Source organism: Roseobacter cerasinus (assembly GCF_009811755.1).
Lineage (GTDB): Bacteria > Pseudomonadota > Alphaproteobacteria > Rhodobacterales > Rhodobacteraceae > Roseobacter > Roseobacter cerasinus.
The window spans coordinates 343,721-399,259 of sequence record NZ_BLIV01000005.1; the positions used below are offsets into that span (position 1 = coordinate 343,721).

The following is a 55,539-nucleotide window of genomic DNA, read 5'->3' on the forward strand; positions in this document are numbered from 1 at the left end:
CAGATACCGCGAAGTCATCGAAACCATCATCGTACTGGGGCATAAGATGGGCATGACAGTGGTCGTAGAAGGGGTGGAGACAGCTGGTCAGGTCGAGATGCTGAGCGAGCTGGAGTGCGATCAATATCAAGGCTTCCTTTTCGGGCGCCCCATGTCAGCAGCAGAAACCGGGCCAGCCCTCGCCAAACAGCAACGCGATACGCCTCAATCCGCGTGATCGGCCCGGGGTCAAACCGGCAAGGCCGTTGTCTTGAACACCGTTCGCAGTGCGAAGGAAGATTGCATCTGGCCAACGCCTGGCAGCCGGGCCAGATACTGCCGGTGGATGCGTGCAAAATCCTCGGTGTTTTCCGCCACGACCTTCAAAAGATAGTCTGCCGACCCTGCCATCAGGTGGCACTCCAGAACATCCGGAATGCGTCGCACGGCCTTCTCGAAAGCATCCAGAACCTCATCGGCCTGACCTTGCAGCGTGATCTCAACAAAGACAGTGGTCGGCACCCCCATCTTGCGCGCGTCGAGCAAGGCCACATAGTCGCGAATGTAGCCGTCCTTCTCGAGTCGCTGCACACGGCGGTGACAGGCCGAGGCTGAGAGGTTGACGGCCTCACTCAATTCCGCATTGGCCATACGTCCTCGGCGCTGCAGGGCACCAAGAATCCGCTTATCTGTTGCATCAAGGCTCATGAGCGCTGGATCTTTCTAAAAATGGCGAGATCAATGCAAGTATATTCGAACTGTTAGCCCAATGGCGAGCTATCTTTGAAAAAACATTGCGGTGATCGCAGGTTAAGCCTCAATCAAAGCTCAGACAGAGGACAATCACATGATTATTGGCTGCCCAACAGAGATCAAACCTCAGGAGTTTCGGGTCGGAATGACGCCAAATGCTGCGCAAGAGGCCGTTAGCCACGGACATGAGGTGTACATACAGACCGGAGCTGGCGCAGGCGCGGGTTTTGAAGATGCGGATTACATCGCAGCGGGCGCCAAGACGGTCGGGACCGCGGAAGAGGTCTTTGCCAAAGCGGATATGATCGTGAAGGTGAAGGAACCGCAGGCCGTTGAGCGCAAGATGCTGCGCGAGGGGCAAGTGCTGTTCACCTATCTGCACCTTGCGCCCGACCCTGACCAGACGCACGATCTGATCGCATCGGGTGCCACCTGCATTGCCTATGAGACCGTCACTGACAACCGCGGGGGGCTGCCGCTGTTGGCACCGATGTCCGAGGTCGCGGGCCGGTTGGCGCCGCAAGTGGGGGCGTGGACCCTGCAAAAGGCCAACGGCGGGCGCGGCGTGCTCATGGGCGGGGTACCGGGCGTTGGCCCCGCGCGCGTGATCGTGATCGGCGGCGGTGTTGTCGGCACCCACGCCGCCAAAATCGCCGCTGGTATGGGTGCGGATGTGACCGTGCTGGACCGGTCCCTGACCCGGCTGCGCTATCTCGATGATGTCTTTGGCGGCACGTTCAAGACCTCCTTCGCCTCGGCTGGCAACACCATTGAGCTGGCGCAGGCGGCAGACATGATCATTGGGGCCGTGCTGATCCCCGGCGCGGCGGCGCCGAAGCTGATCAGCCGCGCGCAGCTGGCAGACCTCAAACCGGGTGCAGCCCTCGTGGATGTCGCCATTGACCAAGGCGGGTGCTTTGAAACCTCCAAGGCCACGACGCATGAAGACCCGATCTATGACGTGGACGGCATCATGCACTACTGCGTGGCCAATATGCCGGGCGCGGTGGCCCGCACCTCCACCATCGCCTTGGGGAATGCCACAATGCCCTTCATGCTGGCGCTGGCAGACAAGGGCTGGCGGCAGGCCTGTCTGAACGATCCGCATCTGATGAACGGCCTGAACGTACATGCGGGTCAGCTGACCTACGATGCGGTCGGTGAGGCGCTGGGGATTGATGTGATCGCACCTGAAGTCGCTGTCAAAGGCTAACCGGCGTCTCACGCGTGCGTCCCTCAAAGAGCGGACGCATCGCGCTGATCCGTGCGGCGGCAAAGCTGGTGAAGGTTGTCACCTTGCGCGTATGCCGCAAATCCGCGTGGGTCAGCACCCAAAGCGGCCTGTAGGCGAGTAAGGGCACGGCCGGCAACCGCACAAGGTCCGGCTCGCTGTCGCCGATGAAACAGGGCATCCGCGTGGCGCCGAAACCGGCACGCACCCCGGCAAGTGCTGCATACATGTCATCGACCGTGAGGGTAACCCGCCGCTGCGGCCAAGCCTCTTTCAACACGTCCGGCGGCCCCGGCCAATGCGCAAACCGGATCCAATCGAGCGGGCGCGCAGGGTCGTCACCCAATGCCTCCAAAAGCGCGCGGGAGACAAAGACCGCCGCCTTCTGTTCGGTCACACGCCGCCCCACCAGCGTATCCCCCGGCGAATCGGAGATGCGAAAGGCCACATCCGCCTCATGCGCAGACAGGTTCAACGCCCGGTTGGCCGCAACAATCGACAGATCAATGGCTGGATAAGCCTGCTTGAAATCATGCAGGATTGGCGCCAACAATCGCTCGACCAGCAGCTGTGGTGCGGTGATTGTCAGGCTCCCGCCCAGCGCCTGATCCCGTGCCGTCAGACTGCGGCTCAACTCGTGACTTCTGGCTTCCATCTGCTCGGCAATGGCTGCCGCCTCGACACCTGCCTCGGTTGGGCGATACCCCGCCTTGGCCCGATCAAAGAGCCGCGCGCCCACCGCCGCCTCCGCCGCAGCAATGCGACGAGAGACAGTGGCATGGTTCACTTTAAGTGCGCGGGCTGCACCGCTCAGCCCGCCATGGCGGACGGTCTCAAGCACAAACCGCAGGTCATTCCAGTTCAGGTTCATCTGATCGTTTTTGCACATCCAAAGGGCAGTGTTGAGCGGTTTTTGGAAAGCAAGCGACCCGCTATCAAGACGGTGTTTATCAGGAAAGGAGATCCATCATGCCTGCATACGTTTATGTCACCCTCGACGTCACGAACACAGAGAAGCTCGCCGCCTATCGCGAGAAAGCAGGAGACGCGCTGGCCAAGCACGGCGGTAGGGTTCTGCAAGCTTCCTCGTCGTCAACGGTGTTGGAGGGAGACAGACCAGCCCCCGGGATAGCGGTGGTTCTGGAATTCGACACGCGGGACGCGGCGGAGAACTGGCGCGCCGACCCTGATCTGGCGACCGTCCATCAGTTGAGAATGCAGGCCGGGGCCACGTCCATCACGTTGCTATGATGATCGCAGCCCCCAAGCTGTTGTCAGGGCTGTGGGGGCTGTTTCTCTGGCTGGCGCGGTCAAAACCCGATGGTCAGCTCCACCAGCGCCATGAACAGTGGAATGCTCAGGATGGCCACCGGCGTGCCCAGCCCGGTCGACGAGCCGACATAGGCGGAGGGATTGGCCTCAGGCAGCGCACCACGCATGGTTGGTGGGCCAGAGATATCCGAACTTGACGCCGCCATAATCGCCAAGAGGACCACACCGCCGCCCGAAAAACCTGTGAGGTGATGCGCCAGAAGGCCGAGGCTGAAGCCCATCATGCCATGCACCAACGGCGCGGTCAGACCATAAAACACATAGGCATGCGCCACCTTGCGCAGCTCGGACAGGCGTGACCACGCCTCCATCCCCATCACCAGCATCAGGATCGACAACAGCCCGCGGAACAGGGGCTCGTAGAAACTCGCATAGACCGCCTCAGGACGCGCAAAGAGGCCGATCGCAATGCCGAGGATAAGCGCCGAGATCGCCGGGCTGCGGAGGGTGTCAACCATGATGCCACGGACCATCTGCCCGTCAAACCCGCGCCCACCGCCGCCGCCCATGGTCATGGTACCGCCCGACTGCAGGGATGTCGCAGCCTTGCGCTCGGCGCTCATCCGGGCCAGCACAATCGCGGTGACCAGGGCTGTGATATCCATGAAGGGATAGAGCGCGCCGATGAAGCCCTCGTAGAAAATACCTTCAGCGTCGAGCATGGCCATGCCAGCAGCCAGGGTCGATGCCGACACCGCACCAAAGAGCCCCGCCGTTGCCATCCCGTCCATCCGGGACACGCCACGCCACCGCGCGAGAGTGCCGCTACCCAGCAGAACAATCACAATGCCGATGGCTGCGGCACAGGCCGCTGGTACAGCGAGCGCGATCAGGTCTGCCTCTCGCACGGAAATCCCGGCGCCAAGCCCGACCTTCAAGAGCAAGAGCATCACGATGAACTTATAGACTGGGTCCGGCACCTCAAGCTTGCTGCCAAGGGCTGCAAGCATCATGCCGCCCAGCAAGAAGGCGAGCGTCGGCTTTTGCATTTGCGCCAGAATCGTTGTGGCGATGTCAGCGATGATATCCATGGGCAGGCTCCTTTTTGGACATTCCCGGGATATGGCGCAGCACTGATGAGAATAAAAATATATCTTTCTTGAGAATTCATTCTATTTTATAGAACTATGGATGCACTCAACTACCACCACTTGCGGTACTTCCGCGAAGTTGCGCATGACGGCACACTGACGCGTGCCGCCGAGCGAATGAACCTGTCGCAGTCGGCTCTCTCAACCCAAATCCGCACATTGGAAGACAGGCTGGGCCATGCGCTGTTTGATCGGGTTGGGCGTCAGCTGGTCCTGACGGAAGTGGGGCAGATCGCACTGGATCATGCGGACCGGATCTTTGGCACCGGTCAGGAGCTTCTGGCCACCTTGCAGCGCACAGGAGACCGCAGCGCACCGCTGCGGGTGGGAGCGATCTCGACCCTGTCGCGCAATTTTCAGCTGCAGTTTCTACGCCCAATTCTTGGCCAGCCAGATGTCAGCGTTGTCCTGAAATCCGGCAGCGACAGCGTGCTGCTCGACGCTTTGACCGCGCTTGCTCTGGATGTGGTGCTGACGACAGATGTGCCGCATAACACCTTTGGCACCGACATGACCGCTCAACGGATCGCGGATCAACCGGTGGCGCTGCATGGCACGCCGGAGCGAATGGCCTATACCTCCCTGAAGGATATGCTGGAGAGTGAACCGGTTATCCTGCCCACGGACAATGTGATCCGTAACGGTTTTGACAGTCTGGTCGCGCAATTGGGTGTCAGCCCGCGCATTGTCGCCGAAGTGGATGACATGGCGATGGTTCGCCTGCTGGCACGAGAGGCGGCAGGGCTGGCCATTGCACCATCGGTGGTGTTGGCGGACGAGATTGCCTCCGGACGTTTGCAAACAGCGCCGTTTGATCTGGGCATCGCGGAGAGCTTCTATGCGGTCACCGTGCGCCGCAGCTTCCCCCACCCTTTGCTGTCCAGGCTTTTGAAAGCGGGGGCTCTGCCTAGCATGTCGCAGTCCGCGCCACCTTAGGCGCGGGCTGCCTTTGCTGGGGGCTTGCTCAGCCGGATTTTTTCAAAGCATCCCGAATCTCAAGCAGAACGTCCAATTCGCTGGGGCCTGCGGGCTCTTCCGGGGCGGCCTCTTCTTCCGCGGTGGCCGCATCCTTGATCCGATTGACCATCTTCACCAGGAGGAAGACCACGAAGGCTACGATCAGGAAGTTGATCACCGCCATCACGAATTTGCCGACCGCAAAGACCGGCACACCCGATTCAGTGGCCGCTTCGATTGAGGCAAACGTCTCTTCGCCCAACACGTAGAACCAGCCGGAGAAGTCGATGCCGCCGGTGAAAAGCGCAATGATCGGATTGATCAAATCGCCCACAAGCGATGTGACGATGGCCGTAAAGGCGGCCCCGACTATGATGCCGACGGCCATGTCCATGACATTGCCCTTGGCGATGAAATCCTTGAATTCGTTGATCATCAGGTGTCCCTCACTCTGTTTTCCGGCGGTCCGTTTCCTTGACCCAGCCGCCTTGTGCATTTGTTAACACATTGCTGCGCGCAAACGAGACTGTTTTTGCGGGGAAAATTCCCTAGCTTGCAGCCGATGCCAGAGTAAGGAGATGTCGGATGGGCGATGTATCGAATTTCAAAATCAACGAAAAATGGCCTGCGGCGCGTCCGAGGGTGCTGCAGCTTTATTCCTTTCCGACACCCAATGGGGTGAAGGTGTCAATCGCGCTTGAGGAAATGGGCATCCCTTATGAGGCACATACGGTGACGCTCGCGGATGCGGATGTGAAAAGCCCCGAGTTCCTGTCGCTGAACCCGAACAACAAGATCCCCGCGATCATTGATCCCAACGGACCGGATGGCACGGCCGTGACGCTTTTCGAAAGCGGCGCAATCCTGATCTATCTTGCCGAAAAGTCCGGTATGCTGCTGGGCAAATCCGCCAGTGAAAAGGCGCAGATCCTGCAATGGGTCATGTTCCAGATGGGGGGGCTGGGTCCGATGTTCGGCCAGTTGGGGTTCTTCTACAAATTTGCAGGCTCTGAGTGGGAAGACAAACGCCCTCAGCAACGCTACATCGCCGAAGCCAAACGGCTGCTGTCCGTGCTAGACGGCGTGCTTGATGGCAAGACCTGGATTGCGGGTGACTACTCCATCGCGGATATCGCAATTGCACCCTGGTTGCGCGCGCTGGATTTCTACGGCGTCAAAGAGGTGCTGAGTTTCTCAGACTATGAAAATGTGGTGGCCTATCTTGAACGCTTTCTGGAACGAGCGGCGGTAGCGAAAGGCCTGCAGGTTCCACCGCGTGAACCAGCCTGAGGTATGGGTGGCCTGAAAGCCCACCCTACCTGCCAGCACAGACCGCGCAGCAAGCAGGTGCGGTGGGCTTTCAGGCCACCGCTTGTCTAGCCATGATCTTTCATCAGCCGGGATTTCTGCCGTGACCAATCGCGCTTGGCTGCGGTCTCGCGTTTGTCGTGCAGCTTTTTGCCCTTGGCCACGCCAATCTTGATCTTCGCCATCCCGCGATGATTGAAGTAGAGGACCAGCGGCACCAGCGTCATGCCCTTGCGTTGCGTTGCATTCCAAAAATCCGCAAGCTGTTTGCGGGACGCCAGCAGCTTGCGCCGCCGCCGCTCCTCATGCTGGAAGGTCTTGGCTTGTTTGTAAGGGGCGATGTAGCTGTTCACCAGCCAAAGCTCACCCTCCTCCACCGCCGCATAGCTTTCCGCGATATTGGCGCCACCCTCACGCAGCGACTTGACCTCCGATCCTTCCAGGATGATCCCGCATTCCACATCCTCTTCAATCGCATAGTCGAACCTTGCCCGCCGGTTCTCGGCGACCACCTTGTAGTTCGGGTCGGATTTGGATGCGGATTTCACCTGGGCCATGGGCGCAGATGTAGTCTTTGCGCCAGCCCCGCGCAAGTCGGCCCTCAGGCCCGTTTAGACAGAATGGCCCATTGATCAAAAATGGTGTATGACCGGGCAAGACGTCAGGCCCTGGAGGTCCCTCATGTTCAACCCGACAGCAACGCTGGCCGCTTCTTTTGGCGATCATCTGTCGGAGACATTTCTGGAGTATTTCTCGGGTCGTGAACCCGAATATGCCGCCTTCATCAGCGGCTGCGCCAAGATGGTGCTGGAGCGGTTGGCCAATTCGGATGCGCTTTACCACAATGCGGAACACACCATCATGGTGACGCTTGTGGGCCAGCAGATCATACGCGGGCGTCTGGTGTCGGAAGCGTTGCAACCCCGCGACTGGCTGCACTATATCGTTGCCCTTCTGCTGCACGACATCGGCTATATGCGCGACATCTGCAAGGGCGACACTGCAAACAGCGTTGTCATCAATGCATCGGGAGACTGCATCACGCCACCGCGCGGCGCATCTGATGCCTTTCTGGCCCCCTACCATGTAGATCGTGGCATGATGTACGCACGCGAGCGCTTTGCGGACTCAGGCCTGATTGACGAGCAACGGATTGCGGCAGCGATCGACTACACGCGCTTTCCGGTTCCCGGCGATGCACATTACCATTCGACAACAAGCGAACCCGCGCTTGCCCGCGCGGCCGATCTGATTGGTCAAATGGCGGACCCGTTCTACCACCGAAAGATCGGCGCGCTTTATCAAGAATTCAAAGAAACCGGCATGGCCGAAGAGTTGGGCTATCAAAGTGCCGTGGATCTCATGGAAAAGTTCCCCGACTTTTTCTGGTCTCAGGTCCAGCCATTGATTGGCCCCGCTCTGGGGCATCTGGAGCATACGATGGAGGGCAAGCAATGGGTGGCGCAGCTCTACAATCATATCTTCCAGGTGCACCACCGCACCAGCGTCCTGGGCCCGTTTTCTGGCGCCTGAACCCTGCCCAAAACTCAACCACATGGGGAACGCCAGCAACAGTTCCGCAGCATTTCACATGGCACCTGCCCCGCGGAGGCCCCACCCGAGGAAAGCGGTGCTGACAGGGTCAGACACCTGGCCGCTGCGCTCACTGTTGGATGCTCTCAAGATAAAACAACAATCCAGCTAGCTCTCTTGGTGTCGGCGTCAGCACGCCCTCTATCTCCACAGGAACCAGATCTTCAGCCATGGCACCGCCAAACTGCGGCATGACGCGGGCGAGATGGCTGTTTTTGGGGTCACCGTAGATGTAGCTCAACGCCCGAGCGGCCGGAAAAGCGCCTTTATTATCGGCACTTAATGCGGTGAGATCAGGAGGCGCGACAGCGAGGCGGCCGGCCTGCACTGTTTTGCCGCGACCGTCCGTTCCGTGACAGGAGGAGCAGTTTGCAGCAAAAAAAATCGCGCCATCAGCCTGCGTCGGCATCACCTCGTCTCGCCCGTCCAGATTGGTGCAAGAGGCCAGAACCGATAGGGCACTGCCGAACGCAATTCGGGTCAGGGTGATCTTGTGCATGGGTGTCCTTCCAGTTGAGTTCTGTGTAACGTCAGTCCGCAACGTCGCATGCATGGCGACGGGGACCATAGGGTTGGCGCCTTTCCCGCAGGGATCAGTTGACAACTCGGATGGTTGTACGCGCGTGCCCTCCCATGCCTATGCAGCCTGTGCCAGAACAAGTTGCCCTGTCCGGTCACCCATCAAGATGTTCATGGGTATCCGCCAACGCGTGGCTCTCTAACTCGTCATCCAGCCAACGCTCTGCGGCCACCATATCCGAGAGTTGGAAGCTCTTGATTTGAAACGATGGGATCACCGCGCCCTTAATCTCTGCAGCAGTGCGCAGCCAACTGACATCCGTGACAACTGCACATTTGTCGAACTTGCCGAGCAAGCCAAATAGCTCTGGCAACTGACTAAGCTCTACCGCGAGAGCACCGATGGTCGGAAACTCGAAATCGGATATGACATAGAGAAGCTTGCCGTCCGAGATATCCATCGATTTCTCGATAACTTCATTTAAGCCCGCCCTCATCAGCTCCTTGTCGAGAGCGCCAGAAAGCTCAATGTCCAAACGGTTTTCAGATCGCTGTAAGACTCTCAACACGGATCGCACCCTCCTCTTGTTGAAAAGGAGCATGTACACATCAGACAGACGTGTCGTTGATGCAAATCAAAGGCGTTTCCACCGAGATAGAGGTGCTGGTCACCCCCAGAGTACTCGCTGAATGCGGGATCAAATCGCCCCCCAAACCCGCCACGACCGGGGCTATCGCCCACAACGAGGCAGTCAACGCATCGCGCGCTATCTGGGTCGCGTCATCTGGCGATCCCTCTCGGGACATTTGCTTTGCAAATACCCTGCCGGTCAGCAGATGGAGCGGTGACCACCGCCGCAGCCGTGTCGAAACCAAGATGCATTGCGTGAAACTGCTGAGGCAGCGCCTTATGGCACGGGACGTCGAAGGCGGGTCGCCAAAATCCAAGTCCGCATCGCTGTTCTTCAATCGCTGCACCGCGCCTGGCATTCCCGCTACCAGGGCAGTAGTCTAAACCCGCCAGGGGAAAGGGCACCAACGACCGCCAACCGATTTGGGCAACCAAACCGGCTGATCCGACCAACGGGAGCAGGTCACCATTGCAGAAACTCTGCTCAAAAGTGACCCATGTGATTGGAGCCAGATAAACAGGTGTGCCCCCATTCCGGCGAGGCTTCTCCGGACCGATCCGCATGATCGCGACGATCCCGCATATTCATTCAGCGGCCAGCAAGCCTCCCAATGATATACGTGTAGACCCCATTGTGTTGGTGATGGGCAAGTGACGGCGCGGTGGTTTTGACCTTCACCAGCAGAAGTACGGGTTCATAGGTTCATTCCTGGTCGTAAGGGCGCCGATCGTTCGAACACTCCCAGCTCACCGCAGAAGTGCCTCAATCGCTTGAGTGATTTTAGGTGACTGCGGTTTGGTACTACTGCCCCAGGTACCGACCACTTCGCCCTCAGGTCCGATCAGCACCTTGTTAAAATTCCACCGGGGAACAAACCCCGTCTCTGCCGCTACCTCCTGATAAAACACATGCGCTCCCTCGCCCTTCACCCTGGTAATATCCGCCATGGGCAGATCCAGCCCGAAGGTGACTTCGCAGAATTCCTTAACCTCCTTGGCGCTGCCAAGCTCCTGATTGAAATCATCAGATGGCACCGCCAATACCACCAATCCCCGATCGCGATACGTATCGTAGAGCGCCTGCAGCCCCTCATACTGCCCAGTGAACCCGCATTGCGAGGCTGTGTTCACGACCAGCACCGGCTGACCCGACCAATCGCCCGTGTTCAACGTACCTCCGTCAATCGACACAAATTCATGCGCCGAAACACCAGCCTGTGCTGCTGCCCCGGCCACCATCCCAATGATCGCCGCACCAACCCTTGTCATATTGCACTCCCTCTCTGCTTGCCCGGGATATAGGGCCGCCGGCGCGAATGTCATGCACCCGGCACCTCTTTAACTCCTGGCGATTTGACCCATCTTAGAGGCAAAGCGTGAAAGGAGGCCCCATGCCCACTTATGAAAAGACCGAAGAGGCGATCTCAAAGCTCTCGCTTGAGGAATACCGTGTCACCCAGCAGAACGGCACCGAACGCCCCGGCACAGGCAAGCTCCTGTATAACAAGTCGCCCGGCATCTACGTCGATATCGTCTCGGGCGAGCCACTCTTTGCCTCAGCCGACAAGTATGAGAGCGGCTGCGGCTGGCCCAGTTTCACCAAACCTATCGAGCCCGCCCATGTGACGGAGCTCAGCGATACCACCCTCGGCATGGTTCGCACCGAGGTCCGTTCAACTCATGGCGACAGCCATCTTGGCCACGTCTTCCCCGATGGCCCGCAGGACCGGGGCGGGCTGCGCTACTGTATCAACTCCGCAAGTTTGCGGTTTGTGCACCGTGACGACATGGCCGCCGAAGGCTATGGTGACTACATGGATCAAGTGGAGGACGTGGTATGAGCCATCAGCGCGCAGTCTTGGCGGGGGGATGTTTCTGGGGCATGCAGGATCTGATCCGAAAACGCCCCGGCGTGATCTCGACCAGAGTGGGCTATACCGGCGGGGACGTGCCACAGGCGACCTACCGCAATCACGGCACGCACGCTGAGGGCATCGAGGTCATTTTTGACCCCAAGCAGGTCACATACCGAGAGGTGCTGGAGTTCTTCTTCCAGATCCACGACCCCACCACACCCAACCGTCAAGGCAATGATGTCGGCATGAGCTATCGCTCGGCCATCTACTACGTGGATGACGCACAAAAGCAGGTGGCCCTCGACACCATCGCCGATGTGGAAGCCTCAGGCCTCTGGCCGGGCAAGGTGGTGACCGAAGTCGCGCCCGTCGGCGCTTTCTGGGAGGCCGAACCGGAGCATCAGGATTATCTGGAACGCATCCCCAATGGCTATACCTGCCATTTCCCGCGTGCCGATTGGGTTTTGCCCAAACGCACGCAAGCCGCTGAATAACCAGCCCTACGAGCTTCGGCCTGGCCCTCGCTTTGCAGGGCCGGAACCTTCAATGGTTTCTTAATATTGGATGCATAACACGGACTCTCCATCACTGCGGAGATCCAGATGGCACGACTGTTTCGAAAATCACCCCCAACCCCGTCTTCGAGCCATGAACACGCGGCTTTTCTCGCCGCGATTGACAACAGTCATGTGCTGGTCTGGTTTGCACCAGACGGCACCATCCTGGACGTGAATGAAAACTTTTGCCAGCTGTTCGGCTATACGAAGGACGAGGTTGTCGGCAAATCCCGACGCATCCTGCTCGACAAGGATGACCCGGAAGACAAAGATGAAGAGGCGGCGATACGTGGGTTGAAATCCCCCGGACCACGCGCTGATGTGGTTGGCCGGGTGACCAAGACGGGTCAGAAACTCTGGCTCTCGGCAACCTATCTTCCCATCACGGACGCTGCTGGCAAGGTGGTCAAAATGGTCACCGTAAGCCACGACCTGACCAGCAAGGTAGAACTCGAACGTGCGGAAAAGCAGAACCTCCTGCGCCAGATTGAGGCGATATCCGCGACCCACGGCCGCGTTGTCTATGATGTGGATGGCAAGATCCTCGAAGTGAACGACATGGCGCTCGACCTGCTGGGATATGAGCGGGAAGAGTTTGTGGGAGAGAATTACGCCAAACTTGTTCACCCGGACTACGCAGGCACCGACCGCTATGAGAAATTTCTGGAAGAGGTCAAGAATGGTGTGGTGCCAGCCGGCAACTTCAAACGGTTCCGAAAGGATGGCACGGGCCTTTGGGTGCAGTCGATCTACTGCCCTGAGCGTGACAAGGACGGCAATGTGGTCCGAATGATATCGGTCAAAAGCGATGTGACCGCGATCATGGAAGCCAATGACATGACCAATACGATCACCAAGATCCAGGCGGTGATCGAGTTTTCGCCTGATGGCACCATCCGCCATGCCAACGATCTGTTCCTCGGTGCCATGGGCTACACGCTTGATGAGATCGTGGGCAAGCATCACAGCATGTTCATGCCTGACGGCGAGGTTGACACGCCGGAGTACGCAGCCCATTGGCGCATTTTGCAGGAAGGCAAGTTTCATACGGGCGAGTACCGGCGTCGCGCAAAAGATGGGTCAGATGTGTGGATTGCCGCAAGCTATACGCCCGTGATCGGACCCAATGGCGAGACGGTCAAGGTGGTGAAATACGCCACCGATATTACCCCCCGGGTACAGGCGATCAAATCGCTGCGCGATGGGCTGGCGCACCTGGCGGAGGGCGACTTGCGCCATGAAATCCTCGGGACGTTCGGGCGCGACTTCGACCCGCTCAAACAGGACTTCAACACGGCAATCGCGAAGCTGCGCACTAGCCTCGGCGGTGTGGTCGAGGCAAGTCGCGAGATTGACAGTGGCACCAAAGAGATCTCGACCGCCTCAGACGACCTCAGCCGACGGACAGAAAGCCAAGCGGCCTCGCTGGAAGAGACGGCCGCAGCCATCGCCGAAATGTCGGCCTCGGTGAAATCCACCGCCGACATCGCCAGAAACACCCGCGATGTCGTTGAAAAGACCAAGTCACGGGCCACCGCCAGTTCCGAGGTGATGGCGCAGGCGCGCACAGCGATGGATGCGATCTCGTCAAGCTCGGATGAAATTTCGAAAATTACCTCGATGATTGAGGATATCGCATTCCAGACCAACCTCTTGGCACTGAACGCCGGGGTCGAGGCGGCCCGCGCGGGCGAGGCCGGACGCGGGTTTGCCGTGGTGGCCTCAGAAGTCCGCGCATTGGCGCAACGCTCATCAGAAGCTGCAACACAGATCGCACATCTGATCGCCACCTCGGCAAATCAGGTCCATGAGGGCGTCGATTTGGTCTCAAAGACCGGCGAGTCGCTGGCAGAGATCGACAGCTTTGTCGCCGATCTGACCAAGATGGTGGCGGATATTGCTGCGGCAGCGGCCGAACAATCCGGCGGGTTGGATGAAATCAACGGCTCGGTCAGCGCGCTTGACGACGTCACACAAAGAAATGCCGCCATGTTCGAGGAAACCAATGCGGCCACCCAACTGCTCACCAATGAAGTCGAAAAACTCGGCAAGATCGCCACGTCTTTCAGCATCGGCACCGAGGGCGAGGATGCAATTGCCTCACCAGACAGGCTTGCGTCGTGATCAACAGAGTGTTGCGACCCAGGACTGGCAGCGTGACGGTCGGCCATGGTCTGAGAGGCCAAGATCATTGGCTCCCGAGGGCGAGGTCTCTGATGCCCGTTAACAGACCGCGTTGGCAGTTTTGCGCCAAACCTTAGGTATTCCTAGCCTATCTGGTTTTATGCCGCACGGTTGGCAAAGCCCAAACGTCTCTAGAACACAAGGCGTCTGGAGAATGTAGCCCGAGGCAGGACAATCAGACCGTCCACCACTCTCAAGGTACGATCAAAACGTAAGATGCAACGAGAGTTGCGAGCATCCTTCGCGAGAGGCGCCTATCGCTTTCTAAAGCCCGCCGTTCGTGGGTTGGCCGCCAACTGCCAGAGTAGTGTTGTGCTGAGATGCACCAATACCGGCAGCATTGGCGGCAGATGCCACCGCGTCGATCAGTTCGAAAGTCTGCCGCGCCCCGGTCGAGATGCAATCAAGTGCACCCTTCTGCTTGCAACTTTGATCCAATTCGACAACCAGCGACTTCCAGTTTTGCGGATCGGGCTTCAGGCCATAGTAGGCCATGGGCGCCATCGGCAAGGTTTGCTTCAGATGCTGGCGTATCACGGCTCCACCAAATTGAGCACCATGCAGCGTGTAAAGCATGCCCAAGACTTCATGATCTGTGCCGAAGTAGAACAAGTCGTCTGACATATCTTGCGATGCCGACGGCGCATCCTGGAGGAGTGCTTTGCATTGACGTCGCAGTGAAAAATCATCGAAGGCACCCGACGCAGACCGACAGTTCTCCGCCGCAACAAAGACGTCGCGGAAAACACAGAGAATCCGCCTGTATTCCGGCACCGATAGATCGTCAGCGAGAAGCCGGCCAATCAGGGGATGATGATGCAGCGCTTCATGCGCTTGGCGCGTTCTCGCAGCGATTTGAAAGCGCGCTGTTTGAGGCGATACAGTAGTACCGGCCTTCGGTACCGAACCTGGATCACCCTGGTCAGTCATCTGCGCTCAGCATCATCTCGATGGCGTTCTGCAGTTCCAAATCGGGGATGGGCTTGGTGAAGCGCGGCACATGTTGCAGGTTGGTCGGCAGCATGGCCTGGTCGCCGTAGCCGGTCACAAAAACGAAGGGGACGCCCAATCCCATCAGACGCATGGCAATGGGCTCGCTTGTCTCACCGGTCCCGAGATTGACGTCGAGCACTGCGAAAACCGGGCGTTCCTCTTCGAGGTATGCCATCGCCCGATCCAATCCGCCAAAGCGATGTACCTCGTCAAACCCGCAATCCTCGAGTTGATCGTTCATCTCTTTTGCGATGACGAAGTTGTCTTCGACCAGAAGGGCTGCCCCTCGAATCTGCTGGGAGCGCACATAGTCCTTCGAGCTTTCGGCCGTCGGTTTGATGGCCGTATCTCCGGACGCCTGTTGTTGCAATGTCTGGGTCAGAACCCTGTTGGGCAGAAACAGGCGGCCGATAACCCCAGATGGGTCAAAGATCAGCTCACTTTCACCTTCCAGCTCATAGGGCACGGCCTGTTCGATGAGCGTTGTCCCGAACCCGCGCTCCTCGGGCTGTTTGACTTCAGGACCACCGGATTCGCGCCAATTGAACCACAGCCCGTGTGGCGTTTTACTTGTGCGGATATCGACGGCCCCACCTTCACCCGACAAAGCCCCGTATTTTACGGCATTGGTCGCCAGCTCATGGATCACGAGTGAAACGATGGGGGCCACCTCGGCGCGAACGTAAACATCATCTCCAGACAGGCTGATGCGCGCCTCTTTCTCGAAAGGTTCCAGTTCGACATCGATCAGTCTGTAGAATGACGCAGAAGACAGATCGGAACCTGAGGCAATGTCATGGGCCGAGGCAAGCGCCAGAATGCGGGACTCAAGCGCCGCGGAATAGGAACTCAAATCTCCGTATCGACGCTGGGCTTGTTTGGAGACCGATCTGACAAGGGCGAGAATGTTGCGCACCCGGTGATTCAGCTCATTGATCATGAGCTTTTGCTGACGGTTCATGGTGTTCAACAGGGACCGGCGTTCAGCACTGTTGACCAAGGCCAGGATGCGCTTGGCGAAATAGATGTCCTGATCGGTCCAGGGTACACAGCGCCCATTTACCTGCTGAAGATAGGTTTTGAAGGAGCCGCGTGGGGCAAGGCGTGCTTGACCTGTCGGGGTTTCTTCCACGGTCTTTTCCGGGTTGCCGGCCCAGTTGACCACCTGCTCCGCTTCTCTGCGGAAAACCACCATCGCGTTGTCTGAGTTCATGGCTGCCGCGACGGCGCCTGCGTTTCCTCGCAAAGAATCCCGCAGGTCAGGGAAACGCTCACCAAGGCTTTCAACGGTGATGACGGCCCCGGGGTTCGCCTGGGCTTCCTCAAGCAGGCGCTGGTTCACGATGTCGTCCGGTACATCGCCAAAGCTATTGGTTCGCGAGCCGATCAGCATTGCGAAACCGGTTGCACTCATCACATCTTTGGCCAAAGGCGCAATCTGCGGCAGCGGCAAGTCAACGTCTTCATCCTTGTCCATCTGCACAAGAAGGTCGTCTTTGATCCGATCGACGCGTTCTACAAATTGAAGCCGCTCTTCCTGCAGCAAGGTCTGCAATTTGAACAAAAAGATGCCAAGAAAGCGGGCCAGGATATTGCGGAGCGCTGGCGCGGGGAGACGCGGTTTTCGATGGTGGAAGGAGATCATGCCCCACAGTTTATCGCCAACCGTGATCGACAGTGTCATGGTGGCCCTGACATCCATATTGCGCAGATACTGAATGTGGACAGGCGACACGCCACGACACTCGGCGAGTGTAATGTCCAACGGCGGCAGGTCGGCAGTGGCCGCTTTGATTGGAGCGGGTTCCTGATCCACATCCTCGATAAAGCGCAAAGGCAATTTCGCCATGATGGCCCGGGCTTGCGCGGGTATGTCCCAGTGAGGAAACTTCAGACCGAGGAAGGGCTCCATGACCCGCGGACGGGCCTCGGCGATGACTTCTCCATTGTAGTCCTTGTCGAATCTGTAGACCATGACGCGGTCATACTCAGTCAGATGACGCAGGAACTTGGCTGTCACGTCGAACAGCGTCTTCTGGTCGGAGCAGTCTTCGATTTCCTCCATCAAGGTGCTGACCGTCTTGAACGCATCGTCGCTGCCCAGATCGGGATCATTCGCAGCCTCAATTTGCAGAACAATGTATCCCTGACTTTCGAATGCCGCCAACTCAGCTTCAGCACCGTTCAAGTTGAACCGGCCCACAGAGCAAAGTTTGATGTTAAATCTTGGCAAGCTAGCCGCGTTCATCACGGCATGAACGATTTCCCTATCGAAAATCGACGCGAGGTCCTGACCAAGCAATTGAGCTGTAGACACACCTATGAGTGTGGCGCAGTTCTCGCTTGCATACGCGATCTCATGTGTCTTGCGGTCTATCGCCAGCAAACAGCAAAAGGGCTGAACTGTTCCGGGAATATGCACCGGCTCCGCCGCACATGTCTCAAGCGCGCGATTGAATGCCGTATCAGCTCGCTCTTCTGACATCCGCTCGCCTCGCTTTTCTCAGAGACCAAATAGTTAGTCTACGCGCAATCCAGTTCAAGTCGGTAATCGTTCGATGATACTTGTTTCCGTGGATAAAAGATTTGATCATCTTGAGATCGCGTTATAGGCGCGTTCGCCTTCTTACACACGGTATATTTCACCGAAGATGCGGCAACTTCAAGGCTGTGTCAGCTTCGACCCCAACTGCTTATTTGAACGCCCCCGTCCGGAGACCTATGCGATCAACGCGCTGTCCGTCTGACCAGAAATCATTGCATAGGTGATAGTGCCCTCAGCGACCGGTTTGCGTAAATTGACCGGGCAAAACTGCTCAGTGCGGCCCAAGGTCGGGCTTTCCATCAGAATAGCGTGGGTGCGCCCGACCTGGGATGCCAGGTGGCGCTGCACCTGCACGGCACCGGCGGCCCGCAGCTGCGCAGCACGATCCTTGATTGCCGCTCCCGCCACAGCAGGCATGCGCGCGGCTGGCGTGCCCGGGCGCGGCGAGTAAGGAAAGACATGCAGCCAGGTCAGGTCGCACTCCCGGACCAGAGCAAGGGAATTCTTGAACATGGCTTCGGTTTCAGTTGGAAACCCCGCAATGATATCCGCCCCAAACGTCATATCGGGCCGCAGGTTTCGCGCCTCTTCCGCGAAGCGGATCGCATCATCGCGCAGGTGCCGGCGTTTCATCCGTTTCAGAATAAGATTGTCCCCGTGTTGGAGAGACAGATGCAGATGTGGCATCAAACGGGGCTCTGTCGCAATCGCCAGCATCAGATTGTCGTCCGCCTCAATGCTGTCGATGGAACTGATCCGCAGCCGCGGAAGGTCAGGCGCATGTCTTAAAATACGCATGATCAGATCACCAAGCCGGGGTTGCGCCGGTAAATCATCGCCCCAACTTGTCAGGTCCACACCGGTCAGAACCACTTCTTTGAAGCCTTTGTCGACGAGCCTTTTGATCTGTTCGACCACCACTCCCGCAGGCACCGACCGGGAATTCCCCCGACCGTAAGGAATGATGCAGAAGGTACACCGGTGATCGCAGCCGTTCTGCACTTGTACATAGGCGCGGCTTCGTGTGCCGAACCCATCAATCAGATGTCCGGCTGTTTCGGTGACCGACATGATGTCGTCCACCTGCACCTTTTCGGTCTCGCCTATAAAATCCGGCGCCAATGCGTGCCATGTCTCGGGGTGCATTTTCTCGGTGTTGCCGATCACAGCATCGACCTCGGCCATGCGAGAAAAGGTTTCAGGCTCGGTCTGGGCCGCACATCCGGTGACGATCAGGCGCGCATCGGGATGCGCGCGGCGCAGCCTGCGAATATCTTGTCTGGCTTTTCGAACAGCTTCTGCTGTCACTGCGCAGGTGTTCACTATCACCGCATTCCGCAGGCCCGCCTCCGCCGCAAGCTCCTTCATGGCCTCGGTCTCATATGCGTTCAGGCGACACCCCAAGGTGGAGAAGACCGGCGTGTCCATCATAACGAAGCCAGATAGGCTGGGGTCAGTGTTCCACTAAACACATGGGTGGTAGGGCCGGTCATCCAGACCCCATCGTCGCGCCAGTCGACCCAGAGTGCCCCCCCGTCGAGATCGACCTGAACCGAGCGCCCCGTCAATCCGCGCCGGGCAGCCGCAACGGCCACGGCACAGCTCGAAGAGCCCGAGGCCAGCGTGATGCCGACGCCACGCTCCCATACGCGCATGCGTAAGTGGTTTTCACCAACCACATTGGCGATCTGCACGTTGGTCCGTTCCGGAAACAGCGGGTGGTGTTCCCGGGTGGCCCCAAAGCTTGCCAGATCAATGGCATCAATGTCGTCAACGAAGAACGTACAATGCGGATTGCCCATACCGGTGGCCACAGGGTCTCCCGGGATGGGGAGAGATAAGGTATCAACGTCCTCGGCCAAGGGGATCTCCTGCCAATCGAGCTGGGGTGCGCCCATGTTCACTGCGGTCAGCCCCTCACCCATGTCACGCGCCGTCAGAACACCCCGATCCGTTGTCATGTGAAGTTCAGACTGGCCGGTTTCTTGCATGATGTGGCGGGCAATGCAGCGTGTGGCATTTCCACATGCCGCTGATCCAGAACCGTCAGCGTTGAAGAAGGTCAGATGGATTGTGTCAGATCGATTTGTTATCACGGCGAGTTGATCGAACCCTACCCCGCAGTGCCGGTCACCCAAAGCCCGCGCAAGGGTGGCAGAAACCTCTACCACGTCCACTCGGGCGTCCAAAATGACGAAGTCATTTCCCAGCCCATGCATCTTCATGAAGGGCAATCCGCTATGGTCCATACCGCGCATGGCGGCCATATAGGCTGCTGCGTCAGAACTATCCAGTGGATGTTTGCTAAAACCAGAGTTAAGGGCTTGACCCGCCTCGGTGACCTTTCTAAGTAGGCCCCCTAGTGGGCCGTTAGCTCAGTTGGTAGAGCAACTGACTTTTAATCAGTGGGTCGCAGGTTCGAATCCTGCACGGCTCACCACTAAATCGAATATGTTGTAAGATGACACTTAGTTTGTCTCTTTTGACAAGAATTCATCGCTTTTTCAGCTACTTCAGACCGTTGTAGATAGTGCGTCCTGAAACTACGCTGAAGGGAGCAAGCACTATCGAGTTTCTGTCTGAGATGTCTCCATCAGTCGCGTTGCTCTTTTAGCGGTTGTATGAGTCGGGACAGTGAATGGCGCATTGGTACACAGCGGACCCACACTTTGGGCATGAGAATGTGATCGAGTTTTGCGAGCGTCCCTTCGCAAACTCAGAGCAAATGGATCAGGTGCTGCTCACCAATCTCTGTGATCGTGTGGGTCCTAAGGACGACCTCTGGATCGTTGGTGACTTTGCATTCGGACCTAGAGCAAAAGACCCACATTATCTTGATGAGATTTTCGGACAGTTGCCGGGTGCGAGAAGACACTTGGTTGTCGGCAACCATGATCTGCGGCCAACTTTGGATCTACCGTGGGACAGTGTTGGACTGCTGGTGGAGTTGCGAGACGGATCCATGAACCAGCTGAACACGCTCTGCCACTATCCGATGATCACCTGGAACCACGCAAGAAGAAGCGCTCTTCAACTCTTTGGACATGTCCACAACAATTGGCTGGGTTCGCGAAACTCAGTGAATGTCGGTGTGGACGTTTGGGATTTTGCGCCGGTCCATTTTGAAGAGGTTGAGAACAGAAGCAAGACGCTGGCCCCAAATCCACCGGCCTTGGACACTTCTTCCGCAAGAGCGGTACGCTTTCGCTGCTCGCCGATGGCAACGACACAGCCGACGTTGCCAGCTTCCTTGTGCCGTCGCCGGCAACCCTCAAGGGCGTGGGTATCTCGTGCCTGAGTGGCCTAGGATATCCGCTGATGCGTGACAGAACAGCTGGGATTATCTGGCAACTTGTTCAAGGCCATCTGCGCGAACTGAAAGTTATGTTTCTCCATTTGGACGAAGCGCAAGATCTCATGGGCTCGCAAAGCAAGCCAGAGATGCGGATCGTTATCGAACCCAGGGTAACTCAAATAGGATACTTTAGGTTCGTCGCGATGCAATTTGATGATGTTGGCTCCCTCAACCCGCCCGAGATAGCCGCGTGCACAACCTTCGTATAAGCGCAGCACGGGCGAGAGCATCTCCACCAGATGAAAGCCTTCTTCACCGGTGGGCAAGGAGGCTGGCGTGCGGCAGCGAGTCTGGTTCTCGAATTCAGTACATTCGCGCTTCAACAGCCGCACATCTTGAAGCCGTCCTGAGACAGTTGTGGCGGGAGGCATGGCACTTTGCAGTTGTCGACACACCTGCTCACCCAACCGCGTCGGTATTTGAAGCAGCAGGTCAATCATCAATATTGCTTGTTCCAGCACGGGATGCTGCTGACGCAAGCGTGGTCAGCCAGACGCTTCCAGAGGAATTCTTGGATGGTTACCACCCGTTGCGATGCGTCGCAGCGGGCTCAAGTAACCCGAGTTTGGTTCGCCAGGCGTTTGCGCCGCTGCCTGTGCTGGAAACGGAAATACCCTACCAACCCGGACTCTGCGATTCAGTGGTATCATCGAGTATTGCCGAAATTGCGCCATCATCAAACGAGAAATGGAATGCAGGTTGTTTGAGCCTAGCCCATGAAATTGCTGAGCTTGTAGAGCGTCCGGATGAATGTCTGGCCCAGCCCAATGTCGGGCTGATAGCGACATGAAGGGCAATGATAGTCAATTATTAGTTGTTCGCGGCACGGTCACGACCGCGCGGGAACAGATGCACTCCATCCGCGTGGATCGACAGAGCGGTTACGGGCGGATCAATTCGACGCCGGAGCTGTGGATACGAGACGTGGATGGAAAGGAGCACCGATATCAGGGCGTCCTGTTCACCGTTGCGCAACCGGGGCATGAGGTGGCGGTGATATCGCGGCCGGGCTCCGGGAAACCTCTCGCCTTTGCCAATTTTACAAACGGCGTGGTTCACGATGGTGACGAGCTGACGGTCAGCACATCCACGGGCTCGACCCTGATTAGCACGCTTGGGTTCAGCGTCTTGCTAGCCCTGCCCGGTGCGTTGGTATGGGGAGCGCTGCTCAACACCATCGGCCTTGGTGACCACGCCTTTTCCGGCGTTGGATCCCAGATCTACGCACTGGTGCTGATCGCCAGCGTCTATGCTGGGTTGAGGGTTTGGTCTAAAGGCTATCGCGAGCGCTCGGGCGCGTTGCGGGAAGAGATCGACCGCCTGTTGATGCGCGCGGCAGAGACCGAGTGAGAGGACACATGGACAGGGAACAAGACTGACGCGGCAATCCTGCAGGCGTGCTTTAATGTAAGCAAGACAATGACCATCTGGTATACGGCCGACACACATTTTGGCCATGAGAACATCATCAAACATTGCTCACGGCCGTTCGAGTCCGCAAGCCATATGGACGCGATGCTGCTCGCCAATCTGGCGGCGAGGGTCGGTCCAGAAGACACACTCTGGATCGTTGGCGATTTCGCCTTCGGACCGAGAGCAAAGGATAAGAAGTGGCTCTCCAACCTCTTTGCCCGCTTGCCCGGCAAAGAGAAACACCTCGTCGTTGGCAATCACGACGGTGATGCGACCCAAGAGTTGCCTTGGACCTCAATCTGCCACATGGCCGAAGTCCCTGATGACAGCGGTCCTCTCGCCATCGGTGTCCTGGTGCCCACTGCGCGCTTGCGTCCGCCCCGTTTACGAACGGTTAACCCTTCTTCGTGGTAGAGCCGGTACAGCTTTTTCCAGTTCACCTCCCATCCCTCGCGCTTCAGCAAGATGTGCAGGCGTCGATAGCCGAACCGCCGCGTGAGCGTCCGTTGAACCCGACCTAACGGCGTTGCGCGGAGTGATCTAAACATCCATCGTCGGTAGTGGTCACCACTGATGGCGCCTATGATACCCGGAGATGGTATCCGTTATGCATCAAGCGCTTCCGTGGGCAAAAATGATAACATCAGAACAACAGCTGTAAGAACCAGGTGCGGCTGAATCGATGAAACGGATTCTACAAAGTCTTGAGATGTCGGCGGAAAATCTCCTATCGCCGGATTCGGGTAGGCCAAAATCGCGAAGTGTATAAAATTGCAAATAATTTCTGAAGGTTACGTTAACTAATACCGCGGACACAGTAGGCGCATTCAATATGGAGAATCCAGATGCCTCTTACACCCACATTCACGCCTTCGTTCGCGCCCGGTAACCAACTTTTCGAGAACAGCGGGGACTTTTCAATCAACTGGAGCGCTCCGGACAACTCCGGCTACCGGGTCGTGGGGTCCACGTCTAGCTCGACGAACAACACGATCTTCACCAACAACGGCAGTGATTGGCTCCAAGGGTTTGATGGCAACGACAGCCTGTATGCGGGCGGCGGCAATGACATCGTTGAAGGCGGTGACGGAGACGATACTGTTAGCGGCGATGCTGGCGACGACTTCCTGTATGGCGACTACCAGTACGAAGCTACGTTCGCCACAGGCGATGACTTCATCTTTGGCGGCAGCGGTGATGACTATCTATTCGGTGCTGGCGGAAACGACGAACTGAACGGTGGCTCAGATGATGACATTCTGGAAGGCGGAACCGGCGAAGACATTCTGATCGGTGGAGCGGGCACCGATACTTTTCGTTTCGATGTGGGCGCTGAAGTTGGCTTTGGACATATCGATACAATCCGAGACTTCGAAGACGGTACTGAAAAGATCGCCCTGGCCAATACGGGTGGTCTGACGAGCTTGGAGAAATTTGCCTTGTCAGGAGGTGCCGAGACACTGATCGTGATCAACGGCACGCATGGTATCTATCTTGAAGGTGTCGCCTACGCGAACATCGACGGTTCCGATTTCGATTTCGTTTGAAAGTGGTGCCCGCCGCGCGCGCCGGCGGGCACCCTCAACCTAGTGATGGTCAGAAAATGCGAACCCACCGTCCAGACGGCAGATCTTTGAATAAAAACGAAAGGTTTTCCTGGACGCGCCCTCGTCCGCTGGCAAGCCTTTGTTTAGCAGTCTTCGCTATTTCTTCTCAGGCGGCTATCTACGAGCCAGAGGAGCGAGCTATGTTGTTAAGCAGTACCTTTTCCACCGTGAACCTGAGTCTGTTTTCGCGTGTGGAAAGTAACCAAGGCCAAGCTGCGAAAATCACTCAGATTTTGGCTCAGAGCGAGACAGGAAAAGCTTCGCCGGAGGCCACGGCCTCCGCGTACACTGTCGCTAGTTCACATCAAACGGAGATGGAGGGTGTGTACCCTGATCCGAAAATCTCGCCAGCAAAGGCCAGTGAAGCATCTCCCGCAACACTGCGCACCATGAGTGCGTTGGATTCAATTCGCCAGAATGAATTCCGCGAGATCGAAGCGAGCTATCAGCGCGCCGTGGAAAACGAGATCGGAAAGACACTCAGACCGGGCGAGCGTCTAACATTGGAAGATTCACAGTCCTTATCAACGGACCTTCGGAGAACTGAGTCTAAGGTAAACCTTCTGAGGCTGAAACTTGACATCGCATCTGGAAACATCGGTCAGGGGCAGAGCATTGAAGTCGATTGGGGTGATCAAACACCTCCCGGTCTTGTCACCGGACCTAACGCATCCGCCGATGCCATCGCCGAATTCAGAACTCTTCAAGTTCAATCGGTCATAAATATGTCTCAGGACGGAACACTTGACCGCTTAGCGGGTGAGACCGGTGGCAACATCAACGCAGTGACGGGATCAATTCCTTCGTTGACAGCTGATGAATTGGCGTCGATGAAGAGCGATTTTTTCCAAGAACAGATGAAAAAGGGCTAACGAGGCAAGAGCGTGACCGTCCGTTGAACCCGCCCTTTTTAGCAAGACCATGACCGGTTACGCTGCTTAAGCAGCGTAACGCCAGGGGAAGAGCTCGTCGAGGCGTGTGATCTTATGATCGGCGATTTGGGCGAGGACCCATGTGAGCCAGGCTTGGGGATCGACGCCGTTGAGCTTGGCGGTCTCGATCAGTGTGAAGGCGATCGCCATGGCTTTGCCGCCGCCCTCGGAGCCTGCAAACATCCAGTTTTTCCGGCCGATGGCCACGGGTTTGACGGCGCGTTCGGCTGTGTTGTTGTCGAGCTCGAGATGGCCGTTCTCCAAGTATGGCCGCGCCTTTGGCATCCGGCCAAGGGCGTAGCGGATGGCCTGCGCCAGTGGCGACTTGCCCGAGATCTTGGGCAGTTGCGCGTGCAGCCAGGTTTCCAGATCATCGAAAATCAGTTTTGATCGTGCCTGACGTAGCGCGACGCGCACGTCGGGCGATTTAACCCGCACCTCTTTTTCCACTGCATAGAGTTCAGCGGTCCGGCGGATGGCTTCTTCGGCAATGGCATTGCCTTGGGAGGCGAAGACATCCACGAACTTGCGGCGGACATGGGCCATGCAGGCCATCTCATCGGCTTTGTTCTCTCCGAACAGGCCGTTGAAGCCGGAATAGCCGTCGGCGTGAACCCAGCCCTTGTACCCTGCGAGGTGGCTGACGGGATGTTCGCCCTTGCGTTCGATGGTGAACTGATACCAGGCACATGGCGGTGATTGTCCTACCCATGGCCTCTCGTCACGCACATAAGTCCAGACCCGCGCTGTCTTGGTCTTCTTTTGACCAGGAGCTTGCATCTTGACTGGCGTATCATCCGCAAAGAGGGCGTCGCCGCGCCGGACGATCCGCCCGATCTCATCGGCCAGTGGTTCCAACAGCGCTGTTGAGCGGCCAACCCAATCGGCCATGGTCGAGCGGTCCAGGTCGATCCCTTCGCGGGCGTAGATTTGGCTTTGGCGATAGAGCGGCAAGTGATCAGCGTATTTGCTGACCAGGACATGGGCCAATAGGCCGGGACCGGGCCTGCCGCGCTCGATGGGGCGTGACGGCAGCGGTGATTGCACAATTGCTTCGCAGCCTGCGCAGGCTTTGCGAGGCCGGATGATGCGGTTCACAACGAAGCGGCCCGGCACATACTCAAGTTCTTCTGTCACATCTTCGCCAAGCGTCTTCAGCTTGCCGCCACAGCAGGTGCAATCCTCGCCAGGCGAAAGCACTTCGTCATGCCGGTCCAGGTGATCAGGCAGCGGCTTACGGCTGTGCCGGCGCGAAGGCTTGTCTTCAGCGGACGGCGTCTGAGGTTGCGTCTGTTCAGATGCGGCCTCGGCAATCGCCTCATCTTCTTCGAAGGTCAGATTGAGCTGATCCCGGCTCTCGGAGCGGACACCAAACCGATGACGGTTCTGGCCCGCCAGCTGGTGCTTCAGCTTCTCGATCATTAGGGCCTGCGACTTGACCTCGTCCGCCAGCAGACGGTTCACAGCCCGCAGTTCTTCCGGGTCGTCCGGCGTGATATCGAGGTCCTTCAGCATCGCCGACCCTATACCGGATCAGGGTCACAACGTGAATCCCCAAAGCACGCAAGATGCTGTATTTATTACTCTATCCGACCTTCAAGGGACGCCATGTCCTTTGCGGCATACGCCAGTCGATCCCTTCGAGCAGCATTGACAACTGCGCTGCAGTCACGCTGACCTTACCGCCGCGCAACCTGTGCCACCGACATCCCCGGCGTCACAGCCTGCGCGCAAATCTCGCGCTTCTCTTCGTCGGCCCAAAACCGCTTCTTCCGCCTGCTCATAGAGTGCCCCACAGTGTCCACTATCGATGGTGGACACTTAGCTGCCGCCAGCAGAGCGAGTTAGGTCGGGTTCAACGGACGCTTACACCGCCGCCGCTCGGACGCCAGCTCTTTCATTCTGGTGCGCAGCTGCGTGTCGGCGGGGCGTTTCGACGTGCGCCGATACACACGCGGATCGATGCCCGCCAACGCACAAGCGCGGCGTTGGTTATAACCCTTGATCTTAATTGCCCAATCCACAGCATTCCTCCTCGAATTGGGCTTCAGAAGTTTTTTCCGAGCATCTCTTTCAGCGTAGCAACATCCATCATCTGCTCGGCCAGCATCTTCTTCAGTTTGGCGTTCTCAGTTTCCAGCGTCTTCAAACGTCGAGCGTCGGACACTTCCATGCCGCCATACTTGGATCTGCGCGAACTGAAAGTTATGTTTCTGCATCTGGACGAAGCGCAGGATCGCATGGGCTCGCAAAGCAAGCCAGAGATGGTTGCGGTGGTAAACAAACTGAAAGGAGTGATGCAAAACCCGCATTGGCCAGTCAGTATTATTTTGACCACAAGCAAATCAACAGAAAGAAACAGGAACGGATTCTACACTTAAACGGCCCGGATCAGGGGGCTGAGTCAGCAGGTCAAAAGCCCTGCGAAAAAGCAGATCAAATACGCTCCCCGTCATAACCGCAAAGCTTTCAGCGAAAGCTCGACCTGCAGTGGGTACTGGTGACACATATGTTCAATCACGAGACTCATCATCGCGGTCAGATAACGACGGTACTTACTCAACTTGGTCTTGGTTTTGGCGCAACCGACATTCCGTTCATGCCCAAATTTCAGAAGTGATGATTGAGAACTGTTTCCCGGCACCGTCACTTCATCGAGGCCCATTACGGCCTTTTCATGAGCCTATTTGCAACCAGTTCATGTGCCGCAAGCCCTGCCTCCTCGGCATAGGCTGGCTCCCGATGAACTAGCATCGTTGAAAATGCCCCATCCATCAACAAAACGACCTGCCGCGCCAGCGTATGGGGCTGCTCAATGCCTGCATCGGCAAATTTTGTTTCGAGCCAGCCTTCAAAACGTTTCTTGTGATCCGCGCCGATCTTCATGGCCGGGTGACCTGGTAGGTTTGCGAGTTCTGCAGCAGTCCGCAAAAATCCACATCCTTTCCACTTTGGGTGGCGGGCTGACTTGGCAACTTGCATAAATATGGCTTCAGTCTTGTCAGCAATGATGCCGTCGGCAGCTTCGAACCACTGCTCGTAGAGCCTTAGATTTGGTTGATCGCGCGTTGTCAGGTATTCAGCGACTAGGTCATCTTTACTCCTGAAGTGGTAGTAGAGGGTTTTCTTGGTCACACCTGCCTTTTCGGCAATCGCGTCAACGCTTACTGCTCGAATTCCTTCACTATAGAACAACCGATTGGCGGCATCGACTATCTTTTCCCGAGCAGGCGTTTTGGCTTCGATGTTCATAAGCGTAATCCTGTCATGGACGTATACTAACCAGTGAGTTTGCCTCTATCCTGACCTTGGCTAGGGTCTCTGTCAAGCAGACTGGAGACATACAATGGAAGATAGCGTGTTGCTAGAACGAGAGGGCAGGATTGCCCATCTCATACTTAATAGACCGGGGAAGCTTAACGCTCTGAACTACGAAACAAACGATCGGCTGCTCGAAGTTTTGGGTGAAGTTGAACAGAATGACGGCATTGGCGCCGTCATTCTTACCGGAGCCGGAGATCGAGCATTCTCCGCAGGCGGTGACATTTTTGAGTTCACGGAGAGTATCAAATGTGGAACGGAAAGAGCGGTCCGAGAGTTCTGTCGCCGGGGCCAGCAGATGACGACACGCATAGAGGCCTTTGAAAAACCGATCATCGTCGCGGTCAATGGAATCGCATTTGGAGGTGGTTGCGAGATCACAGAAGCTGCCCACTTAGCGATTGCATCTGACAGAGCAACCTTCGCGAAGCCGGAGATCAACATCGGGATCCCGCCAACCTTTGGAGGCACCCAGAGACTGCCAAGGTTGGCGGGTAGAAAGCGTGCTTTAGAGCTACTATTGACGGGAGACACCTTCGGTCCAGAGAGAGCCTTGGAACTCGGCCTAATCAACAAGGTTGTTCCGCACGAAAAGCTCATTAACTCCGCCATTGAACTTGCAGAACGCCTCCTGCGGCATTCACCTCTGGCGGCATCAAGAATAATCACAGCCGTGACACGGGGTCTCAATACAACAATTGATGAAGGCTTACTCATCGAAAGGGAGCAGTTTGCACGCATGTGCAGCACGCGAGACGTTCTCGAAGGGCTCGATTCATGGATTGCAAGGCGTAAGCCTGTCTATGTGGGTACCTAACGATGCAAACACATACGAGCTTTAGCTGGGAAACTTGGCGCACGTTCAAGGCAGAAAACCGACCTGGCCCGGTTCATTTGCTCGATTTGATCCGGTTATCCAAGCAAGGGGAAGTTGAAGAGATCAGCATTGAACCCGACATATCCATCAATGACTACGCCGCGATCCGGGCGGCGGTTCTGGCGAGCCATGGCATCGGCGAATTGCCGGAGCCGCTGTGCATTCAGGCGTTGCAAGCAGGGCATCTTATCGAAGTTCTTCCTGAGTGGTCTTTTCCAGAGATCTGATTATTCGCCGCCCATGCCGGAAATGCGTCTCTGTCCAGGCTTGCGCACCTGTTCTTGGATACCATGGCTACGAAACTAGAGAGCTGAACAAATCCAACTTAAATGCACTTCTTGTGAGAAATCACAAAAGGCAGACATTGAATAGCGCTGTTCCTATGGCGGCTTTGTCCGCGATCTGTGAGTTCGAACGGCATCAGGTTTTGCTCTTGCGGCGAATGTCGGCAATGTGGGTTGCGACCGCGGCATCGAGGGACTGGGTCGAATGTCGGCTTCGGGCCGCTGGCGAAACGAAATCGCATGAATGTTTGTGCCAAAAGTATTTGGAACGGAACCTCAGACTTCACGAGTAGGAGATGTCTGGCAAAATGTCTTGAGTTGCAACGGGAGCGTCAAATCTGATCGTGTCGTTCTGATGCTCCACATTGATTTGCTTCGTTGAATCATCGAAACTACACGACATGGACCTCAGCGGTAAGATCGGCAATCCGACTTTGGAGAATGTGCGGCAAAGCCTTGCCTTGCCCGCGGATGCCGGCCCTTTGACAGTGCTAAATCGCGGTGGTGGGGTGCTCTTCCCATATCTTCACGGTTACGCTGCCGCAGGTGAAGTGCTTGAAGCTCTTCCAAATGATGAGTGGCGCAGAAGCGAGACTGTCATGGGCGTCGTTGTTGCCTTTCTCGCTAAGCAGGGCCACGCAGCTCGCGCCAAAGCCTACTTGTCTGCGTCCAATCTTAAATTCGAGAAAACCTACTACTTCGAGTTTAGCCGACTGTGTCTGGCGCTGCATCTGGGCGAAGACGTCGAAGAGCAGGACCTTGAAGTATGGCGACGTCTGGAGCGGCAACTGCCCGTGACCGACTTGCTCCTCCAAGGTCTCTACTACAATTGCATGCTTGTGATGAATGTGCGGCTTGGACATCCCAAAGCGGCACGCACGGCTGCACAGCACGCAGTTTCCTGCTTTCGGGAAGCGCGTCACAGCTACCTTGAGCACTTCATTCACATTCATCTCGCCGATCTGGATGTTCTCGAAGGACATCTCAAAAGCGCAGGCCGAAATCTGGCCTCTGCTGAATCATGCCTGTCGACGGCGGCGGTTCGCTATGCCAACGAGTCAGCGGTGATCGAGGTCATTCGATTGGCGATCGCCTACGAGCAGGGCAAACTTGAAGTTGTCGGTCCAAAAAGCCGTGAACTGCGGCTGAAACTCGTCACCGGGGACAGCTGGTCAGAACTGTTTTGTGAGCTGGCCCGTATATCCGTCCTAAGTACCTATTTTCTGCATGGTCTGAGGCCCGCGCTGAAGGAGTTGGAAGACTTCAAGGCAGATTACGCACGTCGCCACGGCGAATACGCTGCCACACTCGAGCTTCTTGCCGCGTTCCTTGCGCATCTTGAGTGGCAACCGTCCGAGGCCGAGCAGATCTTTCAGCGCTCCGGGGGCATCTCTTCACCGAATTCGATTGGGGGGATACTTCGCGCGCAGCTTGCCGTCGCTTTGGGTACTGAGACGTCAGCCGATCCCATAGCTGAGGCGCCGCGTCTTCGGATCATCGCCGCATTGCAATCAGCACGAATGTCCCGTGGTGCCAAACGGCGCAGTATGATCGAACGCGCCCTCCGCGACGCGGCACAAGAAGGTCAGATCGCACCCTTTCTGGAGCACCGCGATGCCTTCATCGGCGTCAGCACAAAACTGGCGGGGGGGCAGTTTGCGAAAGGTGATCGCAGGCTCATCTATTTCACGACACGCGTTCTGAAAGCGGTGGAGCAGAGCTACGTTGTTCCCGCACCTCTCGAGAGATTCGGCTTCAATAGACGCCAATACCGCGTCGCTGCGGCGTTGCAATCGGGTGCAACAAATAAGCAGGTTGCGCGCCAGTTGGGCGTTTCAGAGGCGACCGTCAAGTATCACCTGACCGCATTGTACCGAATGTCTGGAAAATCGCGACGATCAGAATTTATTGATTTTATGCATGAAATCGAGTGAACTCGTATTTCCTAGACTCTTTTTCTCACTTTTCGACCAAAACGCATGCGATAAACTCGGCGACGGTGAGTCACCCTGATCCTGGGGTACCTCTGATGATTGTTTATCTCTGCCGACGCGCCGCAACTTTGTTCCTGGTCCTTCTTGGGCTGGCTATCCTGATCTTCATCATCGCTCGCATTGTGCCCGGCGATCCGGCAAGGATTGCGCTTGGGCCGCTTGCAACATCCGAGCAGGTGACAGAGCTTCGTGCCGAAATGGGGCTGGATGAGCCATTCCATGTCCAGCTTTGGACGTATCTGTCCGGCCTCGCGCAGGGTGATCTTGGGAAGTCGCTGCTGACCTCGCGCCCGGTGATGGACGACATTGTCGCGGCACTCCCGGCCACTTTCGAACTGGTCCTTTTTACGATTGTGCTTCAGGTGTCGTTGTCGATCCCGCTGGGCGTGCTTGCCGCCGTCTATCGCAATACCTGGGTCGACAATCTCACAAGGGTCATTTCGCTGATCGGTGTCGTGACACCCGGTTTCGTGTTGGCGATTATTCTGCAGCTTGTGGCGGCGCATTACCTTGGCTTTTTCCCGGTGACGGGTCGGATTGATCCGGGGGTCGGCTTTTCTGCAGATGTGACAGGACTTCTGATCGTGGACGGTTTGCTTGCCGGGCGGTTTGATGTTGTCGGTGATGCGGTCCGCCATCTGTTTTTGCCGTCGATTGCGCTGGCTGCCGCCGGAATTGGTCAGGTCATGCGGATCACGCGCACAGCAATGATCGAAGTCGCATCGCGCGATTTCGTTGAGGCTTCGCGTGCTTACGGCATTCCTGAGCGGGTGGTGACCTTCCGCTACATGCTTCGCGTCGCCGCCGTCGCCCCATTGACCATTCTTGGACTCGAGTTTGCATCTCTGATCGGCAATGCCTTCATCGTCGAGTTCGTCTTTTCCTGGCCTGGGATAGCAAGCTATGGCGTGCGCACGATCCTGCAAAAGGATCTAAACGCGGTGATCGGCGTCGTCCTTGTTTCCGGCGTGTTCTTTGTCGTTGCAAACCTGATGATCGACCTCTTGCTGGGCATTCTCGACCCGCGCCACCGCTTGCGCACGCGGAGATCATCATGAGCGCCCTCGAAGATCCAGACGCGCCAAATCGCGGGCTCACGGCCCGGCAAATGGCGGCCTATCGGTTCAGGCGCAACCCGCTTGCGGTCATTGGCGCGTTCATTGTTGCGACCGTCTTTCTTGCGGCGATGTTTGCGCCCTATCTCGCGCCGTCACCTGAAAGCGCCGGGTCCTTTGTTGATTTCCGCAATCGGCATGCGCCACCCAGTTGGGACAATCCGATGGGCACCGACAATGTCGGGCGCGACATTCTCAGCCGTGTGTTGTTCGGTTACCGCGTGTCGCTAGGGCTTGTCGTTGGTGTTCTGGGTGTTGCCGTTCCCTTTGGCGTCCTGCTTGGTCTGCTGGCGGGGTATTTTGGTGGCTGGACGGAAACGCTGATCATGCGGTTCACAGATATCATGCTGGCCCTGCCACCCTTGGCTATGGCGCTAGCGATCACCGCAGTTCTGTCGCCGAATCTGATCAATGCAATGATCGCAATCACACTCCTGTGGTGGACTTGGCACACGCGGCTGATCTACCGGATCGTCAAAGGGCAGATGAACGAGGACTACGTGGAGGCTGCCCGCGTCGCAGGTGCATCGCACAGCCATATTCTGTTCAAAGAGTTGTTGCCGAATTGCTTCTCGGCAGTTGCCGTCAAAATCTCGCTGGATGCGGGATTTGTCATCCTGTTCGGGGCAGCGCTGTCCTTCTTGGGTCTTGGTGTGCAGCCGCCGACACCTGACCTCGGCACCATGGTGGCCACCGGTTCGGAGTACATGCCTGAGATGTGGTGGCAGGCTGTCATGCCTGGCCTTGCGATCCTCTATGCGATCCTCGGGTTTAACCTCTTGGGTGATGGTTTGCGTGACATGCTGGATGTCGAGCTATGACGACACTTCTTGACATAAACGATCTCTGCATTGGCTTCAGCGCCTATGGGCAGCACCGTCGCGTTCTTCACAATGTCAGCATGTATGTCGATCAAGGTGAGCGTGTTTCGCTAATCGGGCAGTCTGGCTCTGGCAAGACCGTCACCATGCGCACAATCATCGGAACGCTGCCCATGCCGCCAGGTCGGATCGAACAGGGCAGCATTCAATACGATGGCCAGTCGTTGTTGGACCTGAATCCGCAAGCGCGAAACCGATTGAAAGGGACGGGGATTTCAATCGTTCTTCAGGATCCGATGCTGTCGTTCAATCCGGTGCTGACGATCGGACGTCAAATGGACGATGTCGTTCGATATTCTGACATTCGCCTCGGACAAAGCCGATCGAAGGCGGAGCGGCAGCTCCATTTGATAGAGACACTGCGAAAGGTCCGGCTTGAGGAAGGCAAGCGGGTGCTGGACAGCTATCCGATCATGCTATCGGGGGGAATGCGTCAGCGCGTGCTGATCGCGATGGCGCTCTTGAACAAGCCGCGCCTGCTGATCGCGGATGAGCCGGGAACAGCGCTCGATGTTACAACACAAGACGACATTCTTGCGCTTCTGAACACGCTTGTCGCTGAGGAGGGGCTGTCGCTTCTGCTGATCACGCACAACTTGGGTGTTGTCCGAAAGATGGCCGACCGCGTCTATGTAATGGAGCGTGGTCGCATCGTCGAAGAGGGTTCGCGCGATGCGATCTTCGATGCGCCACAGCATCCCTACACGCGCAAGCTCATGGATGCCGTGCCACCTCTCTATGGCGAGAAAGTTCGGACAGTTACTCACGACAGCACGAAACCTGTTGTCGAGATAAAGGGTGTGACGAAGGATTTCGAAACGCGGAGCGGGCTTCTGAACAGGACTACTGGTCGTTTTCGTGCCGTAAGTAACGTTGCGCTCACCGTTGATCAGGGGGACATTTTCGGCGTTGCGGGTGAAAGCGGATCGGGGAAGACGACGCTTGCCAAACTCATACTTGGGCTGATGCAACCCACGCGCGGCCAGATCATGTTGGAAGGGCGCGACGTGGCGACCTTTGCGGGCACGCGTGATTTTCGAAAGATGATCCAGATTGTTTACCAAAACCCCGGGTCATCCCTGAATCCACGCCGCGCTGTTGGCGATCAACTCGCAGTTCCGCTGACGTTCACCGGCGAGGACAAGCACACGATACCGGGCCGCGTTTCTGGACTTCTTGACCTCGTGGAACTGCCCAAAAGCTATGCCAGCATGTATCCGCACGAATTGTCCGGTGGGCAGAAGCAACGGGTGGCAATCGCTCGGGCCTTGTCGGTCAATCCGAGAATTCTGGTTCTGGATGAGCCGACTTCGGCGCTCGATGTATTGGTTCAGGCCACAGTTGTGGATCTCCTTCACCGGCTGCGGCGCGAATTTGACCTGACTTACATCTTCATAAGTCACGACCTCAGTCTGATGCGAAACTTTTGCAACCGGGTGGCGGTTATGCTGCGCGGCGAGGTCGTAGAGGCGGGTCCCGTCACACAAATATTCGATGAACCGCAGCATGCATATACGCGCGCGCTCCTCTCGGCGATCCCGGTGATATCGGACGAGGAAGACGCGCAAAAACCCAAAGTCAGCAAAGAAGAACGGGCAGAGGTGCTGGCCACCAACACTGCTCTGGAAGGATAACAGAATGCTTAGAATTGGCGTGGATGTCGGCGGAACGAATACGGATGCCGTAGTGATGCAGGGAGATGTGGTTTTGTCGGGTGTCAAGTCACCCACGACAGAGGATGTCATGGGTGGCGTCGTCGACGCAGTGACGCGGGCAATCGCCGAAGCGGATAAAGACAAAGAACAGATTTCTGCGGTCATGATCGGCACCACACATTTCACGAATGCAGTCGTTGAACGGCGCTATCTGATGCAAACCGGAGCTGTGCGGCTCTGCCTTCCTGCCGCACAATGCCTGCCGCCAATGGTCGACTGGCCAGAGGATATTCGGGAGGCGGTCGGTGGACAATTCTGGATGGCCAAAGGCGGAAACGAGTTCGACGGGCGCGAGATTTCGTCGCTGGATGTGGATGAGTTGGACGGCATTGCCGCCGAAATTGGTGTGGCTGGCTTGAAAACCGTGGCGATCACGTCGGTCTTCTCTCCGGTTAGCGATGAGATGGAACGACGCGCGATGTTGCGCCTTTCGGAGCGATTGCCCGACGTTGACTTTACTCTGTCCAGTGAGATTGGAAGGCTCGGTATTCTTGAACGCGAGAATGCGGCCATCATGAATGCTTCGCTTCGGGCGTTGTCGGAACGCACGGTCGCAGCCTTTGGTGCAGCGCTCGCCAAAGTCGGGTTGACCTGTCCGTATTACATAACTCAAAACGACGGCACGCTGATGAGCCGGGAATTCGTGCAGTCCTACCCGGTGCTGACATTTGCATCTGGCCCGACAAACTCCATGCGCGGCGCGGCGTTTCTCTCCGGCAAGACCGATGCGATTGTGGTAGATGTCGGGGGAACGACGACGGATGTCGGTGCACTGGTCAAAGGCTTTCCAAGGCCCGCCAGCACGACGGTCGATGTCGGTGGGGTGCGCACCAATTTCCGTATGCCCGACGTATTTGCGATCGGCTTGGGCGGCGGCTCGATCATCATCGGCGATGGCGACAACCTGAAAGTTGGCCCGCAATCTGTCGGCTACAAGCTGACTGAAGAGGCAAAGGTTTTTGGTGGCGACACGTTGACCGCCTCTGACGTGGCCGTTGGGCTTGGGCTTGCTGACTTCGGCGATAGGTCTGCGCTCGACGATCTGCCGCCCTCCACAATGGCGGCGAGCAAGTCTCGGATAGACGAGATGCTGACGAACGCGGTCGAACGGATGCGTGTTTCATCAGAGCCCATTCCCGTTCTTGCGGTTGGCGGTGGATCGATCCTTGTGCCGAAGAAAGTCGGCGAGCTTTCTGTGATCCGACCGGATCATTTCTCCGTCGCAAACGCCGTGGGCGCGGCCATTGGCCAAATCTCAGGCGAGGTCGACCGCATCTTTTCGCTGGAGAAAATCACGCGTGAAGAAGCTCTGGCGGATGCCAGAAAAGAGGCGACCAAGAAGGCGATCACAGCGGGGGCGCGGCCCGAGAGCATCGAACTTTTGGATCAGGAGGATGTGCCGCTCGCCTATTTGCCCGGCAATGCGACACGCATCCGCCTCAAGGTCGTGGGTGATATGCATGACTGATGTGTTGCGAGAAGTCACGGACGCGGATTTGGATGCGATCGAGATTGGGGCTGCGATCCTGGGCACTGGCGGCGGTGGGAACCCCTATATTGGCAAACTGCGCTGTCGGGAGGAGTTGAAAAAAGGAAACTGCATTCCGGTCATCCCGCTTGACGAACTGGCGGACGACGCGGTTGTCGTATCGCTTGGCGGGATCGGAGCGCCGGTTGTCGGTGTAGAGAAAATCGAGGAAGGTGAAGAGTGCTTGCGCGCGCTTCGCGCGCTCGAGCAGGAACTTGACGTCAAGGTGGACGCGCTGATCTCGGTCGAGATCGGCGGGGCCAATTCCATGGAGCCGATGTTGACGGCTGCACAGGCCGGTTTGCCGGTCGTGGATGGTGACGGTATGGGCCGTGCTTTTCCTGAAATGCAGATGTGTACCTGGTCGATCTATGGTCATCGCGAGTGTCCGGCGGCCATGGCCGACGAAAAGGGCTCTATTGTCGTCATCCGTGAGACACCTGATGATGTCTGGCTTGAACGGATTGCGCGGTCAGTGGTGGTTGCAATGGGCGCAGCGGCAGGGCTGGCGTCGCAACCGATGCGCGGAGATTTCGTCAAACGCGCGGCTGTTCCGAACACGATCACACAGGCGCGCAATCTGGGGCGTGCTGTTCTTGACGCCCACGCGCGGCATGCCGATCCGGTGCAGACCGTGATCAATCAGGAGAACGGCCAGCTCTTGATGACAGCAAAGATCGTCGACCTGGAGAGGCATCTGAAGGGCGGGTTTGCTGTCGGACATCTGACGCTTGAGGGCTTTGGCGCCTACCGTGGCGACAGGGGGCGCATCGATCTTCAAAACGAATTCCTCGTGTTTCGGCGCAATGGTGTCGTCGAAGTCTGTGTACCTGATTTGATAGTCGTCCTCGACAGCGACACGGGCCTTCCCATCACCACTGAAATGCTACGCTACGGGCAGCGGATCGCTGTCGTCGGGTTGCCGGCGCACAAGTTGATGCGGTCGCCCGAGGCACTGCGTGTCGTGGGGCCCGAAGCCTTCGGTTACGACGACGTCACTTTTTGCCCAATGGAAACGGGCTGATGCAGCAGATCACCGGGATCACCCATGCCGACATGGCTGACATCGCGCTTGGTGGTGCCTTCCTTGGCACTGGTGGCGGCGGTGATCCATACATCGGACGCCTGATGGCACAGCAAGCCATAGACCGGCATGGCCCGGTTGAGGTCGTGGATGTTGCGGCGCTTGATGACGATGCTTTGCTTATTCCCGTTGCAATGATGGGCGCGCCGACTGTCATGCTGGAAAAGCTGCCACAGGGCGACGAAGCAATCTCGGCCTTGCGGTCCCTGGAGGCAGTGCTTGGGCAGAAAGCCGACGCGATCTTCTGCATTGAGGCAGGCGGTCTGAATTCCACCATTCCAATTGCGGTCGCAGCCACAGCGAGGCTGCCGCTTGTCGACGGCGATGGCATGGGGCGCGCCTTTCCCGAGTTGCAGATGGTCTCGATGACGATGTTCGGTATTCAGGCCTGTCCGATGGCGATGGCGGACGAAAAGGGCAACACGCTCGTCCTGAACGCAGTCGACAACCTGTCGACCGAGAAATTCGCGCGGGTCGTGACGGTTGAAATGGGCGGCGCCGCACTCATTGCGCTTTTCCCGATGACCGGGGCACAAGCGAAGGAGGCGATCCTGCGCGGCAGTTTGTCCCTGATCACGAATATCGGACGGATTGTGCGCGCGGAACAGGAGGCAAACCGTCATCCCGCAGACCGACTGTCGAACGAGTTGAACGGCATGCGTCTGTTTGAGGGCCGGGTGACAGATGTCGAGCGGCGTACCGAGGGCGGCTTTGCCCGCGGCCAGGCCCGTATCGAAGGGCTGGACAGGTTTCACGGCCGCACTTTGATACTGAGGTTCCAAAACGAGTTTCTCCTCGCTGTCGAAGGAGAGAACCAATACCGCGCGATGACCCCCGATCTTATCTGCCTGCTCGACCTCGAAACGGGGGAGCCGATCACCACCGAGCAGATGAGTTATGGCTTTAGCGTCATTGTATTTGGACTGCCATGCGATCCGAAATGGCGATCCGATTCTGGGCTGTCGTTGGTGGGGCCAAGCTACTTTGGCTACGACGCCCGCTACCAACCCATTGAAATATTGAACCAAAGGTCCTGACAACAAGGAGGTAAGACGATGAAGATGCTCAAAGGAACACTGCTGGGGGCCACCCTGACCTCGGCCATGGCGCTCAGCGCGGGAACGGCACTTGCTGACAATGTCATAACAGTAAACGCTACTCAGATCTTCGGAACGATCGATCCCGCAAAGATCAACGACTACACCGAATACATGGCGGGCGTGAACATGTACGAGGCACTGACCACGCTTGACGGGGACGGCGCCATTCAGCCACTGATCGCGGAAAGCTGGGAAACCTCGGGAGACGGTCTGACCTGGACCTTCACGCTTAAGGAGGGTGTGACTTTCCAGGATGGCTCACCTGTCGAGGCCAAAGACGTCGTCTGGTCTGTGAATAGGCTCTTGGCCATCAATGAGGGGCCCGCCTACCTGTTTGAAGGCGTGCTGAGTGAAGGCTCCGTGACCGAGATTGATCCAAGTAAGGTCCAATTCGTTCTCGAAAAGACCTATGCGCCGTTTTTGACTACGACGCCTATCCTCTTCGTGGTCAACTCTGATCTGGCGACCGAGAACGGTGGCGACGATGAATGGGCTCAGGACTACATTGCCAACAACTCAGTCGGGGCAGGCGCCTATATGCTGGACACCTGGGAACGGGGTGCAAGCATGGTGATGAAAGCCTATGACGGCTATCACCTTGGTTGGGATGACGAGGGCATCGATGAGGTGCGGTTTATCATCACAAATGAAGAGGCTACGGTGAAGGCGCTTGCCGCCTCGGGCACGCTGTCGATGTCGGGTGATGGCCAGGCGCAGGAGACCTATGACAGCATCGGCGCATTGGAAGACTACCGGATTATCGAATATCCGACGGCGACCAATTTCTACTTCAAGCTCAATAATCAGCGCCCGCCGACAGATGACGTGAATATCCGCAAGGCCATCGCTTACGCCACGGATTATGAAACCATCCGTGACGTGATCTTGCCAGGCGAGCCACTTGCCGGGCCGATGCCACCCGTGTTTGCCGATGCCTTTCCGGAGGATCTGGAGCTTCCGGTTTTCGACTTGGAAAAAGCGAAGGAGTTTGTGGAGGCTTCCAAATATGCGGGGCAGGGTCCCATTGATATCGAAATCATGTATGTTGCCGGTCTGGCCTTCGAAGAGGAGATCGGACTGCTGATGAAGTCGATCCTCGACACGATAGGCTTCAATACGATCCTCAAACCAGAACCGTGGAACCGCATGACCGAGCTTGCTGCCGATGTAGAGGCCACACCTGCGATCAATCAGGTTTTCTATGGTGCGACCTATCCATCACCAGACACGTATTTCTTTCCGCAGTACCACAGCCGCGCGGCAGGAACCTGGGCATCCATGGAGTGGGTTTTGAGCGATGAGATCGACGCGATGATCGATGAGGCGCGGGCGACGCCTGATGTCGATGCCCAAAACACGATCTATCAGGATTTGCAGCGCAAACTGGTTGAAGAGCAGGTTGGCGTGTTCCTCCTCACTCAACGAAGCCAACAGGCGTTTCATAACTGCCTGCAAGGTTTCACCTGGGTACCTATGCAGAGCTTCGAGTTCAACTTCCACACCATGAAGTGGGTATGTGACTGATCTTATCGACCTCTGGCGATCCAGTCGGACCGCCAGAGGTGCATTGGCTTCTACCCCGCCATCGTTGATTTAAACAGCATCGAGTTTGCTCGTGCAGCGAACGTCCTGTGTGGATGGCTCCTGCATGGCAAGACATTTTTTGAGCTGATATGAGCGTTTGTCAGATGCAGTCGTGTGTCCGGCCTGTTTGCGCAGCGCACACGGCTGCTGGCCCTGATGGTTTCCGCTGACCAAGTCCCAAACCGCTTCGCGGACAAGAAAGTGTCCTTGACATTCGACGGGGTGTCTTGGTGGGCGGGCTGACATTGCTCCATCATCTCAATGGTCTTGCGTCTCTGATGTTCCTTTGTTGGCGTTTATACTGTTTAAGGCCGATACCTTTCGTTGCGCGTCAACACCGCCCAGACGACGCGTGCAGTCTTGTTGGCCATTGCAACGGTCGCAACGCGTGGAGGCTTGCGTTCACGTAATGCCATTGCCCAAGGATCAACACGGTCGGGATTGACCTTCATTTGGTTCAATCGGGCGGTCATGCCGGTGACAAGCAGACGCCTGAGGTATCGATCTCCCATTTTGGATATGCGCCCGAGACGTTCTTTGCCGCCGCTTGATCGGTTGATCGGGGTCAGCCCTAGCCATGCGGCAAACTCTCGTCCATTTTGGAATTGATGCCCGTTGCCAGCGGTCGCGACGATTGCTGACGCGGTCACGGGGCCAACTCCGGGAATGGTTCTCAGCAGCATAACCTGGGGATTTCTTCGACCCTCATACCCTCGCCTCTTCCAGAGCACTGCGATATGAGACGGTCATGAGCAGCATCGAAACACTCTTCGTGACCCGCCTTTACCGCGCGCATCTCTCAGAGAAGAAGCCCGCCATTGACGCCACTGAGCTTGAAGCATCCTGCTGGTCTATCGCCGAGGATGACGAGGCGGGCCAGACCTGGTGTGACGAACACGGCTATCCCGGCTACACCAGCTACGCCTCTTTGACGGACCTGCCGTACCGTTTCCCGATTTTCAAGGATCTGGTGAAGTGCCTGGACAAACATGTGACGGCCTTCGCGGAGGATTTGGCCTTCGATCTTGGGGACAAACCTCTCACACTGGAGGATATCTGGATCAACATCCTGCCCCCCGGCGGCATCCACACCAGCCACATCCACCCGCATTCCGTGATCAGCGGCACCACGTATGTGGCGGTCCCACCGGGCGCCAGCGCCCTCAAGCTGGAAGACCCGCGCCTGCCGATGATGATGGCCGCGCCGCCGCGCCACAGGGACGCTGCTCGCGCGTTGCACAGCTTTGCCTATGTGACGCCCGAGCCGGGAGACATCCTCCTCTGGGAAAGCTGGCTGCGCCACGAGGTTCCGCTGAATATGGCCGAGGAAGAACGTATCTCTGTGAGCTTCAACTACAGTTGGGGATGAGTGGCGGTAAAGCGCTGCGCTCAGACCGCAAGATCTGGCGCATCGATCCTCACACCAGATGCGGACCCGCGCTGTGAAACATCGTGCGCGCTACAAAATGGGTGCGACGCTGTGATTTTTTCGCTGGCAGTTTTTGGGCTCAGGACTGATTGATTTCAGCAGCGATGCCTGCTTCAGCCATAGCCCTCGCAGCACGCCTCATTCACTGGCTATGTGGCCTGAGCCTAGCTCAGGCCGACAACTGGCCCAGAATCTCTGATGACGAGCATATGTGTTCTTTAAAGCGTCATGCGAAAAACCAGACTCACATAACGCTGCCTGAAATCATAGATTTCAACGCGTTACGTGATATGCGATATTTCAGGTATTTCGTCAGACGCTCTAGTGATCCAGCATCCCCCAAAGACGACGCTTGATCTGGATGAACTCATCTGTCAGGCGCATTTCGTCTTTGCGGGGACGTGGCAGATCGACATTCTCGATATGTTGAATGCGCCCGGGGCGGGCAGACATGACGACAACCCTATCTGACAGAAAGATCGCCTCTTCCAGATCATGGGTTACAAAGATGACCGTCTTTCGCGATTGCTGCCAGGCTTCGAGCAAATCTGTTTGCATACGTTCTTTGGTCTGTGCATCGAGCGCGCCAAAAGGTTCGTCCATCAGAAGGACGTCCGGGTCATTCGCGTAGACACGGCCGATATCGACGCGTTTGCGCATGCCTCCTGACAACTCGCGCGGCCACCGATCTTCAAAACCTTTGAGGCCGACCATCTCGGTCCATTTGGCTTCGATTTCACGTTGCTCGGAATTGGACGCGCCGCGCAGGCGTGGGCCATAAGAAATGTTCTTGGCCACTGTCATCCACGGAAATACAGCGTCTTGCTGAAACACCATGCCGCGGCGACGGTCTGTTCCACTGATGACCTCTCCGTCCAGACGCATTTCGCCATCGGATGGGTCAAACAGCCCTGCCATCATTTTCAGAAGCGTGGATTTACCGCAGCCAGACGTGCCGACGATCGATGTAAAGCTGCCGTTTTCGAAGGTCAGATTGATCCCTTCCAGCACGGTCAGCGCTTCTGCTCCGCCCTTGCCAAAGGTATGGGTCAGGTTATCGACAACGATCTCGGGCATTATTCGCGGGTCTCCGACCAGATCATAAGGCGTTTTTGGATGGCGCGGAACGTCCGGTCCATAATGAAGGCGCATGCCCCGATTATGACGATGATCATCATGACCTGATCGGTAAGGAAGTATCTGCGTCCCTCCTGTAGCATAAAGCCGAGTCCGCTGGGCGCAGCGATAAGTTCGGCAGCCACAAGTGTTGTCCATGCTGCGGCGAGCGCAATACGATAGCCGGTGATGATAAACGGGGTTGCCGCTGGAATAGCGACCGTGCGGAAAACCTGGAACCGCGATGCGCCCATTGTCGAGGCTGCGTCTACATAGACCTGCGGTACATTTTTCATACCGGCAATTACATTCACAACGCAGACCATAAAGCAGGCGATGGAAATAAGCAGGACGCGGCTGAATTCTTCGATCCCGAACCAGATGATAATGATTGGAATATAGGCGAGCGGTGGAATGGGGCGGATCGCTTCGATGAGCGGATCGACCAGAAACTCGACTGTTTTGTACCAGCCGACCAGGCATCCAACGACCACCGCCAGGCTCGTGCCGATAAAGAAGCCCAACAGAATCCGGTACAGACTGGCCCATAGCGCATCCAGCAAGGTACCGGCGGAGAGATTGGTAAAGAAAGACCCAATGATGTGGGGTATAGGAGGCAACAACGCGGGGTTGTTGTCAGGTTGGCTGGTCACCGCAGTATAGGCCAGCAAGACCGCACCAATGGACAGAGCACCTAAAAATAGGCGCCCTGTCAGGAATTTTGGCAAAGCATTCATGTCTTAGATTTGCTTGACGACCTGATCCGACACAAGGGCATCGAGGTCTGGCATGCCGCCGATCCGCTCATTGGCAACAAGGAATTCGGACTGCACGCGAAGCGCGTTGGTCAGGATGCCCTTTTCATAGACCTCTTTGATCTCGGCTTTGTCAAAATAGAAATAGCCGTTGAGGAGCGGCTCGACATCTGCGGCTGTGACACCCGCGCGGCCCATGCCTGTTTGCCACTCGATCATCCGTTCAATTGTCGCGGCATTGTCTTCGCGCAGCATCTTTACGGCTTGATCGTGGAAGGCACGTACCACTTCGACATATGCCGCTTCTTTTGCATCAAGGCTTTGCTGTGTGGTCATGAAGACGTCCATGATCGATGGGCGCTTGTCGATTGGAATTTGGGACCCTTCCGTCAGAAGAGAGGCATCAGGCAGCGCATCGTAGATCAGTTTGCGTGATGTCGCGAGCGGTACAGTTGCGTCCACGGCCCCTGCGATGAAAGCGGACTGGCCGTCGATGGGTTCCATATTTACCCGTGTCAGTGGCATGTCGCTGAGACCTTCATTGGCAAGTGCGACGCCCAGGAAGAAATCAAAGTTGGAGCCTGAGGTCACCGCGATCTTCTTACCTTCGAGATCCGCGAGCGAGTTCATCCCCGGTTTGCCTACAATTTGGAAAAGGCCCGAAGCGTCACCGCAAATCGAGATTTCGCGGAAATCAGCCACTTTCCGGAACATCGCAGCCAAGGGCGGCACAGAGCCAACGGTAATCGTGTCAACGGACCCACCGACCATCGCTTCAATCGCAGGTGGACCGGATGGGAAAACGCTGAACTCCATCTCAACGCCGGGCGCAAAGCCCTGATCCTGGATCAACCAGTAAAGGCCAAAGGAATATGCGGGGATAATCCCGACTTTGAGCTTTTCATTCGCCGCATGTGCCTTGCCGACAAAAAAAGTAGGGGCCGTCAGGGCCGTGGCTGCTGCAACGCCACCTTGAAATATCGCGCGGCGCCTCGTGTAACTTGTTTTGGAATTCGGCATTGAATGATCCTCCCAGTTCTTCAGCCTGAGTTGTCGACAATGGCCCGCCGCAACCCTATATCTTTTTAATCATTTGTCATATGATTTGACACTTGTCAATAAAACTGAACTCCCTTAGACTTTGCCACAGGCAGGTCTGGAGGCGCGTGAGGCGCATTATGAACATCGTTTTTGTGCTGGTGGACAGCCTGACCCGAGACTGCCTGAAAGCCTACAACGCCGCTTCTCCCTGTGAAACTCCCAATATAGACAAGTTCGCCGCCCGCGCGCATGTGTTTGACAACCACTTTGTTGGTAGTCTGCCCTGTATGCCTGCGCGCAGGGAAATTATAGCCGGACGGAAGGAATTCATGTGGCGGCCCTGGGGGTCGCTCGAAGTGTTCGACCCTCGTTTGCCAAGCGAGGTGAAGAAGGGTGGCTACCACACCCATATCGTGACGGACCACTACCACTACTGGGAAGAAGAGGCGAACGGCTACATCCAAAGCTATGACACGACCGAGATGATCCGAGGATATGAGGTGGATCACTGGCAGGCGCAGGATCCCAATGAGGACAAGCCGGCCTGGGTCAAGAAAGTAGAAGAGTTCCGCGCGCCTGAGCATATCGGACAGTACTATGCCAATGTGAAAGACTTTCAGGGGGAGGAGGACTACTTCTCGGCCAAGACATTTGGCGGTGCCTGCGACTGGCTGGACCGACATGCACAGAAGGGCAGGTTTTTCCTGCATGTCGAAACTTTCGACGTTCATGAGCCCTTCGAGATCCCGGAGCCTTATGAAAGCATGTATGCCGAAGGCGCCACCAAGAACGAGTTCAACATCTGGCCCCCCTATCAGGTCTATGATGACCTCAACGCCTTCATGGATCAGACAACCCCCGCGGAGCTTGCCTTTCTGAAATCCCAATTCATGGGGAAGGTCACCATGATGGATAAGTGGCTGGGTACTCTCTTTGACAAGCTCGAAGCGATGGGCTTGTGGGAGGATACGATGGTGATCCTGACCACGGATCACGGGCATGACATGGGCGAACGTCGCGCCTTCGGCAAACAGCATCCGCATTTTGACAGCCATGCCAATATTCCGCTGATGATGTGGCACCCGGCCAATCCTGGAAACGGCAGGCGCGTCAGCGGGCTGACCCAGACCGTGGATCTATTTGCCACCATCATCGAGGCTGCTGGGGTCGATGTGACGCCGTCATGCCGCCACAGCCGTTCGATTCTGAAGATGGTGACGGAGGACGCGCCGTCGCCGCGCGATGCTTTGCTTTATGGGACCTTCGGACAGGGCATCTGTGCGACCGATGGGGAATGGACCATTTTGAAATCGCCCGAACCAGACAAGCCGCTTTACCTATACTCAACTTCGATATTTCGCCCCCTGATCGTCGACAATCCGGTGGATGGTCGGCTTGCGACCCCCCCCAATAAACCCGTTGATACCGGCTATTTCGACCCAAGCGTCGACCTTCCGATGTGGAAGATACCGATCAAAGTCGATCCGCGCACAGGTGAGAATTTTCTCTTCAACCGCGTCACCGACCCTGAACAGAACAACAACCTTTGGGATGGTGACACTGAGCAGCGCGCGCGGATGCTGCGTCTGGTGCGGCAACTGATGGATGAAGAAGGCTACCCGCCCGAGCAACTCGCGCGGCTGGGTCTTGAGGACGCGGCTATGCCAGCGCCTGCCTGATAAGACGTCTCAGCGCCAACTTCGGTTGTTTCGACTTGGAGGCCCCACTAACCGAGGTTTTTTGCGCAGGCATCTTTGCTTCGGCAAAGGCTGAATGAGATATTTTGTGCTCCAGTGATCAGTATTTGGCGCCGCATGCCAGCTGATTGCTTCACTTTGACGCCCATACCGCGCGCTCAATGCTTCATTCTGGCTTCAACATCCCAAACCACCCGAAACCCGGTGTGGGTTGTCGTACTGTCAGGCGAATTGCCAGTCCGCGCCGCGATGCGATAGCGCCAGCAATAGCTGGCGTGACAAAGAAAAGACCCCCCCTTTGCAAGCCTGAATCCCCTCATCTGTGCCTGCCGGGCCCTGGCGGCTTTTCTCTGTGAACGGATACGGAAGGGTTCCGCTGTCCATTCCCAGACATTGCCGACCATGTTGTAAAGCCCGTAGCCGTTAGGCTCATAGGATTTCGCGGGCGCGGTGGTCAGATATCCGTCGCCTCCCGAATTGATCTGCGGAAAGCGACCTTGCCAGATGTTACAGGGGAAAAAACTCTGATCATCTGGATCGCGGTCGCCCCACGGGTATCGTGCATCTTGCAGCCCACCGCGTGCTGCATGTTCCCACTCCGCCTCTGTGGGCAATCGTCCACCTGCCCATTTGGCGTAGGCCTGCGCGTCATTCCAGGACACGTGAATAACCGGGTGCTCGGGGTGCCACGCCGTCTCGAAAGTTCCGGGGCCATTGACCTCGCGCCATGTCGCGCCGTCGACACGTCGCCACCATTCGACGTCGCGCGCGCCTTGTGTCAGCCCAGCCTCTCCGGAAACCTGCGCCCAGAAAACAAAAGACCAACCAAAGGTTTCGGCCTCTGTGACAAAACCGGTTTCTTCTACAAACGTTGCGAATTGGGCGTTGGTCACAGAAGTCTGTCCAATCAGATAGGGCCGCAAACGCTTGCGCTGTAGCGGGCCTTCTGCGTCCTCTTGAATGAGCGGGTTTGCTGTTCCAACCAATGTCGAGCCACCTGGGATTTCCACGACTGGGAAATCCTGAGCTGACCGGGAAGGTTCAATAATGACAGGAAATTGCGGCTTCGGTTTGCGCCCTGCAACCGGCACGCAGCACGGCTTAGCTTGCATCGAGAAGCGCATGGGCCAGGGCGGTATCGACACAGAGATGGGTCGCCATGCCGCCCTTAATGGCGGCACGTGTCGCGTCACTGCGGTCAGCGCCGCAGACGATGAGCAGACCTCGTTTCGCCGCGCGCAGATCATCTGTGCTTGCGGCAATGACCCGATCTGAGGGGGCCAGATCGATGTCCTGACCCTCTGCATCAATGTATCGGCAACAAACGATCCCGACTGCACCCGCATCTCTTGCGGCCCGAAGCTCTGCCGTCTGTGCCATGCCTGCCGCAACCAAATGCGTATCATTCGACACATTGCCGATAGAGTAGGCCACCATGTCGAGGCGTTGCAGACGATCAAGCTGCGCAGAGATGGCGGGCTCTGATCGGAACAGGCGGGCCAATTCCTCTGTCGAAGCAAGGGCGGGCGCATGAAGCGTGTAACACTGCGCGCCAAGCTGACTGGCGATGCGGATTGCGCAATTCTCGGACGCGGGCACGCGTTCAGAAATCATCGAGCCGATGAGCTGACAGATCTCCACATCTGCAATCGGCGTTGCAGGCATAGCATCAGCAACCGCGAGAATGGTTTCCCCCCACGCAATGCCCACCCGGTCACCGGGAGAAATGCTGTCAAGAAACGCCGTCGCAGCCACACGGCCCAATTGGCGCAGGCTGGCTGCACGATCCTTTGGCTGGTCTGAAAAAGTGTCAGAAATATAGACATCTTGCAGGCCGTAGGCCTCGCGCAACCGGCGCGCCAACGTGTTTTCCTTGAGCTGCTGCCCGCCCACCCTGATTTCGACGACGCCCTGGTCACGGGCCTCGCGCAAGAGGTTCACGACTGTTACGCGCGAGACCTGAAGACGTTTGGCAATCTCGCTCTGGGTCAGGCCCTCACCATAATAGAGCAGCGCGACATGTGCGAGCCGTGCGGCACGGTCCTGATCCTTCGCCAATGTGCCACTTGTTTTGTTCATTGCTAACTGTTGACGGGTTTTTCGCCGCTCTGTCCATAGTTTTTGCGAAACCAGTTGTAGCACCGGTCGATCTCTTCCTGCGGCAGCTCTTCGACAGGGCCGCGACACATGGCGAGATGTGTCGTCATGGCCGCCTCCTCAAGATACATCGCAAAGTTCGTGGCCTCGGTCGCCGACTTGCCCATGGTAAACACGCCATGCGCCTTCACCAAAACCGCCCAGCCGCCGTCAGCTGCATCAATAATCGCCTGCCCGGTATCGACCTCTCCCGGTGTCGCATAACGCGAACATGGCACGTCGCGCCCAAGCATGTGGGTAATGGGCGTCAGCACTGCCGGAATGCGCTCGCCGCGCGCTGCAAAACTTGAAGCATAGGGGGAATGGGTATGTGTGATCCCAAAGACATCGGGGCGGTGGCGGTAGATATACAGATGGATGCCTGTATCGACCGAAGGCTTCATCTTGCCGTCAATCACGGTGCCATCAATGTCCACCACAACCATCGTCTCAGGGGTCAGTTTGGTGAATTTTACGCCCGAAGGTTTGATCACGATCAACCCCGTCTCCGGGTCCCTGCCCGAGACATTGCCCCCCGATCCAACGACCAGACCATTTGCAGGAAGTTCATGGTTCTGGCCGCAAACCTCCTCTTTCAGCGCATCAAGCATGTGGCACTCCGTGAGGGTAGACAACAATCTTCAGGGATTTCTCGGCTTCGACCAGCATTCGGAACGCCTCCGCGCTCTCTGCAATATCGAACCGGTGTGAGATCGCGTCCCGCGCCTTGATCCGGCCTGCTTCAAGCAGCCGGATGTAGCTATATGTATCCGTATGATCAGAGGAGTAGCGTGACGTAACGGTGATCTGATCAAAATAGGCCTTATGGCCGCTTTGTACCCAATCGGTCTCGGGGGGCAAAGGCGCGCCGAGATGCAGGCAGCCGCCGACTTCGACAAGGGCCATGGCCTGCTCCCAAGCCGACGGGAATGGCGCAATGACAATCACCGTGTCGGCCAGACGCCCGTTGTTCAGCGCCCGCATCGCCTCAACTGGGTCTTGCGCCTTGGGGTTGATCGTGTGGGTGGCTCCAAACTGGCGCGCCTTTTCCAGCCGCCAATCCGAAAAGTCGAGCGCCACAACCTTGCCCGCCCCGAAAAGCGGTGCGAGATGAACAAAGCCTTGCCCCATGAAACCGGCCCCGACCACGGCTACTGTGTCACCCGGTTGGATGTTGCAAACCTTGAGGCCGGAAAGAACACAGGACCACGGCTCAATCGTCACAGCCTCTTCGTCAGAGATGCTTTCAGGAAGTTTGTGGGTGTCCATCGCCAGATGCTGGGCCGTCACCCGGAAGTATTCGCAGACGCCGCCGGGGTCGAGACGCATGGTCTTGTAGAAAGGGTCGCGCGTGAAATGGCCTCTCCGCGACAGGTGGCTGTTCATGCGGCCCACATGGTGGTTCACAAAGACACGGTCGCCAATCTTGTAATCCGTGACGCCCGCGCCGACCTCGACCACTTCACCTGACGGTTCATGCCCCAAAACTTTGGGGTCGGTCTTGTACCACGCCATGGTCTCGCCGCCGCACAGGCCGCAGGCCCGGGTTTTCAACAGCAATTCGCCCGGCCCAATCTCGGGCACAGGGACTTGTTCGAGCCGGATATCATCGATGGCGTATTGTACCGCCGCTTGCATCATATTGGTCATGAAGGGTCCTTAGGCAGGGCGGACAATGCCACCTGCAATGCCTGTTGGTGTTGAGAAATAGTCGTGTAGCGTTCGAATACACGTTCATACGCTGCGTGGTTTTGTGGGGTGTAGGTGTCAAAGACGTCTGCGCGCGCCGCTGCCAGTTTGACCGCATCGCCCAGTCCTGCCGCGGCAGCGCCAAGTGCTGCGGCCCCCCAAAGCCCGTGATCAGCCGCCGCACTCACCAGAACAGGCTGCCCCATCACGTCAGCGATAATCTGGCACCACACCGGGTTTTTCGCGCCTCCGCCCGTGAGTTGCACGGGCGCGCGCGGCAGCCCCCCCTCGGCCATAAAGCAGTGTCGCAGGCTGAGGACCGCGCCCTCCATGACGGCGCGGCCCATGTCGCCGGTCGTGGTGGTGGCTGAAAGGCCATGGAATGCGCCCCGGATGTCAGGGGCCACAAAGGGCGCGCGCTCTCCGTTGAGGTATGGCAAGAAGGTTACGCCGTTTGCACCGGGCGGCACTTTCTCAACCAGCAGGTTCAGCCGATCTGCGACTTCACCGGCCGTGGCACCGCCCAGACTTTGCGGATGTAGCCCGGCAAACCAGTCAAACGCAGCCGCCCCCGTTGTTGGGGCCAGTACGCGGATAACCGCATCAGAAGTCGGGTGCAAAACGCTTGCAGCCAGCGGCGTGTCCCGGGGTGTGACCTGATCCGTCAGGATATTCACCACCGCCGTCGTGCCCAGGATCATCATGGTCTGTCCCGGGGTATCCATGCCCATCCCCACGATCATGGCCCCCAGATCAAGGGTGCCTACCGAGACCGGGATCCCCACGGGGAGCCCTGTATCCGCACCGGCCTTGGCCGTGATCGACCCCAGACCTGTATCGGCCCTACGTGGGACCTGCAGCTTAGAAGCGAGGTCGGAGCATTCGAGAGCAGCAAGCTGAGCTTCGGAATAGGTTTGCGTCGCGAAGTCAAGAAACGGGATGGACGCATCGGAAAAATCCGTCGCCATATGCCCGGTCAATTGATAGGCAATCCAGTCGGCACAGGTCACTGCATGGGCCGTCCGCGCAGCCATGTCCGGACGGTTGGCACGAATCCAACGCCAAAGCATACCTGATGTGCCAGACCACAAGGCCGTGTGGCATCCACGGTCAATCGTTGTGAGCGCTGTCTCATCCAACGACGCCAGATCCGAGGCGGTGCGTGTATCGTTCCAAAGCATTGCCGGGCCCGCCGGGCTGCCATCTTCGGCGACACACCAAATGCCGTCACCCTGTGCTGCCACGCCCAGCGCGGCAATCTCATGGCCCGCACATTGCTTTGTAGCCTCACGCAGCACGTTGCGCACCGTCTCTGCGATTTCCTCCATGTCCTGCTCGCTGCCGCCATCTGCGCGCTGCGTCACATTGCTGGCGGCATCCGCAATCGCGACCTGTCCGCCTTTGGGCGTATAGGCCGCCGCCTTGATCGAGGTTGTGCCGACATCGAGGCCTAGCCAGAGTTTGCTCATGCCTTTTTCTCCATCTCGCCTCGGCCTCCGATTTGTGGTGGCCGGTCTATGCTCAGCACAGGCAATGGACCAATCCACTTTTCTAGAAGAACCAGGGCGGTATGTGCGATGTTGCCCTGGCTGAGGTCAGAGCAGCCTTTGTCCAGCGTCAGCACGTTTGGGTTGCCGTGAACCTCAATCCGCTCTCCGGCGATGTCTTGCGGATCAAACCAGGCACCCGTCGCAAGCGATATACAGTCGCGGCGAAGGAGTGGATCCAGCCGAAGCCCGGCGAGGCATGCGCCCCGACTGTTGTAGAGGCGGACAACATCCCCTTCCTCTAACCCGCGATCCGCTGCCGTATCCGGGTGCAGATAGGCAGGCTCACGGCCCTTGATCTTGTCTCCCAAAGCCTCGCTGCCGCGATCATTCTGACTGTGCAGGCGTGTATCAGGTTGACCGGAAATCAGGTGTAGCGCATCGCGGTCAGCGGCCAGCAAGGACTCCGCGGGCGGCAGCCAAGTGGGATGCGCCGGGCAGCCGTCGATGCCCAAAGACGCAAATCTGTCATTGTGCAGTATGATCTTACCCGTTTCGGTGTCCAGCGGGTTTCCCGCAGGATCTCGCACAAAGGCCTCAAGCGCGATCCGGTCTTCCCGCGGGTCGGGAATATCGAACCGCCCAGCCGCACGGAATGCATCATAGTCCGGCAAGTCAAAACCCGCGACATGGGCAACTTTTTCTGCTTCGGACCAGAGCGTGCGCATCCAGTCTTCGCTGTCCCGGCCTTCGGTAAAAGCCTCTTCAACTCCAAGGGCTCGCGCAATAGCGCGGAAGATATCATAGTCGTTTCGCGACTGCCCCATCGGATCAAAAAGCGGCGACATATAGAACAATGACGGGTCCCGCCGGTTCATCATGACATCCGACCGCTCCAGCGGTGTTGTCGCAGGAAGGACGATATCTGCGCGACGTGCCGTGGCCGTCCAACTGTGATCGTGAACGATGATGGTTTCGGGGCGACGCCACGCCTCTTCGAGGCGATTGAGATCTTGATGGTGGTGAAACGGATTGCCGCCGCACCAGTAAACAAGGCGGATGTCCGGATAGGTGCGGGTTTGGCAATCGTATTCGAATGTTCCGCCGGGGTTGAGCAACATATCCGCAATGCGTGCAACCGGAATGAACTCAGACACAGGGTTCTTGCCTTGAGGCATCGAGGGCCAGTTAATCAGCCGTGCCCCGCGTCCTACATGTGTGGTGGAGCCATATCCAAATGCAAATCCGGTTCCCGCTTGCCCAATCTGCCCCAGAATGCAGGCAAGTCCCAGAGCGGCCCAAATCACCTGCTCGCCATGATCGGCGCGCTGCATGCCCCAGTTAACCGCGATCATGCTACGGCGTTGAACCAGCGCCTGCGCGATCTCCCGGATCCGAGGCGCAGGTATGTCACATATCTCAGCCGCCCAGTCCGCTGATTTCGCAACACCATCTTCATCGCCGACAAGATAGGCCCGCCATTTTGGCCATCCGCTGGTGCAGGCCTTCAAAAAGCTCTCATCCGCCGCACCTGCAGAAACGATTTCGAATGATAAGGCCAGCATTAAAGCTGTATCCGTGCCGGGCCGAATTGAAACCCAGTCACCCTCGGGCAGATCCGTACCACGTGGCGAGACGTTCACAATCTGTGCGCCACGTTCCAGCAGGCGGGCCAACACCTTCCCTGTATCGTGATGTGTCACTCCTGCGGATGATATCTGCGCAGTCCTGCCGGAAATGCCGCCGAATGCCAGCAGGCAATCACATTGCTCTGCCAGCAGGGTGAGGCTGGTCATCTCATCCTGAAACGCGCGGTTGCTGAGGCCCAGGATATGCGGGAACAACACTTCGCCTGCCGCATGCGAGTAGGTCTCGCGCGAGCCGACATATCCGCCTGCCATATTCAGAAACCGCCGCAGATGGCTTTGCGCGTGATGAAACCGCCCGGCGCTCGCCCACCCATAGGAACCGCCGAATATCGCTTTGTTGCCATAGGTTTCGCGCACGCGGCTGACCTCTTGCGCGACTAACGCTGCGGCTTCATCCCAGCTCAGTTCAACAAAACGATCACTACACCTATTGGCGCCTGCATCACCCTCCAGCCATCCTTGCCGCGCAACGGGCGTTAGAATACGGCTGCTGTTGTCCTGGGCTGCTGTAACCCATCCACGACCAATGCGGGACGGCGCGGGATCGTCTGCCAGCGGCTTGATGCCGCCCGCGCCATCCAGTGTATATGCGCCCCAATGGGCAGCCGTGAATTCCATCTAACGTCCTAGGCTGATGCATTCCTTGACTTTTACATATGATGCAAATAGTGACGTTTGTAAAGCAATCTGGAGCCTAATCTATGCGCAATGAACGCAGCACCGAAGAGGTCGCCCTGGGCATCCGTCGTCGGGTGTTTGAACACTGCATCCGCAACAATGGCGGCTATCTGAGCCAGGCCTGTTCTGCAGCCGAACAATTGGCTTGGCTTTACAACGAAGAACTGAACCTTGGTGATCCGACCTTGCCAATGGTTCCCAAACCCTTCGAAGGGGTCCCGTCGCCGTCGAACCCAGGCTACCACACGGGTGCGGGATATAATGGCCCGGCAGCACCCGAATTTGACAGGCTCTTTATTGCACCGGCACATTATGCGCTTGTTGCCTACGCCACGCTGATCGAAGTCGGTCGTATGGCCCCCGAGGGCCTGGAAATGTTCAACAAGGATGGCTCCTCGGTCGAGATGATCGGTGCTGAGCATTCGCCTGGAATGGAAGTCCATAACGGCACACTCGGCATCGGATTTTCAACGGCAGCCGGCCTTGCTTGGGGGCGCAAACGGCGTGGTGAGCGGGGGCGTACATGGGTCTATATGTCTGACGGGGAGGTCCAGGAGGGACAGACCTGGGAGGCGATTGCCGCAGCTGCCTATCACAAGGTCGACAATCTTTACGCGATCATGGACGTCAATCGCCAGCAATGTGACGGGGCAATGTCTTCCGTCATGGATGTGGGCGACATCAAGGCGAAGATCGAGGAATTCGGCGGTGTCGCCGTCTGGGTTGATGCGCATAAACTAGATGAAATCCGTGAGGCAGCGAAGACGCCGCATCGCGGCAAGCCACTGATCATTCTCGCAAATTCCTCACCTTACCGGGGGATGCCAACGCTGCAACTGCGGTTCCCGCGCCTGCATTACGTACGTTTCAAGTCCGAGAAAGAGCGGGCAAAAATGAACCAGGAAATCGCCCGGTCCCTGAAGGTCGATCCGATAGACTATGAAGGAGCGCACTGATGGTCGAGATGGTCTCCAAACCCTATGCGCGGGCCTTCGAAGCCTATGCGACAAAGCACCCCGATAAGATCCTCTGCCTGTCGGCTGATTTGACCTCCTCCTGCGAGATTGACGGGTTCCGCGACCGGCATCCCGAACAGTTCCTGAGCCTTGGTATGGCAGAGCAAAATATGATGAGCTTTGCTGGCGGTCTGGGGCTTGCCGGGTTTCGTCCGTTCATCCACACCTTTGGCGTCTTCATGTATCGCAGACCCTATGACCAACTGATGGCCTCGATCGCGTACCCGCGGCGTAAAGTTCGTTTGATGGGGTTCCTGCCGGGTGTCACCACACCGGGCGGTATGACACACCAGTCGATCGAAGACATCTCGGTCATGCGGTCGATCCCGAATATGACAATCCTTGAGACGGGCGACGCGACAGAGGTTGAAAGCATCTGCGAAGCAGCCGACAGCATTGACGGTCCCGTCTGGTGTCGCGTGTTGCGCGGTTCAGTTCCACGCCTCTTCGACACGCCAATCAAAGTTGGCGAAATGCGGGTCCTGTCGGAAGGCACGGACGTGCTGGTCGTCACCTCTGGCATTTGC

At 57.3% G+C, this 55,539-nt stretch carries 56 protein-coding genes, 1 tRNA gene and 5 pseudogenes (2 of these 62 only partly in view); 32 read left to right on the plus strand and 30 right to left on the minus strand.

The genetic code is table 11. The annotated features are described in order from the left end of the window. Positions 1-217: the 3' portion of a putative bifunctional diguanylate cyclase/phosphodiesterase gene (locus So717_RS14690; RefSeq protein WP_159978586.1), read on the plus strand. It extends 1,763 nt beyond the left edge of the window; only the last 217 of its 1,980 coding nucleotides appear in the window; its start codon lies beyond the left edge, outside the window; the stop codon is at positions 215-217. Between the two features lie 11 nt (positions 218-228). Here the strand turns inward: So717_RS14690 and So717_RS14695 are convergent, their stop codons facing one another. After that, positions 229-687 (minus strand): Lrp/AsnC family transcriptional regulator, encoded by a 459-nt coding sequence (locus tag So717_RS14695; protein WP_159978588.1) that lies wholly within the window; start codon positions 685-687, stop codon positions 229-231. A gap of 139 nt (positions 688-826) precedes the next feature. Between So717_RS14695 and ald the strand changes: the two genes are divergently transcribed. Beyond that, positions 827-1,945, plus strand: coding sequence for an alanine dehydrogenase (gene ald, locus So717_RS14700; RefSeq protein WP_159978590.1), 1,119 nt, complete (start codon positions 827-829; stop codon positions 1,943-1,945). On the opposite strand, the gene So717_RS14705 is transcribed toward ald, so the two are convergent. After that, positions 1,935-2,834 carry a LysR family transcriptional regulator gene (locus So717_RS14705; RefSeq protein WP_159978592.1) on the minus strand — a complete coding sequence of 300 codons (900 nt, stop codon included), beginning with the start codon at positions 2,832-2,834 and terminating at the stop codon, positions 1,935-1,937. The genes ald and So717_RS14705 overlap by 11 nt on opposite strands. A 98-nt stretch (positions 2,835-2,932) precedes the next feature. Between So717_RS14705 and So717_RS14710 the strand changes: the two genes are divergently transcribed. Then, the gene (locus tag So717_RS14710; protein WP_159978594.1) at positions 2,933-3,214 is read left to right on the plus strand and encodes a DUF1330 domain-containing protein; all 282 of its coding nucleotides are present in this window, start codon (positions 2,933-2,935) and stop codon (positions 3,212-3,214) included. Positions 3,215-3,273: 59 nt separating this feature from the next. On the opposite strand, the gene So717_RS14715 is transcribed toward So717_RS14710, so the two are convergent. Beyond that, a complete protein-coding gene (locus So717_RS14715; RefSeq protein ID WP_159978596.1) occupies positions 3,274-4,326 on the minus strand; it encodes a sodium-dependent bicarbonate transport family permease in 1,053 nt (350 codons plus the stop codon). Positions 4,327-4,422: 96 nt separating this feature from the next. Between So717_RS14715 and So717_RS14720 the strand changes: the two genes are divergently transcribed. Further along, positions 4,423-5,322 (plus strand): LysR family transcriptional regulator, encoded by a 900-nt coding sequence (locus tag So717_RS14720; RefSeq protein ID WP_159978598.1) that lies wholly within the window; start codon positions 4,423-4,425, stop codon positions 5,320-5,322. A 28-nt stretch (positions 5,323-5,350) separates the two neighbouring features. Here the strand turns inward: So717_RS14720 and mscL are convergent, their stop codons facing one another. Continuing rightward, positions 5,351-5,779: a large conductance mechanosensitive channel protein MscL gene (mscL, locus tag So717_RS14725; RefSeq protein ID WP_159978600.1), complete on the minus strand. Its 429-nt coding sequence runs from the start codon at positions 5,777-5,779 to the stop codon at positions 5,351-5,353. A 149-nt stretch (positions 5,780-5,928) separates the two neighbouring features. On the opposite strand from mscL, the gene So717_RS14730 reads away from it, so the two are divergent. Then, the gene (locus So717_RS14730) at positions 5,929-6,633 is read left to right on the plus strand and encodes a glutathione S-transferase family protein (RefSeq protein ID WP_159978602.1); all 705 of its coding nucleotides are present in this window, start codon (positions 5,929-5,931) and stop codon (positions 6,631-6,633) included. An 86-nt stretch (positions 6,634-6,719) separates the two neighbouring features. On the opposite strand, the gene smpB is transcribed toward So717_RS14730, so the two are convergent. Continuing rightward, positions 6,720-7,208, minus strand: a complete 489-nt coding sequence (gene smpB, locus So717_RS14735) for an SsrA-binding protein SmpB (RefSeq protein WP_159978604.1) — start codon at positions 7,206-7,208, stop codon at positions 6,720-6,722. 124 nt (positions 7,209-7,332) lie between these two features. On the opposite strand from smpB, the gene So717_RS14740 reads away from it, so the two are divergent. Further along, entirely contained in the window at positions 7,333-8,184 is an 852-nt protein-coding gene (locus So717_RS14740; RefSeq protein ID WP_159978606.1) for a metal-dependent phosphohydrolase, read from the plus strand. Between the two features lie 130 nt (positions 8,185-8,314). Here the strand turns inward: So717_RS14740 and So717_RS14745 are convergent, their stop codons facing one another. Together So717_RS14745 and So717_RS14750 are read right to left on the minus strand one after the other, a co-directional pair. After that, on the minus strand, positions 8,315-8,743 hold the full coding sequence (locus tag So717_RS14745; protein ID WP_238840961.1) for a c-type cytochrome: 429 nt from the start codon (positions 8,741-8,743) through the stop codon (positions 8,315-8,317). A gap of 175 nt (positions 8,744-8,918) precedes the next feature. Beyond that, on the minus strand, positions 8,919-9,299 hold the full coding sequence (locus So717_RS14750; RefSeq protein ID WP_238840962.1) for a SpoIIAA family protein: 381 nt from the start codon (positions 9,297-9,299) through the stop codon (positions 8,919-8,921). A 170-nt stretch (positions 9,300-9,469) separates the two neighbouring features. Between So717_RS14750 and So717_RS14755 the strand changes: the two are divergent. Beyond that, positions 9,470-9,778 (plus strand): annotated as a pseudogene (locus So717_RS14755) (hypothetical protein); the annotation flags it as partial. A 363-nt stretch (positions 9,779-10,141) separates the two neighbouring features. Here the strand turns inward: So717_RS14755 and So717_RS14760 are convergent. Then, a complete protein-coding gene (locus So717_RS14760) occupies positions 10,142-10,663 on the minus strand; it encodes a glutathione peroxidase (protein ID WP_159978610.1) in 522 nt (173 codons plus the stop codon). A 122-nt stretch (positions 10,664-10,785) separates the two neighbouring features. Here So717_RS14760 and msrB point away from each other — a divergent pair, with 122 nt between their 5' ends. The 3 genes from msrB to So717_RS14775 all read left to right on the plus strand — a co-directional run bounded on the left by msrB (position 10,786) and on the right by So717_RS14775 (position 13,931). Next, the gene (gene msrB / locus So717_RS14765) at positions 10,786-11,235 is read left to right on the plus strand and encodes a peptide-methionine (R)-S-oxide reductase MsrB (RefSeq protein ID WP_159978612.1); all 450 of its coding nucleotides are present in this window, start codon (positions 10,786-10,788) and stop codon (positions 11,233-11,235) included. Then, complete coding sequence (gene msrA / locus So717_RS14770; protein WP_159978614.1) at positions 11,232-11,744, plus strand: peptide-methionine (S)-S-oxide reductase MsrA; 513 nt, start codon at positions 11,232-11,234, stop codon at positions 11,742-11,744. Before msrB ends, msrA begins: the two co-directional genes overlap by 4 nt. A 108-nt stretch (positions 11,745-11,852) precedes the next feature. Further along, positions 11,853-13,931, plus strand: coding sequence for a methyl-accepting chemotaxis protein (locus So717_RS14775; RefSeq protein ID WP_159978616.1), 2,079 nt, complete (start codon positions 11,853-11,855; stop codon positions 13,929-13,931). A 324-nt stretch (positions 13,932-14,255) separates the two neighbouring features. Here the strand turns inward: So717_RS14775 and So717_RS14780 are convergent, their stop codons facing one another. The 4 genes from So717_RS14780 to dapF form a co-directional block, all read right to left on the minus strand. After that, positions 14,256-14,921, minus strand: a complete 666-nt coding sequence (locus So717_RS14780; RefSeq protein WP_159978618.1) for a biliverdin-producing heme oxygenase — start codon at positions 14,919-14,921, stop codon at positions 14,256-14,258. Then, complete coding sequence (locus tag So717_RS14785; protein WP_275113676.1) at positions 14,914-17,469, minus strand: HWE histidine kinase domain-containing protein; 2,556 nt, start codon at positions 17,467-17,469, stop codon at positions 14,914-14,916. The genes So717_RS14780 and So717_RS14785 overlap by 8 nt, the downstream gene beginning before the upstream one ends. A gap of 234 nt (positions 17,470-17,703) precedes the next feature. After that, positions 17,704-18,957, minus strand: coding sequence for a tRNA (N(6)-L-threonylcarbamoyladenosine(37)-C(2))-methylthiotransferase MtaB (gene mtaB / locus So717_RS14790; RefSeq protein ID WP_159978622.1), 1,254 nt, complete (start codon positions 18,955-18,957; stop codon positions 17,704-17,706). Then, positions 18,957-19,796, minus strand: coding sequence for a diaminopimelate epimerase (dapF, locus tag So717_RS14795; protein ID WP_159978624.1), 840 nt, complete (start codon positions 19,794-19,796; stop codon positions 18,957-18,959). The genes mtaB and dapF overlap by 1 nt, the downstream gene beginning before the upstream one ends. 97 nt (positions 19,797-19,893) lie before the next feature. Here dapF and So717_RS14800 point away from each other — a divergent pair. Together So717_RS14800 and So717_RS14805 are read left to right on the plus strand one after the other, a co-directional pair. Further along, positions 19,894-19,969: transfer RNA gene (locus So717_RS14800), tRNA-Lys, on the plus strand. A 285-nt stretch (positions 19,970-20,254) separates the two neighbouring features. Then, positions 20,255-20,827, plus strand: coding sequence for a metallophosphoesterase (locus tag So717_RS14805; protein ID WP_238840963.1), 573 nt, complete (start codon positions 20,255-20,257; stop codon positions 20,825-20,827). 5 nt (positions 20,828-20,832) lie between these two features. Here So717_RS14805 and So717_RS14810 read toward each other — a convergent pair whose 3' ends face one another. Further along, positions 20,833-21,324: a hypothetical protein gene (locus tag So717_RS14810; RefSeq protein ID WP_159978626.1), complete on the minus strand. Its 492-nt coding sequence runs from the start codon at positions 21,322-21,324 to the stop codon at positions 20,833-20,835. Between the two features lie 5 nt (positions 21,325-21,329). On the opposite strand from So717_RS14810, the gene So717_RS14815 reads away from it, so the two are divergent. The 3 genes from So717_RS14815 to So717_RS14825 all read left to right on the plus strand — a co-directional run bounded on the left by So717_RS14815 (position 21,330) and on the right by So717_RS14825 (position 22,711). Continuing rightward, positions 21,330-21,674: a hypothetical protein gene (locus So717_RS14815; protein ID WP_159978628.1), complete on the plus strand. Its 345-nt coding sequence runs from the start codon at positions 21,330-21,332 to the stop codon at positions 21,672-21,674. After that, entirely contained in the window at positions 21,671-22,234 is a 564-nt protein-coding gene (locus tag So717_RS14820) for a hypothetical protein (protein ID WP_159978630.1), read from the plus strand. The genes So717_RS14815 and So717_RS14820 overlap by 4 nt, the downstream gene beginning before the upstream one ends. A 69-nt stretch (positions 22,235-22,303) precedes the next feature. Continuing rightward, on the plus strand, positions 22,304-22,711 hold the full coding sequence (locus So717_RS14825) for a metallophosphoesterase (protein WP_159978632.1): 408 nt from the start codon (positions 22,304-22,306) through the stop codon (positions 22,709-22,711). Here the strand turns inward: So717_RS14825 and So717_RS14830 are convergent. Continuing rightward, positions 22,639-22,791, minus strand: a pseudogene (locus So717_RS14830) (IS3 family transposase); the annotation flags it as partial. The gene So717_RS14825 and the pseudogene So717_RS14830 overlap by 73 nt on opposite strands. Positions 22,792-23,142: 351 nt before the next feature. On the opposite strand from So717_RS14830, the gene So717_RS14835 reads away from it, so the two are divergent. Next, positions 23,143-23,844: a calcium-binding protein gene (locus So717_RS14835; protein ID WP_159978634.1), complete on the plus strand. Its 702-nt coding sequence runs from the start codon at positions 23,143-23,145 to the stop codon at positions 23,842-23,844. A gap of 86 nt (positions 23,845-23,930) precedes the next feature. Beyond that, positions 23,931-24,776, plus strand: coding sequence for a hypothetical protein (locus So717_RS14840; protein WP_159978636.1), 846 nt, complete (start codon positions 23,931-23,933; stop codon positions 24,774-24,776). Positions 24,777-24,842: 66 nt separating this feature from the next. Here So717_RS14840 and tnpC read toward each other — a convergent pair whose 3' ends face one another. The 4 genes and pseudogenes from tnpC to So717_RS14855 all read right to left on the minus strand — a co-directional run. Next, positions 24,843-26,351 carry an IS66 family transposase gene (gene tnpC, locus So717_RS14845; protein ID WP_159978638.1) on the minus strand — a complete coding sequence of 503 codons (1,509 nt, stop codon included), beginning with the start codon at positions 26,349-26,351 and terminating at the stop codon, positions 24,843-24,845. 70 nt (positions 26,352-26,421) lie between these two features. After that, a pseudogene (locus So717_RS22325) lies at positions 26,422-26,523 on the minus strand (IS66 family insertion sequence element accessory protein TnpB); the annotation flags it as partial. Next, complete coding sequence (locus tag So717_RS22815; protein WP_159978640.1) at positions 26,516-26,620, minus strand: transposase; 105 nt, start codon at positions 26,618-26,620, stop codon at positions 26,516-26,518. The gene So717_RS22815 and the pseudogene So717_RS22325, both read right to left, overlap by 8 nt. A gap of 87 nt (positions 26,621-26,707) precedes the next feature. Next, a pseudogene (locus So717_RS14855) lies at positions 26,708-27,078 on the minus strand (IS3 family transposase); the annotation flags it as partial. Here So717_RS14855 and So717_RS22070 point away from each other — a divergent pair. Next, positions 27,008-27,217 (plus strand): hypothetical protein, encoded by a 210-nt coding sequence (locus So717_RS22070; protein WP_174239048.1) that lies wholly within the window; start codon positions 27,008-27,010, stop codon positions 27,215-27,217. The pseudogene So717_RS14855 and the gene So717_RS22070 sit on opposite strands and share 71 nt — an antisense overlap. Positions 27,218-27,288: 71 nt before the next feature. Here So717_RS22070 and So717_RS22750 read toward each other — a convergent pair whose 3' ends face one another. Further along, a complete protein-coding gene (locus So717_RS22750; RefSeq protein WP_438810661.1) occupies positions 27,289-27,501 on the minus strand; it encodes a hypothetical protein in 213 nt (70 codons plus the stop codon). Continuing rightward, positions 27,501-28,088, minus strand: a complete 588-nt coding sequence (locus tag So717_RS14865; protein WP_159978644.1) for a TetR/AcrR family transcriptional regulator — start codon at positions 28,086-28,088, stop codon at positions 27,501-27,503. Before So717_RS14865 ends, So717_RS22750 begins: the two co-directional genes overlap by 1 nt. 94 nt (positions 28,089-28,182) lie before the next feature. Between So717_RS14865 and So717_RS14870 the strand changes: the two genes are divergently transcribed. The 10 genes from So717_RS14870 (at position 28,183) to So717_RS14915 (ending at position 40,259) form a co-directional block, all read left to right on the plus strand. After that, positions 28,183-28,974 carry a crotonase/enoyl-CoA hydratase family protein gene (locus So717_RS14870; RefSeq protein WP_159978646.1) on the plus strand — a complete coding sequence of 264 codons (792 nt, stop codon included), beginning with the start codon at positions 28,183-28,185 and terminating at the stop codon, positions 28,972-28,974. A 2-nt stretch (positions 28,975-28,976) separates the two neighbouring features. After that, positions 28,977-29,261 carry a LysR substrate-binding domain-containing protein gene (locus tag So717_RS14875; RefSeq protein ID WP_159978648.1) on the plus strand — a complete coding sequence of 95 codons (285 nt, stop codon included), beginning with the start codon at positions 28,977-28,979 and terminating at the stop codon, positions 29,259-29,261. Between the two features lie 458 nt (positions 29,262-29,719). Beyond that, on the plus strand, positions 29,720-31,252 hold the full coding sequence (locus tag So717_RS14880; protein ID WP_159978650.1) for a helix-turn-helix transcriptional regulator: 1,533 nt from the start codon (positions 29,720-29,722) through the stop codon (positions 31,250-31,252). A 95-nt stretch (positions 31,253-31,347) separates the two neighbouring features. Further along, positions 31,348-32,370 carry an ABC transporter permease gene (locus So717_RS14885; RefSeq protein WP_159978652.1) on the plus strand — a complete coding sequence of 341 codons (1,023 nt, stop codon included), beginning with the start codon at positions 31,348-31,350 and terminating at the stop codon, positions 32,368-32,370. Next, entirely contained in the window at positions 32,367-33,248 is an 882-nt protein-coding gene (locus So717_RS14890) for an ABC transporter permease (RefSeq protein ID WP_159978654.1), read from the plus strand. The genes So717_RS14885 and So717_RS14890 overlap by 4 nt, the downstream gene beginning before the upstream one ends. Next, complete coding sequence (locus tag So717_RS14895; RefSeq protein ID WP_159978656.1) at positions 33,245-34,942, plus strand: dipeptide ABC transporter ATP-binding protein; 1,698 nt, start codon at positions 33,245-33,247, stop codon at positions 34,940-34,942. Before So717_RS14890 ends, So717_RS14895 begins: the two co-directional genes overlap by 4 nt. Before the next feature lie 4 nt (positions 34,943-34,946). Then, a complete protein-coding gene (locus So717_RS14900) occupies positions 34,947-36,491 on the plus strand; it encodes a hydantoinase/oxoprolinase N-terminal domain-containing protein (RefSeq protein WP_159978658.1) in 1,545 nt (514 codons plus the stop codon). Then, positions 36,484-37,575, plus strand: a complete 1,092-nt coding sequence (locus tag So717_RS14905; RefSeq protein ID WP_159978660.1) for an S-methyl thiohydantoin desulfurase family protein — start codon at positions 36,484-36,486, stop codon at positions 37,573-37,575. Before So717_RS14900 ends, So717_RS14905 begins: the two co-directional genes overlap by 8 nt. Beyond that, entirely contained in the window at positions 37,575-38,672 is a 1,098-nt protein-coding gene (locus tag So717_RS14910; RefSeq protein ID WP_159978662.1) for an S-methyl thiohydantoin desulfurase family protein, read from the plus strand. Before So717_RS14905 ends, So717_RS14910 begins: the two co-directional genes overlap by 1 nt. An 18-nt stretch (positions 38,673-38,690) precedes the next feature. After that, positions 38,691-40,259, plus strand: coding sequence for an ABC transporter substrate-binding protein (locus So717_RS14915; protein ID WP_159978664.1), 1,569 nt, complete (start codon positions 38,691-38,693; stop codon positions 40,257-40,259). A gap of 365 nt (positions 40,260-40,624) precedes the next feature. Here So717_RS14915 and So717_RS14920 read toward each other — a convergent pair. Beyond that, a pseudogene (locus tag So717_RS14920) lies at positions 40,625-41,008 on the minus strand (IS110 family RNA-guided transposase); the annotation flags it as partial. Positions 41,009-41,067: 59 nt separating this feature from the next. Here So717_RS14920 and So717_RS14925 point away from each other — a divergent pair. Next, positions 41,068-41,688, plus strand: a complete 621-nt coding sequence (locus So717_RS14925; RefSeq protein ID WP_159978666.1) for a TIGR02466 family protein — start codon at positions 41,068-41,070, stop codon at positions 41,686-41,688. A 381-nt stretch (positions 41,689-42,069) separates the two neighbouring features. On the opposite strand, the gene So717_RS14930 is transcribed toward So717_RS14925, so the two are convergent. Genes So717_RS14930 through So717_RS14940 form a run of 3 tightly spaced genes read right to left on the minus strand, consistent with a single transcriptional unit; the run spans position 42,070 to position 44,639 of the window. Beyond that, positions 42,070-42,825 (minus strand): ABC transporter ATP-binding protein, encoded by a 756-nt coding sequence (locus So717_RS14930; protein ID WP_159978668.1) that lies wholly within the window; start codon positions 42,823-42,825, stop codon positions 42,070-42,072. After that, positions 42,825-43,601, minus strand: coding sequence for an ABC transporter permease (locus So717_RS14935; protein WP_159978670.1), 777 nt, complete (start codon positions 43,599-43,601; stop codon positions 42,825-42,827). The genes So717_RS14930 and So717_RS14935 overlap by 1 nt, the downstream gene beginning before the upstream one ends. A 3-nt stretch (positions 43,602-43,604) precedes the next feature. After that, on the minus strand, positions 43,605-44,639 hold the full coding sequence (locus So717_RS14940) for an ABC transporter substrate-binding protein (RefSeq protein ID WP_159978672.1): 1,035 nt from the start codon (positions 44,637-44,639) through the stop codon (positions 43,605-43,607). A gap of 158 nt (positions 44,640-44,797) precedes the next feature. On the opposite strand from So717_RS14940, the gene So717_RS14945 reads away from it, so the two are divergent. Then, the gene (locus tag So717_RS14945; protein ID WP_159978674.1) at positions 44,798-46,339 is read left to right on the plus strand and encodes a sulfatase; all 1,542 of its coding nucleotides are present in this window, start codon (positions 44,798-44,800) and stop codon (positions 46,337-46,339) included. Positions 46,340-46,515: 176 nt separating this feature from the next. Here the strand turns inward: So717_RS14945 and So717_RS14950 are convergent, their stop codons facing one another. From So717_RS14950 to So717_RS14975, 6 genes are read right to left on the minus strand one after another with little or no spacing between them, the layout of a single operon-like run. Further along, positions 46,516-47,481: a formylglycine-generating enzyme family protein gene (locus So717_RS14950; RefSeq protein WP_238840965.1), complete on the minus strand. Its 966-nt coding sequence runs from the start codon at positions 47,479-47,481 to the stop codon at positions 46,516-46,518. Then, on the minus strand, positions 47,459-48,436 hold the full coding sequence (locus So717_RS14955) for a sugar-binding transcriptional regulator (protein ID WP_159978676.1): 978 nt from the start codon (positions 48,434-48,436) through the stop codon (positions 47,459-47,461). Before So717_RS14955 ends, So717_RS14950 begins: the two co-directional genes overlap by 23 nt. A 2-nt stretch (positions 48,437-48,438) precedes the next feature. Next, entirely contained in the window at positions 48,439-49,104 is a 666-nt protein-coding gene (locus tag So717_RS14960) for a class II aldolase/adducin family protein (protein WP_159978678.1), read from the minus strand. Further along, positions 49,097-50,143, minus strand: coding sequence for a zinc-binding dehydrogenase (locus So717_RS14965; RefSeq protein WP_159978680.1), 1,047 nt, complete (start codon positions 50,141-50,143; stop codon positions 49,097-49,099). The genes So717_RS14960 and So717_RS14965 overlap by 8 nt, the downstream gene beginning before the upstream one ends. Further along, positions 50,140-51,651 (minus strand): FGGY-family carbohydrate kinase, encoded by a 1,512-nt coding sequence (locus So717_RS14970; RefSeq protein WP_159978682.1) that lies wholly within the window; start codon positions 51,649-51,651, stop codon positions 50,140-50,142. Before So717_RS14970 ends, So717_RS14965 begins: the two co-directional genes overlap by 4 nt. After that, positions 51,648-53,936 carry a molybdopterin-dependent oxidoreductase gene (locus tag So717_RS14975; protein WP_159978684.1) on the minus strand — a complete coding sequence of 763 codons (2,289 nt, stop codon included), beginning with the start codon at positions 53,934-53,936 and terminating at the stop codon, positions 51,648-51,650. The genes So717_RS14970 and So717_RS14975 overlap by 4 nt, the downstream gene beginning before the upstream one ends. Before the next feature lie 83 nt (positions 53,937-54,019). Here So717_RS14975 and So717_RS14980 point away from each other — a divergent pair, with 83 nt between their 5' ends. Together So717_RS14980 and So717_RS14985 are read left to right on the plus strand one after the other, a co-directional pair. Beyond that, positions 54,020-54,952 carry a thiamine pyrophosphate-binding protein gene (locus So717_RS14980; RefSeq protein ID WP_159978686.1) on the plus strand — a complete coding sequence of 311 codons (933 nt, stop codon included), beginning with the start codon at positions 54,020-54,022 and terminating at the stop codon, positions 54,950-54,952. Continuing rightward, positions 54,952-55,539: the 5' portion of a transketolase family protein gene (locus tag So717_RS14985; RefSeq protein WP_159978688.1), read on the plus strand. 420 nt of this gene lie beyond the right edge of the window; only the first 588 of its 1,008 coding nucleotides appear in the window; its start codon is at positions 54,952-54,954; its stop codon lies beyond the right edge, outside the window. Before So717_RS14980 ends, So717_RS14985 begins: the two co-directional genes overlap by 1 nt.

Excerpts from the sequence above, each read along its gene's own strand:
- So717_RS14835 (WP_159978634.1), top strand. The coding sequence starts at position 23,143 with ATGCCTCTTACACCCACATTCACGCCTTCGTTCGCGCCCGGTAACCAA.
- So717_RS22070 (WP_174239048.1), top strand. The coding sequence starts at position 27,008 with ATGCCGCCATACTTGGATCTGCGCGAACTGAAAGTTATGTTTCTGCAT.
- So717_RS14710 (WP_159978594.1), top strand. The coding sequence starts at position 2,933 with ATGCCTGCATACGTTTATGTCACCCTCGACGTCACGAACACAGAGAAG.
- So717_RS14925 (WP_159978666.1), top strand. The coding sequence starts at position 41,068 with ATGAGCAGCATCGAAACACTCTTCGTGACCCGCCTTTACCGCGCGCAT.
- So717_RS14975 (WP_159978684.1), bottom strand. The coding sequence starts at position 53,936 with ATGGAATTCACGGCTGCCCATTGGGGCGCATATACACTGGATGGCGCG.
- So717_RS14890 (WP_159978654.1), top strand. The coding sequence starts at position 32,367 with ATGAGCGCCCTCGAAGATCCAGACGCGCCAAATCGCGGGCTCACGGCC.
- So717_RS14780 (WP_159978618.1), bottom strand. The coding sequence starts at position 14,921 with ATGACTGACCAGGGTGATCCAGGTTCGGTACCGAAGGCCGGTACTACT.
- So717_RS14760 (WP_159978610.1), bottom strand. The coding sequence starts at position 10,663 with ATGACAAGGGTTGGTGCGGCGATCATTGGGATGGTGGCCGGGGCAGCA.
- mscL (WP_159978600.1), bottom strand. The coding sequence starts at position 5,779 with ATGATCAACGAATTCAAGGATTTCATCGCCAAGGGCAATGTCATGGAC.
- dapF (WP_159978624.1), bottom strand. The coding sequence starts at position 19,796 with ATGGCCGCCATGCGCGGTATGGACCATAGCGGATTGCCCTTCATGAAG.
- smpB (WP_159978604.1), bottom strand. The coding sequence starts at position 7,208 with ATGGCCCAGGTGAAATCCGCATCCAAATCCGACCCGAACTACAAGGTG.
- So717_RS14980 (WP_159978686.1), top strand. The coding sequence starts at position 54,020 with ATGCGCAATGAACGCAGCACCGAAGAGGTCGCCCTGGGCATCCGTCGT.
- So717_RS14720 (WP_159978598.1), top strand. The coding sequence starts at position 4,423 with ATGGATGCACTCAACTACCACCACTTGCGGTACTTCCGCGAAGTTGCG.
- So717_RS14915 (WP_159978664.1), top strand. The coding sequence starts at position 38,691 with ATGAAGATGCTCAAAGGAACACTGCTGGGGGCCACCCTGACCTCGGCC.
- So717_RS14740 (WP_159978606.1), top strand. The coding sequence starts at position 7,333 with ATGTTCAACCCGACAGCAACGCTGGCCGCTTCTTTTGGCGATCATCTG.
- So717_RS14785 (WP_275113676.1), bottom strand. The coding sequence starts at position 17,469 with ATGTCAGAAGAGCGAGCTGATACGGCATTCAATCGCGCGCTTGAGACA.
- ald (WP_159978590.1), top strand. The coding sequence starts at position 827 with ATGATTATTGGCTGCCCAACAGAGATCAAACCTCAGGAGTTTCGGGTC.
- So717_RS14695 (WP_159978588.1), bottom strand. The coding sequence starts at position 687 with ATGAGCCTTGATGCAACAGATAAGCGGATTCTTGGTGCCCTGCAGCGC.
- So717_RS14935 (WP_159978670.1), bottom strand. The coding sequence starts at position 43,601 with ATGAATGCTTTGCCAAAATTCCTGACAGGGCGCCTATTTTTAGGTGCT.
- So717_RS14895 (WP_159978656.1), top strand. The coding sequence starts at position 33,245 with ATGACGACACTTCTTGACATAAACGATCTCTGCATTGGCTTCAGCGCC.
- So717_RS14715 (WP_159978596.1), bottom strand. The coding sequence starts at position 4,326 with ATGGATATCATCGCTGACATCGCCACAACGATTCTGGCGCAAATGCAA.
- So717_RS14940 (WP_159978672.1), bottom strand. The coding sequence starts at position 44,639 with ATGCCGAATTCCAAAACAAGTTACACGAGGCGCCGCGCGATATTTCAA.
- So717_RS14810 (WP_159978626.1), bottom strand. The coding sequence starts at position 21,324 with ATGATTGACCTGCTGCTTCAAATACCGACGCGGTTGGGTGAGCAGGTG.
- So717_RS14950 (WP_238840965.1), bottom strand. The coding sequence starts at position 47,481 with ATGCGCTTCTCGATGCAAGCTAAGCCGTGCTGCGTGCCGGTTGCAGGG.
- So717_RS14965 (WP_159978680.1), bottom strand. The coding sequence starts at position 50,143 with ATGACCAATATGATGCAAGCGGCGGTACAATACGCCATCGATGATATC.
- So717_RS14970 (WP_159978682.1), bottom strand. The coding sequence starts at position 51,651 with ATGAGCAAACTCTGGCTAGGCCTCGATGTCGGCACAACCTCGATCAAG.
- So717_RS14825 (WP_159978632.1), top strand. The coding sequence starts at position 22,304 with ATGACCATCTGGTATACGGCCGACACACATTTTGGCCATGAGAACATC.
- So717_RS14730 (WP_159978602.1), top strand. The coding sequence starts at position 5,929 with ATGGGCGATGTATCGAATTTCAAAATCAACGAAAAATGGCCTGCGGCG.
- So717_RS14960 (WP_159978678.1), bottom strand. The coding sequence starts at position 49,104 with ATGCTTGATGCGCTGAAAGAGGAGGTTTGCGGCCAGAACCATGAACTT.
- So717_RS14705 (WP_159978592.1), bottom strand. The coding sequence starts at position 2,834 with ATGAACCTGAACTGGAATGACCTGCGGTTTGTGCTTGAGACCGTCCGC.
- So717_RS14805 (WP_238840963.1), top strand. The coding sequence starts at position 20,255 with ATGGATCAGGTGCTGCTCACCAATCTCTGTGATCGTGTGGGTCCTAAG.
- So717_RS14870 (WP_159978646.1), top strand. The coding sequence starts at position 28,183 with ATGGAAGATAGCGTGTTGCTAGAACGAGAGGGCAGGATTGCCCATCTC.
- So717_RS14910 (WP_159978662.1), top strand. The coding sequence starts at position 37,575 with ATGCAGCAGATCACCGGGATCACCCATGCCGACATGGCTGACATCGCG.
- So717_RS14900 (WP_159978658.1), top strand. The coding sequence starts at position 34,947 with ATGCTTAGAATTGGCGTGGATGTCGGCGGAACGAATACGGATGCCGTA.
- So717_RS14745 (WP_238840961.1), bottom strand. The coding sequence starts at position 8,743 with ATGCACAAGATCACCCTGACCCGAATTGCGTTCGGCAGTGCCCTATCG.
- So717_RS22750 (WP_438810661.1), bottom strand. The coding sequence starts at position 27,501 with ATGGGCCTCGATGAAGTGACGGTGCCGGGAAACAGTTCTCAATCATCA.
- tnpC (WP_159978638.1), bottom strand. The coding sequence starts at position 26,351 with ATGCTGAAGGACCTCGATATCACGCCGGACGACCCGGAAGAACTGCGG.
- So717_RS14945 (WP_159978674.1), top strand. The coding sequence starts at position 44,798 with ATGAACATCGTTTTTGTGCTGGTGGACAGCCTGACCCGAGACTGCCTG.
- So717_RS14880 (WP_159978650.1), top strand. The coding sequence starts at position 29,720 with ATGGACCTCAGCGGTAAGATCGGCAATCCGACTTTGGAGAATGTGCGG.
- msrA (WP_159978614.1), top strand. The coding sequence starts at position 11,232 with ATGAGCCATCAGCGCGCAGTCTTGGCGGGGGGATGTTTCTGGGGCATG.
- So717_RS14875 (WP_159978648.1), top strand. The coding sequence starts at position 28,977 with ATGCAAACACATACGAGCTTTAGCTGGGAAACTTGGCGCACGTTCAAG.
- So717_RS14885 (WP_159978652.1), top strand. The coding sequence starts at position 31,348 with ATGATTGTTTATCTCTGCCGACGCGCCGCAACTTTGTTCCTGGTCCTT.
- So717_RS14905 (WP_159978660.1), top strand. The coding sequence starts at position 36,484 with ATGACTGATGTGTTGCGAGAAGTCACGGACGCGGATTTGGATGCGATC.
- So717_RS14865 (WP_159978644.1), bottom strand. The coding sequence starts at position 28,088 with ATGAACATCGAAGCCAAAACGCCTGCTCGGGAAAAGATAGTCGATGCC.
- msrB (WP_159978612.1), top strand. The coding sequence starts at position 10,786 with ATGCCCACTTATGAAAAGACCGAAGAGGCGATCTCAAAGCTCTCGCTT.
- So717_RS14955 (WP_159978676.1), bottom strand. The coding sequence starts at position 48,436 with ATGAACAAAACAAGTGGCACATTGGCGAAGGATCAGGACCGTGCCGCA.
- mtaB (WP_159978622.1), bottom strand. The coding sequence starts at position 18,957 with ATGGACACGCCGGTCTTCTCCACCTTGGGGTGTCGCCTGAACGCATAT.
- So717_RS22815 (WP_159978640.1), bottom strand. The coding sequence starts at position 26,620 with ATGAGCAGGCGGAAGAAGCGGTTTTGGGCCGACGAAGAGAAGCGCGAG.
- So717_RS14930 (WP_159978668.1), bottom strand. The coding sequence starts at position 42,825 with ATGCCCGAGATCGTTGTCGATAACCTGACCCATACCTTTGGCAAGGGC.
- So717_RS14820 (WP_159978630.1), top strand. The coding sequence starts at position 21,671 with ATGAAGGGCAATGATAGTCAATTATTAGTTGTTCGCGGCACGGTCACG.
- So717_RS14775 (WP_159978616.1), top strand. The coding sequence starts at position 11,853 with ATGGCACGACTGTTTCGAAAATCACCCCCAACCCCGTCTTCGAGCCAT.